At 65.9% G+C, this 56,535-nt stretch carries 57 protein-coding genes, 1 riboswitch and 1 other annotated feature (2 of these 59 cut by a window edge); of the genes, 28 read left to right on the top strand and 29 right to left on the bottom strand.

Features of this window, described 5'->3' with window-relative positions:
- Positions 1-783, bottom strand: the 5' end (the start) of a protein-coding gene (locus AC3D24_RS04560) for a phosphoenolpyruvate carboxykinase (protein ID WP_489028603.1). Its footprint begins 828 nt before the window's first position; the window shows 783 of its 1,611 coding nt (coding positions 1-783); its start codon is at positions 781-783; its stop codon lies beyond the left edge, outside the window.
- Between the two features lie 177 nt (positions 784-960).
- On the opposite strand from AC3D24_RS04560, the gene AC3D24_RS04565 reads away from it, so the two are divergent.
- The 9 genes from AC3D24_RS04565 to AC3D24_RS04605 all read left to right on the top strand — a co-directional run bounded on the left by AC3D24_RS04565 (position 961) and on the right by AC3D24_RS04605 (position 8,166).
- Complete coding sequence (locus AC3D24_RS04565; RefSeq protein ID WP_489028605.1) at positions 961-1,668, top strand: response regulator; 708 nt, start codon at positions 961-963, stop codon at positions 1,666-1,668.
- Positions 1,637-3,220 (top strand): sensor histidine kinase, encoded by a 1,584-nt coding sequence (locus AC3D24_RS04570; RefSeq protein WP_489028607.1) that lies wholly within the window; start codon positions 1,637-1,639, stop codon positions 3,218-3,220. Before AC3D24_RS04565 ends, AC3D24_RS04570 begins: the two co-directional genes overlap by 32 nt.
- 9 nt (positions 3,221-3,229) lie before the next feature.
- On the top strand, positions 3,230-3,661 hold the full coding sequence (locus AC3D24_RS04575; protein WP_489028609.1) for an HPr kinase/phosphorylase: 432 nt from the start codon (positions 3,230-3,232) through the stop codon (positions 3,659-3,661).
- A gap of 10 nt (positions 3,662-3,671) precedes the next feature.
- Entirely contained in the window at positions 3,672-4,586 is a 915-nt protein-coding gene (gene rapZ, locus AC3D24_RS04580; RefSeq protein ID WP_489028611.1) for an RNase adapter RapZ, read from the top strand.
- A 15-nt stretch (positions 4,587-4,601) separates the two neighbouring features.
- Entirely contained in the window at positions 4,602-5,009 is a 408-nt protein-coding gene (locus tag AC3D24_RS04585) for a PTS sugar transporter subunit IIA (protein ID WP_489028613.1), read from the top strand.
- On the top strand, positions 5,006-5,281 hold the full coding sequence (locus AC3D24_RS04590; protein ID WP_489028615.1) for an HPr family phosphocarrier protein: 276 nt from the start codon (positions 5,006-5,008) through the stop codon (positions 5,279-5,281). The genes AC3D24_RS04585 and AC3D24_RS04590 overlap by 4 nt, the downstream gene beginning before the upstream one ends.
- Before the next feature lie 106 nt (positions 5,282-5,387).
- Entirely contained in the window at positions 5,388-6,203 is an 816-nt protein-coding gene (locus tag AC3D24_RS04595; RefSeq protein ID WP_489028617.1) for a TrmH family RNA methyltransferase, read from the top strand.
- Positions 6,204-6,361: 158 nt separating this feature from the next.
- Entirely contained in the window at positions 6,362-7,807 is a 1,446-nt protein-coding gene (locus AC3D24_RS04600) for a L,D-transpeptidase family protein (RefSeq protein ID WP_489033043.1), read from the top strand.
- An 11-nt stretch (positions 7,808-7,818) separates the two neighbouring features.
- Positions 7,819-8,166: a hypothetical protein gene (locus AC3D24_RS04605; RefSeq protein WP_489028619.1), complete on the top strand. Its 348-nt coding sequence runs from the start codon at positions 7,819-7,821 to the stop codon at positions 8,164-8,166.
- A gap of 48 nt (positions 8,167-8,214) precedes the next feature.
- On the opposite strand, the gene AC3D24_RS04610 is transcribed toward AC3D24_RS04605, so the two are convergent.
- Entirely contained in the window at positions 8,215-9,681 is a 1,467-nt protein-coding gene (locus AC3D24_RS04610; protein WP_489028621.1) for a SulP family inorganic anion transporter, read from the bottom strand.
- Positions 9,682-9,749: 68 nt separating this feature from the next.
- Positions 9,750-9,805: a sequence feature (sul1 is cis-regulatory element that is thought to sense ions involved in sulfur or methionine metabolism; They are found in Alphaproteobacteria), on the bottom strand.
- A 230-nt stretch (positions 9,806-10,035) separates the two neighbouring features.
- Entirely contained in the window at positions 10,036-10,479 is a 444-nt protein-coding gene (locus tag AC3D24_RS04615) for a DUF488 domain-containing protein (protein WP_489028623.1), read from the bottom strand.
- A gap of 73 nt (positions 10,480-10,552) precedes the next feature.
- Here AC3D24_RS04615 and trmFO point away from each other — a divergent pair, with 73 nt between their 5' ends.
- The gene (gene trmFO, locus AC3D24_RS04620; RefSeq protein WP_489033044.1) at positions 10,553-11,920 is read left to right on the top strand and encodes a methylenetetrahydrofolate--tRNA-(uracil(54)-C(5))-methyltransferase (FADH(2)-oxidizing) TrmFO; all 1,368 of its coding nucleotides are present in this window, start codon (positions 10,553-10,555) and stop codon (positions 11,918-11,920) included.
- Here trmFO and AC3D24_RS04625 read toward each other — a convergent pair.
- On the bottom strand, positions 11,856-12,323 hold the full coding sequence (locus tag AC3D24_RS04625; RefSeq protein ID WP_489028625.1) for an EF-hand domain-containing protein: 468 nt from the start codon (positions 12,321-12,323) through the stop codon (positions 11,856-11,858). The two genes, trmFO and AC3D24_RS04625, sit on opposite strands and share 65 nt — an antisense overlap.
- A gap of 66 nt (positions 12,324-12,389) precedes the next feature.
- Positions 12,390-13,061 (bottom strand): squalene/phytoene synthase family protein, encoded by a 672-nt coding sequence (locus AC3D24_RS04630; RefSeq protein ID WP_489028626.1) that lies wholly within the window; start codon positions 13,059-13,061, stop codon positions 12,390-12,392.
- A 65-nt stretch (positions 13,062-13,126) separates the two neighbouring features.
- On the opposite strand from AC3D24_RS04630, the gene AC3D24_RS04635 reads away from it, so the two are divergent.
- The 3 genes from AC3D24_RS04635 to AC3D24_RS04645 are packed head-to-tail and all read left to right on the top strand — an operon-like array spanning position 13,127 to position 16,508.
- Positions 13,127-15,220, top strand: coding sequence for a TadE/TadG family type IV pilus assembly protein (locus AC3D24_RS04635; protein WP_489028628.1), 2,094 nt, complete (start codon positions 13,127-13,129; stop codon positions 15,218-15,220).
- Positions 15,217-15,831, top strand: a complete 615-nt coding sequence (locus AC3D24_RS04640; RefSeq protein ID WP_489028630.1) for a TadE/TadG family type IV pilus assembly protein — start codon at positions 15,217-15,219, stop codon at positions 15,829-15,831. The genes AC3D24_RS04635 and AC3D24_RS04640 overlap by 4 nt, the downstream gene beginning before the upstream one ends.
- Before the next feature lie 41 nt (positions 15,832-15,872).
- The gene (locus AC3D24_RS04645) at positions 15,873-16,508 is read left to right on the top strand and encodes a pilus assembly protein (RefSeq protein WP_489028632.1); all 636 of its coding nucleotides are present in this window, start codon (positions 15,873-15,875) and stop codon (positions 16,506-16,508) included.
- Here the strand turns inward: AC3D24_RS04645 and AC3D24_RS04650 are convergent.
- Both AC3D24_RS04650 and pdhA read right to left on the bottom strand, forming a co-directional pair.
- Positions 16,505-17,932 (bottom strand): pyruvate dehydrogenase complex E1 component subunit beta, encoded by a 1,428-nt coding sequence (locus AC3D24_RS04650; RefSeq protein ID WP_489028633.1) that lies wholly within the window; start codon positions 17,930-17,932, stop codon positions 16,505-16,507. The two genes, AC3D24_RS04645 and AC3D24_RS04650, sit on opposite strands and share 4 nt — an antisense overlap.
- Positions 17,932-18,984, bottom strand: a complete 1,053-nt coding sequence (pdhA, locus tag AC3D24_RS04655) for a pyruvate dehydrogenase (acetyl-transferring) E1 component subunit alpha (protein WP_056048766.1) — start codon at positions 18,982-18,984, stop codon at positions 17,932-17,934. The genes AC3D24_RS04650 and pdhA overlap by 1 nt, the downstream gene beginning before the upstream one ends.
- A 467-nt stretch (positions 18,985-19,451) precedes the next feature.
- On the opposite strand from pdhA, the gene AC3D24_RS04660 reads away from it, so the two are divergent.
- Genes AC3D24_RS04660 through AC3D24_RS04670 form a run of 3 tightly spaced genes read left to right on the top strand, consistent with a single transcriptional unit; the run spans position 19,452 to position 23,031 of the window.
- The gene (locus tag AC3D24_RS04660) at positions 19,452-20,804 is read left to right on the top strand and encodes an MFS transporter (RefSeq protein WP_489028636.1); all 1,353 of its coding nucleotides are present in this window, start codon (positions 19,452-19,454) and stop codon (positions 20,802-20,804) included.
- Positions 20,801-21,721, top strand: a complete 921-nt coding sequence (cysK, locus tag AC3D24_RS04665) for a cysteine synthase A (protein ID WP_489028638.1) — start codon at positions 20,801-20,803, stop codon at positions 21,719-21,721. Before AC3D24_RS04660 ends, cysK begins: the two co-directional genes overlap by 4 nt.
- Positions 21,718-23,031 (top strand): cell wall hydrolase, encoded by a 1,314-nt coding sequence (locus AC3D24_RS04670; RefSeq protein ID WP_489028640.1) that lies wholly within the window; start codon positions 21,718-21,720, stop codon positions 23,029-23,031. The genes cysK and AC3D24_RS04670 overlap by 4 nt, the downstream gene beginning before the upstream one ends.
- Before the next feature lie 197 nt (positions 23,032-23,228).
- Here the strand turns inward: AC3D24_RS04670 and AC3D24_RS04675 are convergent, their stop codons facing one another.
- The 4 genes from AC3D24_RS04675 to hisI are packed head-to-tail and all read right to left on the bottom strand — an operon-like array spanning position 23,229 to position 26,364.
- Positions 23,229-25,031: an acyl-CoA dehydrogenase C-terminal domain-containing protein gene (locus AC3D24_RS04675; protein ID WP_489028642.1), complete on the bottom strand. Its 1,803-nt coding sequence runs from the start codon at positions 25,029-25,031 to the stop codon at positions 23,229-23,231.
- 3 nt (positions 25,032-25,034) lie between these two features.
- Complete coding sequence (locus AC3D24_RS04680; RefSeq protein WP_489028644.1) at positions 25,035-25,487, bottom strand: MerR family transcriptional regulator; 453 nt, start codon at positions 25,485-25,487, stop codon at positions 25,035-25,037.
- Between the two features lie 32 nt (positions 25,488-25,519).
- The gene (locus AC3D24_RS04685) at positions 25,520-26,005 is read right to left on the bottom strand and encodes a hypothetical protein (protein ID WP_489028646.1); all 486 of its coding nucleotides are present in this window, start codon (positions 26,003-26,005) and stop codon (positions 25,520-25,522) included.
- Positions 26,002-26,364: a phosphoribosyl-AMP cyclohydrolase gene (gene hisI / locus AC3D24_RS04690; protein WP_489028648.1), complete on the bottom strand. Its 363-nt coding sequence runs from the start codon at positions 26,362-26,364 to the stop codon at positions 26,002-26,004. Before hisI ends, AC3D24_RS04685 begins: the two co-directional genes overlap by 4 nt.
- A gap of 120 nt (positions 26,365-26,484) precedes the next feature.
- On the opposite strand from hisI, the gene purF reads away from it, so the two are divergent.
- A complete protein-coding gene (purF, locus tag AC3D24_RS04695; RefSeq protein WP_489028650.1) occupies positions 26,485-27,942 on the top strand; it encodes an amidophosphoribosyltransferase in 1,458 nt (485 codons plus the stop codon).
- 16 nt (positions 27,943-27,958) lie between these two features.
- On the top strand, positions 27,959-28,669 hold the full coding sequence (locus AC3D24_RS04700) for an SDR family NAD(P)-dependent oxidoreductase (protein ID WP_489028652.1): 711 nt from the start codon (positions 27,959-27,961) through the stop codon (positions 28,667-28,669).
- Between the two features lie 129 nt (positions 28,670-28,798).
- On the opposite strand, the gene AC3D24_RS04705 is transcribed toward AC3D24_RS04700, so the two are convergent.
- From AC3D24_RS04705 to AC3D24_RS04715, 3 genes are all read right to left on the bottom strand, one after another.
- The gene (locus AC3D24_RS04705) at positions 28,799-30,043 is read right to left on the bottom strand and encodes a class I SAM-dependent methyltransferase (RefSeq protein WP_489028654.1); all 1,245 of its coding nucleotides are present in this window, start codon (positions 30,041-30,043) and stop codon (positions 28,799-28,801) included.
- Between the two features lie 205 nt (positions 30,044-30,248).
- Positions 30,249-31,610 carry a cryptochrome/photolyase family protein gene (locus tag AC3D24_RS04710; RefSeq protein ID WP_489028656.1) on the bottom strand — a complete coding sequence of 454 codons (1,362 nt, stop codon included), beginning with the start codon at positions 31,608-31,610 and terminating at the stop codon, positions 30,249-30,251.
- Positions 31,607-32,548: a histone deacetylase family protein gene (locus tag AC3D24_RS04715; RefSeq protein ID WP_489028658.1), complete on the bottom strand. Its 942-nt coding sequence runs from the start codon at positions 32,546-32,548 to the stop codon at positions 31,607-31,609. The genes AC3D24_RS04710 and AC3D24_RS04715 overlap by 4 nt, the downstream gene beginning before the upstream one ends.
- 60 nt (positions 32,549-32,608) lie before the next feature.
- Here AC3D24_RS04715 and AC3D24_RS04720 point away from each other — a divergent pair, with 60 nt between their 5' ends.
- From AC3D24_RS04720 to AC3D24_RS04745, 6 genes are all read left to right on the top strand, one after another.
- Positions 32,609-33,103 carry an RNA pyrophosphohydrolase gene (locus AC3D24_RS04720; protein WP_489028660.1) on the top strand — a complete coding sequence of 165 codons (495 nt, stop codon included), beginning with the start codon at positions 32,609-32,611 and terminating at the stop codon, positions 33,101-33,103.
- 40 nt (positions 33,104-33,143) lie between these two features.
- A complete protein-coding gene (locus AC3D24_RS04725; RefSeq protein ID WP_489028662.1) occupies positions 33,144-34,046 on the top strand; it encodes a DUF481 domain-containing protein in 903 nt (300 codons plus the stop codon).
- A gap of 40 nt (positions 34,047-34,086) precedes the next feature.
- Positions 34,087-35,292 carry a hydrolase gene (locus AC3D24_RS04730; protein WP_489028664.1) on the top strand — a complete coding sequence of 402 codons (1,206 nt, stop codon included), beginning with the start codon at positions 34,087-34,089 and terminating at the stop codon, positions 35,290-35,292.
- Entirely contained in the window at positions 35,289-36,305 is a 1,017-nt protein-coding gene (locus AC3D24_RS04735; RefSeq protein ID WP_489028666.1) for an arginine N-succinyltransferase, read from the top strand. The genes AC3D24_RS04730 and AC3D24_RS04735 overlap by 4 nt, the downstream gene beginning before the upstream one ends.
- Positions 36,302-37,555 carry an N-succinylarginine dihydrolase gene (locus AC3D24_RS04740; protein WP_489028668.1) on the top strand — a complete coding sequence of 418 codons (1,254 nt, stop codon included), beginning with the start codon at positions 36,302-36,304 and terminating at the stop codon, positions 37,553-37,555. The genes AC3D24_RS04735 and AC3D24_RS04740 overlap by 4 nt, the downstream gene beginning before the upstream one ends.
- 65 nt (positions 37,556-37,620) lie before the next feature.
- Positions 37,621-37,839: a hypothetical protein gene (locus AC3D24_RS04745; protein ID WP_489028670.1), complete on the top strand. Its 219-nt coding sequence runs from the start codon at positions 37,621-37,623 to the stop codon at positions 37,837-37,839.
- Between the two features lie 4 nt (positions 37,840-37,843).
- On the opposite strand, the gene AC3D24_RS04750 is transcribed toward AC3D24_RS04745, so the two are convergent.
- The 3 genes from AC3D24_RS04750 to cobU all read right to left on the bottom strand — a co-directional run bounded on the left by AC3D24_RS04750 (position 37,844) and on the right by cobU (position 39,955).
- Entirely contained in the window at positions 37,844-38,581 is a 738-nt protein-coding gene (locus AC3D24_RS04750; RefSeq protein WP_489028672.1) for a Crp/Fnr family transcriptional regulator, read from the bottom strand.
- Between the two features lie 374 nt (positions 38,582-38,955).
- A complete protein-coding gene (locus tag AC3D24_RS04755; protein ID WP_489028673.1) occupies positions 38,956-39,150 on the bottom strand; it encodes a hypothetical protein in 195 nt (64 codons plus the stop codon).
- A 145-nt stretch (positions 39,151-39,295) separates the two neighbouring features.
- Positions 39,296-39,955, bottom strand: coding sequence for a bifunctional adenosylcobinamide kinase/adenosylcobinamide-phosphate guanylyltransferase (gene cobU / locus AC3D24_RS04760; protein WP_489028675.1), 660 nt, complete (start codon positions 39,953-39,955; stop codon positions 39,296-39,298).
- Between cobU and AC3D24_RS04765 the strand changes: the two genes are divergently transcribed.
- The 3 genes from AC3D24_RS04765 to AC3D24_RS04775 are packed head-to-tail and all read left to right on the top strand — an operon-like array spanning position 39,935 to position 43,294.
- Positions 39,935-40,906 carry a threonine-phosphate decarboxylase gene (locus AC3D24_RS04765; RefSeq protein ID WP_489028677.1) on the top strand — a complete coding sequence of 324 codons (972 nt, stop codon included), beginning with the start codon at positions 39,935-39,937 and terminating at the stop codon, positions 40,904-40,906. The genes cobU and AC3D24_RS04765 overlap by 21 nt on opposite strands.
- Complete coding sequence (gene cbiB, locus AC3D24_RS04770; RefSeq protein ID WP_489028678.1) at positions 40,899-41,837, top strand: adenosylcobinamide-phosphate synthase CbiB; 939 nt, start codon at positions 40,899-40,901, stop codon at positions 41,835-41,837. The genes AC3D24_RS04765 and cbiB overlap by 8 nt, the downstream gene beginning before the upstream one ends.
- Entirely contained in the window at positions 41,825-43,294 is a 1,470-nt protein-coding gene (locus tag AC3D24_RS04775) for a cobyric acid synthase (RefSeq protein WP_489028680.1), read from the top strand. Before cbiB ends, AC3D24_RS04775 begins: the two co-directional genes overlap by 13 nt.
- Here AC3D24_RS04775 and cobS read toward each other — a convergent pair.
- From cobS to cobO, 5 genes are all read right to left on the bottom strand, one after another.
- Positions 43,259-43,975 (bottom strand): adenosylcobinamide-GDP ribazoletransferase, encoded by a 717-nt coding sequence (cobS, locus tag AC3D24_RS04780; RefSeq protein ID WP_489028682.1) that lies wholly within the window; start codon positions 43,973-43,975, stop codon positions 43,259-43,261. The two genes, AC3D24_RS04775 and cobS, sit on opposite strands and share 36 nt — an antisense overlap.
- A complete protein-coding gene (locus tag AC3D24_RS04785) occupies positions 43,972-44,541 on the bottom strand; it encodes a histidine phosphatase family protein (RefSeq protein ID WP_489028683.1) in 570 nt (189 codons plus the stop codon). Before AC3D24_RS04785 ends, cobS begins: the two co-directional genes overlap by 4 nt.
- Positions 44,538-45,551 carry a nicotinate-nucleotide--dimethylbenzimidazole phosphoribosyltransferase gene (gene cobT / locus AC3D24_RS04790; RefSeq protein WP_489028685.1) on the bottom strand — a complete coding sequence of 338 codons (1,014 nt, stop codon included), beginning with the start codon at positions 45,549-45,551 and terminating at the stop codon, positions 44,538-44,540. Before cobT ends, AC3D24_RS04785 begins: the two co-directional genes overlap by 4 nt.
- Entirely contained in the window at positions 45,548-45,955 is a 408-nt protein-coding gene (locus AC3D24_RS04795) for a DUF1636 domain-containing protein (RefSeq protein WP_489028687.1), read from the bottom strand. The genes cobT and AC3D24_RS04795 overlap by 4 nt, the downstream gene beginning before the upstream one ends.
- A gap of 172 nt (positions 45,956-46,127) precedes the next feature.
- Positions 46,128-46,323, bottom strand: a riboswitch (cobalamin riboswitch).
- Positions 46,324-46,487: 164 nt separating this feature from the next.
- Positions 46,488-47,093, bottom strand: a complete 606-nt coding sequence (cobO, locus tag AC3D24_RS04800; RefSeq protein ID WP_489028689.1) for a cob(I)yrinic acid a,c-diamide adenosyltransferase — start codon at positions 47,091-47,093, stop codon at positions 46,488-46,490.
- A 54-nt stretch (positions 47,094-47,147) separates the two neighbouring features.
- On the opposite strand from cobO, the gene AC3D24_RS04805 reads away from it, so the two are divergent.
- Complete coding sequence (locus AC3D24_RS04805) at positions 47,148-48,764, top strand: NAD(P)/FAD-dependent oxidoreductase (protein WP_489028691.1); 1,617 nt, start codon at positions 47,148-47,150, stop codon at positions 48,762-48,764.
- A 178-nt stretch (positions 48,765-48,942) separates the two neighbouring features.
- Here the strand turns inward: AC3D24_RS04805 and AC3D24_RS04810 are convergent, their stop codons facing one another.
- The 7 genes from AC3D24_RS04810 to AC3D24_RS04840 all read right to left on the bottom strand — a co-directional run.
- The gene (locus AC3D24_RS04810) at positions 48,943-49,614 is read right to left on the bottom strand and encodes a peptidylprolyl isomerase (RefSeq protein WP_489028693.1); all 672 of its coding nucleotides are present in this window, start codon (positions 49,612-49,614) and stop codon (positions 48,943-48,945) included.
- A gap of 255 nt (positions 49,615-49,869) precedes the next feature.
- Positions 49,870-50,142 carry a UBP-type zinc finger domain-containing protein gene (locus tag AC3D24_RS04815; protein WP_489028694.1) on the bottom strand — a complete coding sequence of 91 codons (273 nt, stop codon included), beginning with the start codon at positions 50,140-50,142 and terminating at the stop codon, positions 49,870-49,872.
- A gap of 29 nt (positions 50,143-50,171) precedes the next feature.
- On the bottom strand, positions 50,172-51,830 hold the full coding sequence (locus tag AC3D24_RS04820; RefSeq protein WP_489028696.1) for an FAD-dependent oxidoreductase: 1,659 nt from the start codon (positions 51,828-51,830) through the stop codon (positions 50,172-50,174).
- Complete coding sequence (locus AC3D24_RS04825; protein WP_489028698.1) at positions 51,827-53,209, bottom strand: FAD-containing oxidoreductase; 1,383 nt, start codon at positions 53,207-53,209, stop codon at positions 51,827-51,829. The genes AC3D24_RS04820 and AC3D24_RS04825 overlap by 4 nt, the downstream gene beginning before the upstream one ends.
- Positions 53,206-53,661 (bottom strand): DUF4126 domain-containing protein, encoded by a 456-nt coding sequence (locus tag AC3D24_RS04830; RefSeq protein ID WP_489028700.1) that lies wholly within the window; start codon positions 53,659-53,661, stop codon positions 53,206-53,208. The genes AC3D24_RS04825 and AC3D24_RS04830 overlap by 4 nt, the downstream gene beginning before the upstream one ends.
- 366 nt (positions 53,662-54,027) lie before the next feature.
- Positions 54,028-55,011 (bottom strand): DUF2891 domain-containing protein, encoded by a 984-nt coding sequence (locus tag AC3D24_RS04835; RefSeq protein ID WP_489028702.1) that lies wholly within the window; start codon positions 55,009-55,011, stop codon positions 54,028-54,030.
- Positions 55,008-56,535 carry the 3' end of a hydantoinase B/oxoprolinase family protein gene (locus tag AC3D24_RS04840; protein ID WP_489028703.1) on the bottom strand. It continues 2,015 nt past the right edge of the window, so only the last 1,528 of its 3,543 coding nucleotides appear in the window; its start codon lies off the right edge, out of view — the gene reads right to left on this strand; its stop codon occupies positions 55,008-55,010. Before AC3D24_RS04840 ends, AC3D24_RS04835 begins: the two co-directional genes overlap by 4 nt.

Here is a 56,535-nt window from a genome sequence, read left to right on the forward strand (position 1 = left end):
CCAGCCATGCTCGTCGTCGCCGATCAGCGTCCGGCTGGCGTCGGCCGACAGCGTCGTCTTGCCGGTGCCCGACAGGCCGAAGAAGACCGCGGTGTCGCCGTTCGCGCCCATGTTGGCGGAGCAATGCATCGGCATCACCCCGGTCGGCGGGAGTAGATAGTTGAGCAGGCCGAACACCGACTTCTTCATCTCGCCGGCATATTTGGTGCCGCCGATCAGGATCAGCTTGTCGGTGAAGTTGACCGCGATGACCGTCTCGCTGCGGCAGCCGTGGCGCGCGGGATCGGCGCGGAAGCTCGGCAGGTCGATGATCGTGTACTCGGCGACGAAGTCCTTCAGCGCCGCCTGCTCTGGACGGACCAGCATCGTCCGGATGAACAAATTGTGCCATGCTAGTTCGGTGACGACGCGGACCTGCACGCGGTGATCGGCCTGCGATCCGCCGTACAGGTCCTGCACGAACAGCTCGTCCTTGGCGGCGAGCGCGGCGAAGAAATCCTCCTTCAACGCGGCGAAATGCGCGGGCTCCATCGCCTTGTTGCTCTTGCCCCACCACACTGTCGACTCGGTCTCGGCATCGCGGACGATGAACTTGTCCTGCGCTGACCGCCCGGTATGCGCGCCGGTCTCGACCACCAGCGGACCGTCGGCGGACAGTGTCCCCTCGCCGCGCGCGAGCGCCGCTTCGACGAGCTGGGCTGTGACCAGGTTCCAGTGCAGGGTGGCGCGGGTCTCGATCCCCTGCGCGGCTAGGCCGCCGGCCGGAATACGTTCGTTGGACAAGGCATCTCTCCAGATGGTTTCGCATACGTATGTATGTCGTTGTGCCCGGCTGTACGGGGCGCCTTTGCACCGGTCAAATACGCTGTTTTGCCACGCCGTCCCGATACGGTCTCAGTTGAGTGCCGCCGCGGTTTGCCCTACGCCGACATGCCAACGACCGAGGCAAGCGACCCAGAAATGACCGCAACGATCGCGCTGGTCGACGACGACCGCAACATCCTGACCTCCGTGTCGATCGCGCTGCAGACCGAGGGCTTCGTCACGCGCGTCTATTCGGACGGCGAGACGGCGTTGAAGGCATTGACCGACAACCCGCCCGATCTCGCGGTATTCGACATCAAGATGCCGCGAATGGACGGTCTCGAACTGCTCCGCAGGTTTCGCGAGAAGAGCCAGGTCCCGGTGATCTTCCTGACCAGCAAGGACGACGAACTCGACGAGGCGCTCGGGCTCGCGATGGGCGCCGACGATTACATCGCCAAGCCGTTCTCGCAGCGTCTGCTGATTGCCCGCATCCGCGCGATCCTGCGGCGGACCGAACTGACGGCATCGCCGGGCACCGAGACCGAGGCGGAAGCCGCCGGTCCGCTTGATCGCGGTCGGCTCAGCATGGACCCGGCCCGGCACCGGACGCTCTGGGGTGGCGAGCCCGTCACGCTGACGGTCACCGAGTTCATGATCCTCGAGACGCTCGCGCAGCGGCCGGGCATCGTGAAGACACGCAACCAGCTAATGGATGCGGCGTATCAGGACGACATCTATGTCGACGACCGGACCATCGACAGCCACATAAAACGACTCCGCCGTAAATTCAGGCAGGTCGATCCCGCGTTCGACGCTATCGAGACATTATATGGTGCCGGGTATCGATTTTCTGAGGAATGAGCTGGGCGTCGACGGGCGCGACCTCACGTTGCGCTGGTCGGGCCAGATCTCGCTCACGCGGCGAATACTCGCGGTCAACATCTTCGCGCTGCTGCTGCTGGCAGGCGGGTTCTTCTATCTCGACTCATACCGCAGCCGGGTGGTCGACAACCGCGTTGCGCAGGCCGGGCGCGAGGCGCGACTGATCGGCGAGGCGCTCGCCGCCGTCGATCCGACGCTACGCGATCCGCTGGTTCTGAGGCTCGCCCGCGATACCGGATCGCGCATCCGGCTGTTCGACGCGGGCAGCCGCACCGTTGTCGACAGCCGTGTGCTCGGTCTGCGCAATTTCGTGCTGATGGACCCCGACAAGGAAGACTGGGACCAGACCATCGCCCGCTTCCTCGATGCCGCGGTTGACGTGGTCGTCATGGCGCCGCGCCCACCGCTCTACCGCGAGCGCAGCGCGGGCCAACCATGGCCGGACGTCGTCGCGGCCCGGGGGCGGCTCGGCGTTGCGACGACCGTATGGCGCGCACCCGATCGCAGCCCGGTCATCACCGCGGCAGCGGCCCTGCCGACCGGCGGAGTCGTGATGACGACGGTCAACGCGCGCGACATCACGCGAACGGTGCGGATCGAGCGTTTCCGGTTGAGCATGGTGCTGCTGGGCGTCTCGATCGTGTCGATCCTGCTGTCGCTGTTCCTCGCCCGCACGATCGTCCGCCCGCTCCGCCGTCTGGCCCGCGCCGCAGTCCGCGTCCGGTTGGGGCGCGCGCGCGAGGTGGTGGTGCCCCGCCTCCCGTCCCGCCGCGACGAACTCGGCATGCTCGCCCGTGCCCTTTCCGACATGAGCCTTGCACTCAGGGCCCGGATCGATGCGACGGAGGCATTCGCAGCCGATGTCACGCACGAGATGAAGAACCCGCTCGCCTCGCTCCGGTCCGCGGTCGAGGGGTTGGCGCGCGTCAAGGACCCGGCGCTGCAGGCGCAACTACTCGCGATCGTCCGCGACGACGTCCACCGGCTCGACCGCCTCCTGTCCGATATTTCGGAGGCCTCGCGGCTCGATGCGCAACTCAGCCGCGCCAAGTTCGAACCGGTCGATATCGCCGCGATGATCGACGGGCTGGTCGCGCAACGCGATGCGCGCGGCGTGGAGCGCGGCATCCGCCTCCGGTTCGATCGCAACCCCGACGACCGCACGATCGTGCTCGGCGAAGGCGCAAGACTCGAACGCGTGTTCGAGAATTTGATCGACAATGCGCTGTCCTTCTCGCCCGATGCGGGGCTGATCGCGGTCTCGGCGATTCCCGACCGCGACGAGCTCGTCATCCGCGTCGAGGATGAAGGCCCCGGCGTTCCCGAAGACGCGCGCGAGGACGTGTTCAAGCGGTTCCATTCGGTCCGCCCCGACAGCGAGACGTTCGGCCAGCATTCCGGGCTCGGCCTGGCGATCGCGCGGACCATCGTCGACGGGCACCAGGGTGCGATCTTCGTCGAATCGCGCGAAGACCGGATCGGCGGCGCGCGCTTCGTCGTGCGGCTACCGCTTGCCGACGTGGCGTTGTAAGGACCGCGCGTGGCAGTCCCCTCCTCCGATCGGCTTCATGCCACGACGGTCGAGATCGACGGCTTAGCGGTGATGATCGAAGGCGCCTCGGGATCGGGCAAGTCAGACCTTGCGCTGCGCCTGATCGATCGCGGCGCGATCCTCGTCAGCGACGATCAGACGCTCGTGGTACGGTCGGGCAAGACGTTGCTCGCACGCGCGCCGACGACCATCGCAGGACGAATCGAAGTCCGCGGGATCGGCATACTCGCCATGCCGCACGTCGACGACGTGCCCGTCGGCCTGCTCGTCCGGATCGACGGCACGATCGAGCGGATGCCTGAACGCCGCATGCGGAAAATCGCCGGGATCGAGGTCCGCCAATTCGCGGTCGAACCGTTCCACGCCTCCGCCCCGATCAAGATCGAACTCGCATTGCGCAATCCGGAGCCCTTCGAATGACAGGTCTGCCATGACTCGCCCCAAGGATATATTGCTCGTCACCGGCATGTCGGGCGCCGGCAAGACCACCGTTCTCAAGACGCTGGAGGACCTTGGCTGGGAGGTAGTCGACAACCTCCCGCTGGTGCTGCTCGACCGATTGCTGGACGCACCCCTTGCCGAAGCCTCACCCGACGACTCGCAACCGTTGGCGATCGGGATCGGCGCCAGAACGCGCGATTTCGATCCCGAGAGGATCATCCGCCGGATACGCGACCTGCGCGATCGTCACGGGCTGGAGGTCGGAATGTTGTTTCTCGACTGTTCGGGCGCCGAACTCGAACGCCGGTATTCCGAGACGCGCCGTCGACATCCCCTCGCACTCGATCGCCCTGCCAATGACGGCATCGGCCGTGAGCGCGACCTGCTTGGCCCATTGCGTGATTGGGCAAACCGGCTGATCGACACCACCGACATGGCGGCGAACGAACTCGCGCAACAGATCCGCGCGAGCTTCGGCAGCGACGATCTCGGCGAGCCGACGCTGTCGGTCCGTTCGTTCGGGTTCGCCCGCGGGCTGCCGCGCAATGCCGACCTGGTGTTCGACATGCGGTTCCTGCGCAACCCTCACTGGGATGCGGACTTGCGACCGGGCACGGGACTTGATGCGGACGTGTCGGCCTACGTCATGGCCGACCCTGCCTATGAAGCGGCGGTGAGTCGGATCGAGGAACTGCTGATGCTGTTGCTCCCGCGCTACAAAGCGGAAGGGAAGTCGTACGTCACGGTCGCGTTCGGGTGTACCGGAGGAAGACATCGATCGGTCCACGTTGCCGAACGCGTGGCGCGACGGTTGCGCGAAGCGGGTTTTTCGCCCAGTATCGTCCATCGCGACCTGGGGGCCGCACCGCAAGATGCGCTCGAAGGATCACCGGTCGTCACATGAGTATGAAACGCTGATATGATCGGCCTTGTTCTTGTAACGCACGGTCGGCTGGCCGAGGAATTCGTCCGCGCGATGATCCACGTCGTTGGCCCGCAGGAGCGCGTCGCGACGATCGCGATCGGTCCCGACGACGACATGGAGGAGCGCCGGGCGGATATCGCCGCGGCTATCCAGGACGTCGATGTCGGGCGCGGCGTGATCGTGCTGACCGACCTGTTCGGCGGCACCCCCTCCAATCTCGCCATCTCGCTAATGGAACGCGGGCGGATCGAGGTGATCGCCGGTATGAACCTGCCGATGCTGATTCGGCTGGGGTCCGCGCGCAAGTCGATGACCGTCGTCGCGGCGGTGGCGGCGGCGCGCGAGGCCGGGCGCAAATATATCTCTGTCGCCTCCGAGGTTCTCGGCGAGGCGGCAGCGTGAGCGAGGTCGTCCGCACCGTCCAGATCACCAACCGCCGCGGGCTCCACGCACGCGCCAGCGCAAAGTTCGTCACGCTCGCATCGTCGCATCCGGTCGAGGTGCGAGTGACGAAGGACGGGTCCGATCATGTTACCGGCACGTCGATCATGGGCCTGATGATGCTCGGCGCGGCGATGGGCGACGCGATCACGATCAGCGCGAGTGGCGATGGTGCGGATCAAACGGTGGCGGCGCTGGTCGAACTGGTCGAAGCGAAGTTCGGCGAGGATTGACGTTCTACTCCCCTCCCGCTTGCGGGAGGGGTCGGGGGAGGGCATGAGCGACGGCGTGTTTACAAACCCCTCCCCCAACCCCTCCCGCAAGCGGAAGGGGAGCTAGATGCCCCGCGAGATAACCGCCTTTTCGAACCCGCTGATCAAGTATGTCCGCGACCTGCGCGACAAGCGACATCGGCGTGCGGCCAGGCAATTCCTGGCCGAGGGCCTGCGCATCCTCACCGAGGCGCGCGAGACCGGCCGCCTGCCCCGCACCCTGTTTTACGCCGCGGCGAGCGCCAACCACCCGCTCGTCCACGCGCTGTCGATGGACGTCGAGGAGGCTGGCGGCGAGTCTATCCAGACCACGCCGGACATCCTTTCGAAGCTCTCGGGCAAGGACAATCCGCAAGCCGTGGTCGGCGTGTTCGACGAATTCGACGCGACGCTCGAAGACCTCGACCCCTCCAGCGCCGGCATCTGGCTGGTTGCCGAACGGCTGCGCGATCCGGGCAATCTCGGCACGATCCTACGCACCGGCGACGCGGTGGGCGCGGGCGGATTGATCCTGATCGGCGAGTCGGTCGATCCCTTCTCGGTCGAGGCGGTGCGCGCGAGCATGGGCGCGCTGTTCACGATCCCGGTCGTAAAAACCGAATGGGCGCCGTTTCACACCTGGCTGCGCACCGGCCCCGGTCAGTTGGTCGGGCTGAGCCTCGATACCGACACCGACTACCGTTCGGCGACCTATACCGGCCCGACCTTCCTGCTCACAGGCAACGAGGCACAGGGCATGCCGCCCGAGATGGCCGAGGCGTGCGACGTGCTGGTCAAGATCCCGATGCTCGGCAAGGCGGACAGCCTCAACGCCGCCGTCGCGACCGCAGTGATGGCGTATGAAGTGCTCGCCCGGCAGGAAAAATCGGCGCCGGCTGGCTGAACCGTTAATTTTGCCCCGATTGGCGATGCTTAGCGAGTCCGGTTCAGCTAAGGGAGGGGTACGTCGTGCGAAAGCGTCGACGGACCAAGTTAGACAGGACGATTATGGCTCCCGGTTTCGATGATGGACGAGTGAAGAACGGCGTGATCCGGTCGGTGATGGTTGTTGCCGCCATGCCGATGCTGATGACGACTCCGCTGTTCGCGCAACAGGTTACGCCGCCGCCGGTCGTGCCGACGATGCCCTCCGCGATGCCGACCTCGACGCTCGCGCCGCCCGTGATCACGGTGCCGACGCTGAGCGACGCGCAGGCCGTTCTGCTCGACAAGCTCCTGAACAGCGATATCGTGGCGCAGGGTCTTAAGTCCGCGGCGACCGCATCGACTACTGCGCCGAGCAAGGACGAGCTGGTCCGTGCCGCGCTCGATCATGCCCGCGCGGTGCATGCCGGTCGCCTCAGCGGCGCGGACTTCCAGAAGGATTGGGGTCTTCGCCCGCCGGCGTATGATCCGACCCCGGCGTTCGCCGATGCGGTTCGGCTCGACCGGATTGCGGCTTGGTTCGCGTCGCTGCCGCCGCCCTATGCCGGCTATGACGGACTGCGTAAGGGCCTCCAGAACTATCGCTCGATTGCTGCGGCCGGTGGCTGGTCGACGCTCGCCTCCGGTCCCGATTTCACGATCGGTGCCAGTGGCCCGCGCGTGATCGCGCTGCGGAAACGTCTTGCAGCCGAGGACAAGGACGTTTCGATCGGCAGCGACCAGTTCGATTCCGGTTTGGTCGACGCCGTGCGTCGTGCCCAGCGTCGCTATGGCCTGAACCCGAGCGGGATCGTCTCGACCCAGACGCTCGCCGCGCTGAACGTGCCGGCCGGTGAGCGCGTGCGTCAGATCATGGCGAACATGGAGCGCTGGCGCTGGCTGCCACAGGACCTGCCACGCGACCGGATCCAGGTGAACATCGCCGCGGCCGTGCTGACCGTGTTCGATGGCGATACTCCCGTTCAGTCGATGCGCGCGGTCACCGGGCGTCCGGGCGACGAGACGCCGATGCTCTCGTCGACGATCCACAGCATCGTCATCAATCCGCCCTGGAACGTGCCGACCTCGATCGCCACCAAGGAGTTGTGGCCGAAGGAGAAGGCCAATCCCGGCTATTTCAAGCGCAACGGCATCAAGGTGATCGACGGCACGCGGCTTCAGCAACAGGCGGGCGACCAGAGCGCGCTCGGCCGGTTCAAGTTCGATTTTGCCAATGATTATTCGGTATATCTTCACGACACGCCGAGCCGCGCGAAGTTTGCGAGCTTCAGTCGGCTTGCGAGCCATGGCTGCGTTCGTCTTGAAAAGCCTGCGGAACTTGCCGACCTTCTATTGAAGGGGGATCCTGCTTGGACGCCCGAAATGGTCGACGCCGCGGTTGCCAAGGGTGACACGGTGCGCGCCCGCCTGGTCAAGCCGGTTTCGGTGTACCTGCTCTACTGGACTGCGTTTGCCAGCGGCAACGGCCAGATGAACTTCCGCGCCGATCCCTATGACTGGGACGGCATACTCGCCTCCAAGATCGAGGCGCGCACCGCACGCCAGACGATCGCCGCTCGCTGAGAGGACCTATCATGACGATCTCCACCCGTACCCGCACCGCGATCGCCGGCGGCCTGCTCGCAGCGATGGCGCTAGCCGGCTGTTCGCGCTCGGAGCCGGAACAGCCGCCGACGGATACCAACATGGTCGAAGACACCGGCGTGACCGAGTCCGAGGCAGCCGCCCCCGCCCCGGTCGAACCGGCACCGGTCGAAGCCGCACCGCCTGCGCCGACCGTGGTCGAACCGCCGCGCGAAAAGCCGGTCGCGCCGGACGAGCAGATGCTCGACGATGCGGACGCCACGGGCATGACCGCACGCGTGACGCGCGACGAAGCGCCGGCCGAGAACCCGGCTGCGAACGACGCCGAACCGCAATAACGATACCGGCTCCGGCGGATGATGACCGCCGGAGCGTTTGTCTCGGGGCTAGATCGACAGTCCCGGTGCGTGGCGATCCACGAGCGTTTCGCTCGCCGCGTTCAGGCCGATTACCTCGACCTCGCGGTCGTGGCGGCGCAGTTTGTCGACCACGCCTTGCAATGCGCCCACCGCAGTGACGTCCCAGAGATGCGCGTTGGTCAGATCGATGCGGACGGCGCGGGCCGTCTCGCGCAGGTCGAAGCGATCGGCAAATATGTCGGCGCTGGCAAAGAAGATCTGTCCGCTTACCCGGTAGATACGCGTGTCGCTTGCCACGTCGTGGTCGATTGCGACGTCCATCATCCGCGTCACTTTCCACGCGAAGAACACGCCGCTGAGCAGGACGCCGACACCGACGCCGAGGGACAGGTCATGCGTCGCGACGGTGACGATAACGGTGGCGACCATCACCACGCTCGACATCTTGGGATGCCGCGCGAGATCACGGAGCGAGCCCCAGGAGAAGGTGCTGATCGACACCATGATCATGATCGCGACCAGCGCCGCGACCGGCACCTGCGCGACCCATGGCCGCAGCGGCACCATGACGATCAGCAGGAATACGCCCGCGACCAGCGTCGACAACCGCCCGGTGCCGCCATAGCGGACGTTGCCGACGGTCTGGCCGATCATCCCGCACCCGGCGATGCCACCGAACGCGCCCGCCGCGATGTTGGCGAGGCCGAGCCCGGTGCATTCGCGCGCCTTCGAACTGGTCGTCTCGGTGAGTTCGTCGACCACGCTCGCGGTCATCATCGATTCGAGCAAGCCGACCGCGGCCATCGCGAGCGCATAGGGGGCGACGATGCGGAGCGTTTCCCAGGTTAAGGGCACGTCGGGCAGCCCAAACGACGGCAGCGAATCCGGCAGGCGACCGAGATCGCCGACGGTCTTCAGCGGCATTGGAAACCACATCGCGATCGCGGTGAGCACGACGATGCAGATCAGCGGCGACGGGATCGCGCTGGAGATTCGCGGCACGAGGTAGATGATCGCGAGGCCGCCGGCGATCATCGCATAGGCCTGCCAACTGACGCCGACCATCTGCGGCACCTGCGCCGAGAAGATCAGGATCGCGAGCGCGTTGACGAAGCCGGCATGGACCGACTTCGAGACGAATCGCATCAGCACGTCGAGCTTGGCAAGCCCGAACGCGATCTGGAGCGCACCCGCGAGGATCGTCGCGACGAGCAGATATTGCAGGCCGTATGCATGGACGAGTGCGGCGGCGACCAGCGCGACGGAGCCCGCCGCACCCGAGATCATTGCGGGCCGCCCGCCGGCGAATGCGATGACGATGCCGATGACGAACGAGGCGAACAGGCCGACTTCGGGATCGATCCCGGCGACGAACGAGAAGGCGATGACCTCGGGAATCAGCGCGAACGTGCCGACCATGCCGGCGAGCACGTCGCGGCGTGCGGCGCCGGGGCCGCTCAACCATTCGGCTCGGTAACGAGAGAGTGATGTCATGTGTGTATCCGCATTGGACGCGAGAACCGCGGCGATTACGCGGGCGGTTCGTGAGAAAGGCGTCGGTGCGTTGTCCGGCGGATCGGCGGCCGGAATAGCCACCCGGAATTGCACCGGGTCCAAGCGAGTGTGGGTGTGTTAGCGGAGAGCGTGCTGCGATGCAACAATTGGGGCTGGTGTTCCCTTTCGCCCGGATCTCTCAGCGCCCTCACCTCTTACCATCACCCCAGCGAAAGCTGGGGTATTCCACTTGGCGGACGACGTTCGCCCTACGCGGAGACCCCAGCTTTCGCTGGGGCGACGGAATTTCAAGCGTGCCAGCGATAGGCGTGACGGCGATCGAGCGCCGTCTTCTTACGTGAAAAGATCCACCACCTCGGCCCCCTCGCCAACCGCGTTCAACAACAAGGTGCGATGGCAATGACACGGGTCGCGCTCGTAACACAGCAACGCGCTCGGCTTCTCCGCGGCGAGCCCGAGCATGATCGCGGCCTGCGCCTGCGCCTCTGGCAGCTCGAGTTGCTCGTCGTACACCGCGGTCAAGGTCGCGACGTCGCCCTTCTTTGCCGCATCGCGCCCACGCTTCGGCGTGCCCAGCGCCTTTAGGTGCACATAATCGATTTCGACCTCGCGCAACGACGCGGCCAGCGAGGTCTTCGAGAACCCCGGCCGGCGCGACAAGGGGAGCGCGCGGACGTCGATCACGCGCTCAACCCCCGCAGCCTTCAGCGCCGCAAGGAAATCGGCCATCGTGGTGGCTTCATAGCCGATCGTGAAGATCTTCGTCGGGTGCGTCATGCAGGCGAAGTGGGATTGCACCGCCGACACGACAACCGCTGACATGACAGGCGTCTCGCGCTATCTGACCGGAATGACCCACGATATCCATGTCATCGGCGGCGGCCTCGCCGGTTCCGAAGCCGCCTGGCAACTCGCCGAAGCCGGCCTCAAGGTTCGCCTCTCCGAAATGCGCGGCAGCGGCGAAGAGACACCCGCGCACCAGACCCACGGCCTTGCCGAACTCGTCTGCTCGAACAGCTTCCGCTCGGACGATGCCGAGAGCAATGCGGTCGGCCTGCTCCATCAGGAACTGCGCACGCTCGGCTCGCTGATCATGCGTCAGGCGGACATCCACCGCGTCCCGGCCGGCTCCGCGCTCGCGGTCGACCGTGACAATTTCTCGGCCAGCGTCACCGACGCGATCGACCAGCACCCGAACATCATGCTGGTGCGCGAGCGTATCGACGCGCTGCCCGACGGTCCGGCGATCATCGCCACCGGTCCGCTCACCGCCGCGGCACTGGCCGCCGGCATCGGCACCGAGACCGGCCGCGAGGCGCTCGCCTTTTTCGACGCGCTCGCGCCGATCGTCCACCGCGATTCGATCGACATGGACACCGCCTGGTTTGCCTCGCGCTGGGACAAGGGTGAGGGCAAGGACTACATCAACTGCCCGATGGACAAGGACCAGTATCTGGCCTTCCACCAGGGTCTGATCGACGGCGAGAAGACTCCGTTCAAGGAGTGGGAGAAGGACACGCCCTATTTCGACGGCTGCATGCCGATCGAGGTTATGGCTGAGCGGGGCGTCGATACGCTGCGCTACGGTCCGATGAAGCCGGTCGGCCTCGACAACCCGAAGACCGGGCGCTGGCCGCATGCCGTCGTCCAGCTTCGTCAAGACAATGCGCAGGGCACGTTATGGAACATCGTCGGCTTCCAGACCAAGATGAAGCACGCCGACCAGGTCCGCCTGTTTCGCACGATCCCCGGCCTTGAGAACGCCGAGTTCGCGCGGTTGGGTGGCCTGCACCGCAACACGTTCATCCGCTCGCCCGAACTGCTCGACGAGACGTTGCGGCTGAAGTCGCGCCCGAACATTCGGTTTGCGGGTCAGATCACCGGCTGCGAAGGCTATATCGAGAGCTGCGGGATCGGCATGCTCGCGGGGCTGTTCGCGGCAGCCGAACTCACCGGCAAGACGCTGACGCCCCCGCCCTACGCCACTGCACTGGGCGCGTTGCTGGGTCACATCACGGGTGGTGCCGAGGTCGAGACGTATCAGCCGATGAACGTCAATTTCGGCCTGTTCCCGCCGATCCCCGGCCGGACGAAGAAGACCGATCGCAAGCGAATGTACACCGACCGAGGCCGCGCGGCGCTTGCGGAGTGGCTCAACTCTCCTCCCCCGCAGGCTGAACCGGCGGACAGTTTGCCCGAACTGGCCCCTTCCGCTTGACCGCCGTGGCAGCAAATTCGGGCGCGGTCATCGCGCCCGATTTGTCTGCATCAGCGTCGGCAAACTTCGTCGTCGCCTTCACCGCCCATTCGTCGAACGACAGCTTGCCGTCACCGTCTACGTCGAGCCTTGCGTAAGCCTTGCGGCGCTGGACAAGATACTCTTCGCGCGTGATCTTCGCGTCGCGATCCTTGTCGTAGCGATCGAAGCGTTTCTGCTCTCGCGTCTTGGCGGTAGCTTCGGGGGCGACGTCGGGTAACGGCTCGTGCACAACCGCACCGCCCTCCTGCGCTACCGGTTGCGCCGGCAATATCGGCCCGGGGCGCGCATCCCCGCGAAAGAACATCAGCCCCGCGACGATCAACGCGATCACCGCCGTACCGCCCGCCAGGTATCGCCACATCGCCGCCGTCCCCCTTTGCCCAGGCCGCGTTCTACGCGGCGCGCGCGACGATCCCCACGCGATTGGTCAGTATCCGGTCAATCTATGCCACGCCAACCGTGCGACGCGCTTCGGGCTGCCCTGTGGCAGCGCATCGGTCGACAGATCGAACCGCGCCGATATCGCCAGAGCACCAAGCGCCCGTGCTTGCCTGGGCCAACGCCCGGTCAAGGCCCGGGCGAGCATGTGGGCGGCACGCTCCCGTGCGATCGTCCGACCAGCCGGATCGCTCAACCTCTGCGACAGGTCCGCCAAGGCCCAACCGCGCCCCGCGAACAGGATCCGCGCATCGTCGACAGCGAGCAGGCGCGCTGCAGCGGCGAACAGCTTCCCGCCCCGCTCGGTCGCGAACCGATCGATCGCCGTCTCGCCGAGCGGCGAATCCAGCAGCGCCTCCCATCCCTCGGTCATCGCGGCGAGGTGCGCGCCGGAAACCCCAGCCGGGATCGTGGTTGCGAACAGAGCCTGCAGGACCGGCTCGGCCGGCGGCGGCCCGGCGTCGAGCTTCAGCAAGGCCTCATACCACCACGTCAACCGCATCTGCCCGACGATCGGCTCCCGCGTCGTCCGCACGATCCTGCCGAGCGTCTCGTCGAGCCCGAACAGCGCTTCCAGGCCGGGCCGGGCCGGCGCGCCGGCGTAGGTCAGGGCCAAAGCCCATTCGGGATTGGCGGGTGAAGGAGACGGGATTTTAATCATGTGGGTTCAACTGGATTTATCGCGTCGCGCCGCAGAAGGCCACGAGATTGAACAGGATCGATTTGATGCGGGTGAAAGCAGTGACCGGACGGGGAGCGCGATCGGTCTTTCGGCGGCTGGCGCGAGACGAGCGTGGCAACGTGCTGATCATCTCCGCGGTCGCCATCATCCCGATGCTGGCCATGATCGGCGGTGCGATCGACGCCAGCCGTCTCTACATGGCGCGCACCCGGCTCCAGCAGGCGTGCGACGCGGGTGCCTTGGCAGGGCGCAAGGCGATGGCGGACCAGAACGTGCTGTCCGCCTCCGAGAAGGCTGTTGCGAAGGGGTTCTTTGACTTCAACTTTCCGTCCGGGACGTATGACGCGAGCACCATCGTCGCGGATTACGTGCGCGGCGTGAAAGTCGGGACAGTTGCGGGCACTGCGTCGATCGTGATGCCGACCACGATCATGCAGCTTTTCGGATACGGTACAGTCCCGATGTCTGTGACCTGCGAATCTACACTGTCCATCCCGAATACTGATGTGATGTTCGTACTCGACGTAACCGGCTCCATGCTCGACACGCCGAGCGGCGATACGCAAAGCAAGATTTCCGGCCTGAAGCAGGCTGTCGGCGATTTTTACGCGTCCCTGGGCCCAGGAACTGCCACGGGCGCCGGCCGGGTACGGTATGGCTTCATGCCGTATTCGAGCAACGTCAACGTGGGCAAGCTGGTCTATGGATTGAACCCGAACTTCATCGCAGGCGGCGCGGGCTCCGAACAATGGTCGTACAGATCGCGCGTCGCGCGGCTTTCGACGAACTATTACGTTTCAGAATATGGCACCGAAAGCGGCCAGACGCCCGGATCATCTAGCGATACAACGCCAGCGTACAGCGGCACCTGGTTGAACCTTGGCCAAGCCTATGGCAGTTACCCTTCTACGGTTTCTGCCACGTCGTCGACGGATTGCAGTAATAAACCAGCGCCGAGTGCGAGTTCGTCCAACAATGGCAACTCATCCACATCCGGCCCGCAAGACGAGTCCGTTGCATATCCTGACTCTACGCAAACGCGGACCTACACCACCACGCAATCGAAAACGTCGCGCCGCTACCGCTATAATGGCAATAGTTCCAGTTGCCGCCTGCAATATAGCGATGGCGCCTACACGACCACGAGTACGTCGACCAGCACACGGTCAGTGACGTGGAAGCAGAAGTTCGTGGCATGGGATTACAAATCGGCATCCTTCGACGTGTCTCAAGTCGTACAGAACGGCACCGCTGCAAACCCGACATACTTTACTGGCTATGCGCCCGACACGACGCCTAATCTCAGCAACGGCACGGACGGCAATGGCTATAGCTACACGACGTCGACGCCAGACTCGATTACGTGGGGCGGCTGTATCGAGGAGGCTAAAACGGTCAATACGATTACCGCGACGTCCTCTCTGGACGTTCCGTCGGGCGCGAACGACCTGAATATCGACCTCATTCCCTCGGATGCGGACACGCGGTGGAAGCCGTATCTGCCCGCGGTCCAATATGATTCAAGTGGGTATTGGCTTGGGCGTAATGCAGGCTGGATCGCTTCGGGTTTTGCGGCCTGTCCGCGCGAAGCGTCGCCGCTGACGCAGTATCAATCCGACTATAACGCGACGACGAAAACCTCGGCCAGCTTCACGACGTACGTCAACTCACTGACCGCCGTAGGGGGCACGTATCACGACATCGGCCTGATCTGGGGGGCGCGTTTTCTATCTCAGGACGGGATTTATTCGGCAACCAACAGCGATGCCGTCGCACCTGGCGGATACCAGGTCTCTCGCCATATCGTCTTCATGACCGACGGTACGCTCGACACCCGCCCGAACGCGAACGATCCATGGGGTGTCAACAATCTCGAGGGGAGGATTGCGCCCACTGGCACTAGCGAGACGGGCCTCGAAGCGATCCACAAGCGCCGCACGAGCATCATCTGCAACGCCATGAAAGGTAAAGGCTTCACGATCTGGGTTGTCGGATTCGGTATCTCCACGATGCCGCAGGAGCTTCAGGACTGTGCTACCGACAGCGCGCATTGGGTACTCGCAACGAAGTCGGCCGACCTTCGGACCGTGTTCCAGAATATCGCGCAGACCATCGGCGGCCTGAGGCTCTCATCGTGATCGCAGGCCACCGGAAAAGACGCGTCGACGACATAGTCGGTGCGAACGACGGCGCGACGGTGGTCGAGTTCGCGCTCATCATGATACCGTTTCTCACGCTGATCATGGGGTCGCTCGACCTGGGCTATCAAGTGTATCTGCGCGCTCTGACCACTGGCGCGGTCGAACGCGCTGCCCGGCGGGCGACTGTCGGCGGCATGACCAGTGCCCAGATCACGGACGCCATCACCCAGGAAGTGCGCACGATCCTGCCGTCGCCGGAGCGAACCGATCCCGACGCCGTCAAGGTGTTCAAGACCAACTATTATAATTTCTCCAGCGTCGGTGGGGGCGAGCGGATCACCGGCGATACTGCGCCGATCGGCACCTACAACTCCACGGACTGTTACGAGGATCGAAACAACAACGGTCGTTACGATGCGACCGGCGGGGGCGCTGACGGCCTGGGCGCGGCGGACGACATCGTCTATTACAACGTCACCGTCACGATCACCCGGCTGTTTCCGGTCGCCGCGCTGTTCGGCGCGTCTCCAACGATGACGATCGGCACCAAGACGCTGATACGCAACCAGCCTTATGGTCAACAAACGGTCATCATCCGATGCTCATGACATTGCTTCCGCGCAAGCGGGGATCGACAGGGTTGGTTCGCATGTTGCGCGATCGGTCCGGCGTGGCACTGATCGAATTCTGCTTGGCGTTGCCGGTCCTGCTGACGCTCACGCTGACGGGCGTCGAGACCGCCAATCTTGCGATCACCGTGCTCCGCGTCAATCAACTGGCGATGATGGCATCCGACAATGCCGGCCGCGTGCGCAGTTCGATCGACGAACAGGACGTCAACGAGATCATGGCCGGTATCCGGTTTGCTGGCAGCGGGATCGATTTCGGCACGAATGGCCGCGTGATCATCTCGAGTCTGGAAGGCAATGGCCAGCCCTCACCCAAAACCGGTAACAAAATCACCTGGCAGCGTTGTTTCGGAGCCAAGAACGTCACGTCGAGCTACGGTTTGGCAGGCGCGGGCGCCAATGATGCGTCATTAATCGCTGGCATGGGGCCTGCCGGGAATCCGATCAAACCTGTACCGAACAGTGCCCTGATCTTTGCTGAGATCAGGTACACCTATCATCCCATCGTTGTGTCGGCCTTCATGGCCGACCGGGAATTGTCGGCCATCCAGGCCTTCACCGTCCGGGACCGCGCGCTACAGACACTGACGAACACCAAAAGCCTTCCGGCCAGTGCGCAGCGCCTGTGCGACGCTGCGCATCTCTCAGCTACCTAGCGATAGGTAACCTTCTTCGCCGCAGCGACGACCTTGTCGGCGTTGACCAGCATCAGCTTTTCGAGGTTTGCCGCATACGGCATCGGAACGTCCTCGTTGGCGACGCGCAACACCGGTGCGTCGAGGTCGTCGAAGCCGTGTTCCATCACCACCGACACGATCTCCGAGGCGATCGAGCAGGTTGCCCAATTCTCTTCGACGATGATCATGCGGTTGGTCTTGGCGAGGCTCTTCAGCACCGTCTCGGTGTCGAGTGGGCGCAGCGTGCGCAGGTCGATGACCTCCGCGTCGATACCCTCTTCGGCGAGCTTCTCGGCGGCTTCGAGCGAAATGCCGACGCCGATCGAGTAGCTGACGATCGTGACGTCCTTGCCCTCGCGGACGATCCGCGCCTTGCCGATCGGCAGGACGTGGTTGTCGAGCTTGGGGACGTCGAAGCTGCGACCGTACATCAGCTCGTTCTCGAGGAACACGACCGGATCCTCGGTGCGGATCGCCGCCTTCAGGAGACCCTTCGCGTCGGCCGCGTCATACGGCGCGATCACGATCAGGCCGGGGACGCTGGCATACCATGCCGCGAAGTTGTGCGAATGCTGAGCACCCACACGCGACGCCGCGCCGTTGGGACCACGGAACACGATCGGGCAGCGCATCTGGCCGCCCGACATGTAGTTGGTCTTGGCGGCCGAGTTGATGATGTGATCGATCGCCTGCAACGCGAAGTTGAAGGTCATGAACTCGACGATCGGGCGGAGACCACCCATCGCCGCGCCCGCACCGATGCCGGCAAAGCCGTATTCGGTGATCGGCGTATCGATGACGCGGCGGTCGCCGAACTCGTCGAGCAGCCCCTGCGTGACCTTGTACGCGCCCTGATACTGCGCGACTTCCTCGCCCATCACGAAGACGCGGTCGTCCTCGCGCATTTCCTCAGCCATCGCATCGCGCAGGGCTTCGCGGACGGTCGTCTTGACCATCTCGGTGCCCTCGGGGATCGCCGGGTCGGAGATGCCGACCTTCTCGGCCGACGCGACGAGCTGCTGCGTGCCGCTCTCGGCCTTGGCCGGCGAGGCACCTTCGGGAACCGGCGGTGCCTTGTCGTCCGACGGCGTTTCCTTCGGCGCGGCGTTGGCCGCATCGCCCGAGCGTGCCTCGGTTGGCTTGCTGTCGCTCGCGCTCTCGCCCTCTTCGAGGATCGTCGCGATGACGGTGCCGACCTTCACATTGTCGGTGCCCTCGGCGACGCTGATCGAACCGATCGTGCCTTCGTCGATCGCCTCGAACTCCATCGTCGCCTTGTCGGTCTCGATCTCGGCGAGAATGTCGCCGGACTTGACGCTGTCACCTTCCTTGACGAGCCACTTGGCCAGCGTGCCCTCTTCCATCGTCGGGGAGAGCGCGGGCATCTTGATCTCGATCGCCATCAGTACTTCTCCACCAGAACGTCGGTGTAGAGCTCGGCAGCATCCGGCTCCGGGGTCTGCTCGGCGAAATCGGCGGCTTCGTTCACGATTTTCCTGATTTCCTGTTCAAGGGACTTGAGGTCCGCCTCGGTCACGCCCTGCGCGTCGAGCAGCTTCTTCATGTGATCGATCGGATCCGACTTGTCGCGAACCGCCTGGACCTCGTCGCGCGTGCGATACTTGGCCGGATCGGACATCGAGTGGCCACGGTAACGATAGGTCTTCATCTCGAGGATGACCGGGCCCTTGCCCGCGCGGACCCACGCCAACGCTTCCTCGGCGGCACCGCGGCAGGCGAGCACGTCCATGCCGTCGACCTGGATGCCGGGAATGCGGAAGCTCTCGCCGCGACGATACAGCTGGTCCTCGGCGGAGGCGCGGTTGACGCTCGTGCCCATGGCGTACTGGTTGTTCTCGATCACGAAGATGATCGGGAGCTTCCACAGCTCGGCCATGTTGAAGCTCTCGTACACCTGGCCCTGGTTCGCGGCGCCATCGCCGAAATAGGCCATGCAGATGCCGCCGTCGTTCGAGTATTTATGCTTGAACGCGAGGCCGGTGCCGAGCGACACCTGCGCACCGACGATGCCGTGGCCGCCGTAGAATTTATGCTCGGTCGAGAACATGTGCATCGACCCGCCCTTGCCCTTCGAGATACCCGAATTGCGTCCGGTCAGCTCGGCCATGATCACCTTCGGGTCGATCCCGTAGGCAAGCATGTGGCCGTGATCGCGGTAGCCGGTGATCACCGAATCGGTCTCGCCGTTCAGCGCGGACTGAAGCCCGACAGCGACGGCTTCCTGGCCGATGTAGAGATGGCAGAAGCCACCGATCAGGCCCAAGCCATAGAGCTGGCCCGCTTTTTCCTCGAAACGGCGGATCAGCAGCATCTGCCGATACATTTCGAGCAGTTCGTCCTTCGACGCTTCGTACGGCTTTGGTTCGGCCGGTCGTTCGCGGTTCGTAATCGGCGGTTCGGCGATTGCGCGTGCTGGTGGGGGGGTCTTGGCCACGATGTGGGAAACCTCGTTTTCCGTAGGGGAGTTGAGGGAGCCTATAGGCGCGGACGGGGCGGAACATCAATTCCCGTCTGGGGTATGTTGGTTTTGGGGGCTTGGGATGGGGCGCTCGATAGGTCGCGCGAGCCCTTCCCCATACGCCGACCACCCCGGCGAAGGCCGGGGCCCAATTGGTGAGGCTGCAGTAACGATGTGCATCGCTCGGTTGGCGACGTCCCCCAATTGGGCCCCGGCCTTCGCCGGGGTGGTGCTGCGGTATTGGGTAGTGGTGGTCATAACGTGGATGCCGACTTACGGCAGCCCCTGCTTCCGTGTTCTCCCGCGAAGGCGGGAGCCCAGACTGGGCTCCCGCCTTCGCCGGAGAACACGGGGAACGAACAGTCGTGGCTTGAGCCTCTATCCCCACCCCAAGCAAAGCTCCGGTTGCCCTCCCCGCGCGCGCAAGCCTAAAGCCAACCCCGATGGCCACCACGACAGACCCCCACCAGCATCCCTTACGGATCGCCAATTTCCGCGCCTATTGGCTGTCCCGCTTCACCGGCACGATCGCCGTGAGCGCGATGTCGATCGTGATCGGGTGGCAGGTCTACAACATAGCCCGCGAGACGATGGACATTCGCCAGGCCGCCTTCATGCTCGGCATGATCGGGTTCGCGCAGTTCGTACCGCTGTTCCTGCTCACCCCGATCACCGGCCTCGTCGCGGACAGCTTCGACCGGCGCTGGATCGTCCGCGGCACGACCGCGCTGCTGGTGCTCACCGCCGCGACCCTCTGGCTGCTGACCTGGACCGGCCACCTCACGCTTGGCGTCCTGTTCGTGGCCGCGGTAGCCTTCGGCGTCGCGCGAGCCTTCTCAGGGCCCGCTTACTCTGCCCTCGCCCCCAACCTAGTCCCCCGCGCGGTCCTCCCGACCGCGATCGCAATCAGCTCGATCGCGTGGCAGGTCGGCACGATCGCGGGCCCCAGCGTCGGCGGGCTGCTCTACGCGATCCACCCGGAGGTCGCTTACGGCGTCGCGACGATCCTGTTCGTCGTCGCGCTCCTCTTCATGTTCCTGATCGGCCCGGTGCCACAGCCTGCTGCACAGACCGATCACCGTCCCCTTGCCCGCATCATCGAGGGCTTCACCTACGTCCGCCGCAACCGCCTCGTCCTGGCGACCATTACGCTCGACCTGTTCGCGGTGCTGCTCGCCGGCGCGACGTCTCTGCTGCCGGTCTATTCGCGCGACATCCTCCACGTCGGCTCACAAGGGCTGGGCGTGCTCGCGGCCGGCATGGGGATCGGCGCGGCGGTGACTGCGATCTGGTTCTCGTTCCGGCCAATGAGCACCAACGTGGGCGTCAAGATGCTGATCGCGGTCGTCGTGTTCGGCCTCGCGATCCTCACGTTCGGCGTCGCCACGCCGATCGTGACTCTGCTCGGCATCGCGCCCGGCACGATCGCCGGCGTGCCCGTGCAGCCCGCCTTCGTCCTCAGCCTCGTCGCGCTGATCGTCGCGGGCGGCGCGGACATGATCTCGGTCTATGTCCGCCAGTCGCTGATCCAGCTCCACACCCCAGACGCGATGCGCGGCCGCGTCAGCGCGGTATCGCAGCTCACCATCTCGGCCTCGAACGAACTGGGGGAATTCGAGAGCGGGGTGATGGCATCGTTGCTCGGTCCGGTTGGCGCGGTGGTGTTCGGCGGCGTCGGTGCTATTGCGATCACGATCGGCTGGGCGCGACTGTTCCCGGAACTAGGCCGCGCGAAAACCTTTGATCCCCCAGAAATTCTCGAGACCGAACCTCAGCACGGAGAAGCCAAGCCATGAAGGCCAACTCGATCCTCGATACGATCGGCAACACGCCGCACATCCGCCTGTCGAAGCTGTTTCCCGACTCCGAAGTCTGGGTGAAGTCCGAGCGTTCCAACCCCGGCGGCTCGATCAAGGACCGTATCGCGCTCGCGATGATCGAGGCGGCGGAGAAGGACGGCCACCTCCAGCCCGGCGGCACGATCATCGAGCCGACCAGCGGCAACACCGGCATCGGCCTGGCGCTCGTCGCCGCGGTGAAGGGATACAAGATCGTCCTCGTCATGCCCGAGAGCATGTCGATCGAACGCCGCCGCCTGATGCTCGCCTATGGCGCCACCTTCGACCTGACCCCGCGCGAGAAGGGCATGAAGGGCGCGATCGAGCGTGCCAAGGAACTGGTCGAGCAGACGCCGGGTTCATGGATGCCGCAGCAGTTCGAAAACCCTGCGAACATCGCGGTGCATGTCGCTACGACCGCACAGGAAATCCTCGCCGACTTCCGCGACACGCCGATCGACGTGATCATCACCGGCGTCGGCACCGGTGGCCACATCACCGGCGTCGCCGAGGCGCTGAAGAAGGAATGGCCGTCGCTGAAGGTCTACGCGGTCGAGCCCGCCGCCTCGCCGGTGATCGCCGGCGGCCAGCCGGGGCCGCACCCGATCCAGGGCATCGGCGCCGGCTTCATCCCGGTGAATCTTCACACGCAGGCGCTCGACGGCGTGATCGAGGTCGACGCCGCGGTGGCCAAGGACATGGCGCGTCGCTCGGCGACCGAAGAGGGCATGCTGGTCGGCATCAGCTCGGGCGCGACGCTCGCAGCGATCCTTCAGAAGCTCCCCGATCTGCCTGACAACGTTCGGGTTCTCGGGTTCAACTACGACACCGGCGAGCGCTATCTGTCGGTCCCGGACTTCCTGCCCGAACAGTGACTCCACCTCTCTCCGCGCGCGGCACCACGGTGCTGCGCGCCATCCTCGTCGGCATTTCCGCGCTGGCGATCGTCGGGCCTGCGCTGGTCGTCGCCAACGCGCCGGTGATCGTGCACCCGCCAAAGCGGGTGACGCTGCCCGCGGGCCGGATCGTGCCGCAGGCCGAAGTGCCTGAGGTCGAACCTGTGCGGCTTGTCGACCTCACGCCGGAAGACGCACGCGCATTCAACGCGACCGTGCCGTTCTCGACCGATCCGAACCCGGCCGCCCGGCCGTTCCGCTTCGCCGGCGGTCCCGACGACTTGGCGCGCGCGACCGACTGCATGGCGGCGGGCATTCTCTACGAGGCGGGCGACGACACGCTCGGCGAACGCGCGGTCGCGCAGGTCGTTCTCAACCGCCTGCATCACCCGGCCTTTCCGAAGACCGTCTGCGGAGTCGTGTTCGAGGGGCAGGACCGCTCGACCGGTTGCCAGTTCAGCTTCAGCTGCGACGGCGCGCTCACCCGCTGGCACCCGACCGACGACGCCTGGCGCCGCGCGCGCGAAGTGGCTGCGGCATCCTTGTCGGGTGCGGTGTTCAAGCAGGTCGGCTATGCTACGCACTATCATACCGACTGGGTGGTTCCGTACTGGCAGTCGAGCCTTGACAAGATCACCGCGGTCAACACGCATTTGTTCTTCCGCTGGTCAGGCTGGTGGGGCACGCCGCCAGCGTTCGGCCGCCACCCGGAGACGGTCGAGCCGGTGATCGCACAGCTCGCCGACCTGTCCGACGCGCACAAGACCGGCGCAGCGCTTGCCGAAGCGGATGCGGCCTTGGCGGAGGCGTCGATCGCAATGGGGTTCGGAGCTGCATCGGAGACGGTGTCCTCACCCGCGACCGCCCCGGTCGACAGTGACACGCTACTCGTGACCTTGCCTCGCAACCAGACGGCAGACGGGCTCCCGGCGCTTGCGGCTCAAGCTTGCGGCGACAAGCCGTTCTGCCGGTACATGGCCTGGACGGACGGTACGAAGGCGGCGCCATCACTACCTCTCGACCCGGCGCAGACCGCCGCGCTGAGCTTCAGCTATCTGAGAGATCGGGCGAGCGTGTATGAGAAGTCGCTGTGGAACTGCCGCCAGTTCAAGCGCGCGGACCCGGCGCAGTGCATGAAGGTCCAAGTGACGATGACCGCGGTGCCGCCGCCGGTGGTTGCTGCGTCGACCTCGGCACCCGCAACGATTGAACTGAACGGGGTACGTCGCAAGCCAGCGACCGTGGTGCCGGTCCCTGGCTCCACGCCTGTACCATCTGCACCGAAATAACCTTTCTCGCATCCGCTCTGCCGACCGTTAGCAGGTGATTTTAAAACGGCTTCCCCACCCCACCCATTCGCCCTGAGCGAAGTCGAAGGGCATGGCTCGCGCGCAGGTGCTTCGACTTCGCTCAGCACGAACGGGTTGGTGTGGGCGGTGAATGACGAACAAGGGGCGGACCGCTTCAGCAATCCGCCCCCTGCCGATCAAGCTGCCATGAACATCTCGGGCGGCAGCGCCATCAGCGACTCAGCCCCGCCCTCGATCTTCCGACGCAGCGCGCCCGCATCCGGCAGGATCCGCTCGGCATAGAAGCGCGCCGTCACCAGCTTGGCGTCGAGGTACGCAGCTTCGCCCTCGCCAGCCGCCTTCAGCTTGGTCGCAGCGACCGCCATCCGCAGCCACATCGTGCCGACCGCGACGATGCCCATCAGGTGCATGTAGCTGACCGCGCCTGCGCCGACGTTCTCGGGATTCTTCATGCCGTTCGCCATGAACCACATCGTCGCCGCCTGAAGCTGCCCGCTCGCCTTTTCCAGCGCCTCGGCGAACACCGCGGTCGCTTCATCGCCCTTCGCTGCCGCAACGTCGTCCGCCACCAGCTTGAAGAACGCCTGAATCCCGCGCCCGCCATTCTGCGCGAGTTTCCGCCCGACCAGGTCCATCGCCTGGACGCCGTTGGTGCCCTCGTAGATCTGGGCGATCCGCGCATCGCGGACATATTGCTCCATGCCCCATTCGGCGATGTAGCCGTGGCCGCCGTAGACCTGCTGCGAGTTGGTCGCGATCTCGTAGCCCTTGTCGGTGCCGTATCCCTTGATGACCGGGGTCAGCAGCGAGATCATGTCGCCCGCCAGCTGGCGCTCTTCCTCGGTCTCGGCGCTATGTTCGAGATCCGCCTGCAGCGCGGTCCACAGGATCAGCGCGCGCAAGCCCTCGGTCAGCGACTTGCCCTCCATCAGCATGCGGCGGATGTCGGGATGGACGAACAATGTGTCCGCCTTTTCCTGCGGCTCCTTCGGTCCTGTCAGCGCACGACCCTGGCGACGATCCTGCGCGTACTGAACCGCGTTCTGATACGCGACTTCGGCGATCCCCAGCCCCTGAAGCCCCACGCCGAGACGCGCTGCATTCATCATGATGAACATAGCCGCCAGGCCCTTCATCTCCTCGCCGACCAGCCAGCCGGTCGCCGAATCATAGTTCATCACGCAGGTCGAGTTCGCGTGGATGCCCATCTTGTGCTCGATCGAGCCGCAGGTGACGCCGTTGCGCGCGCCGAGCGAGCCGTCTTCGTTCACGAGGAACTTCGGCACGACGAACAGCGAAATGCCCTTCGAGCTGTCCGGTGCGCCCGGCGTCTTGGCCAGCACGAGGTGGATGATGTTGTCGGTCAGGTCATGCTCGCCGCTCGAGATGAAGATCTTCGTGCCGGTGATCGCGTACGATCCGTCCGCCTGCGGCTCGGCCTTGGTGCGGATCAGACCCAAGTCCGTGCCGCACTGCGGCTCGGTCAGGTTCATCGTCCCGCCCCATTCGCCCGACACCATCTTCGGCACGTACATCGCCTTCTGCGCGTCCGAGCCCTTGGCGATCAGCGCGGCGATCGCGCCGTGCGTGAGCCCCGGATACATCGCGAACGCCATGTTCGACGAGATCATGTATTCCTGGAACGCGGTCGACACGACGTGCGGCATCCCCTGCCCACCATATTCCGGCTGGTTGCCGAGCGTCGCCCAGCCGCTCTCGACATACTGCTTGTACGCGTCCTTGAAGCCGTCCGGCGTCGTCACCGAGCCGTCCTCGTGCCGCGTGCAACCCTGCTGGTCGCCCGACAGGTTGAGCGGGAACAGCACCTCGGCGACGAACTTGCCGCCCTCTTCGAGCACTGCGTCGACGACATCGGGCGAGGCCGCATCGAAGCCGGGCAGCGTGGCGTAATTGGCAAGGCCAACGACATGCTCGAGGATGAAACGCGTGTCGCGGACGGGGGGCGTATACTGGGGCATGGTTTATCCTTGCGGGGTGTCTTGGGCGCGGCTCACTTCGAGAAGGGCCACGAAACTGGTGAGTTCGTCGATGGCGAGATCGATGTCGCGCTTCTGCGCGGTCAGCAGCGCGATCCGCGCCTGGCTGCGCTCGATCACGACCTGGCGCTGCGCCCGCCGACCATCGCCGACGTCGTAGAGATCGATCATCTCGCGGATCTCGCCGAGGCTGAACCCGACGCGCTTGCCGCGCAGGATCCAGGCGAGCCGCGCGCGATCACGGTGCGAATAGATCCGCTGCGTACCGCGACGCTCGGGCGCGATCAGCCCCTCGTCCTCATAGAAACGGAGCGCGCGCGCGGTCACGTCGAACTCGGCCGACAGGTCGGAGATCGTGAAGCTCTCGCGATCATGCCGCGGTTCGATCACCGCATAGGATTCGGGAGAGACCGGGGAAGGAGATGCTCGTGTCGCCATCCCCGAAGAGATAACTCTCGTTTACGTCAACGTCAATTAGCGCAGAGCAACTTCCCGCCAGTTGATCGTAGTGTTGATGCCTCCGAGCGCGATTCGCTGATCCGATCGACGGTCAGCGCGGCCAGCGAGGCGCGGCCGGTGCACAGCGATTCGCAAGGCTCGGGCATTTCCGCCGGGAAGACGATCCGGTCGCCATCGAACCGGGCGTCGAACGTGCACGCGCCGAACGCGAGTTTCAACGCCTCGCCCGACCGTTCGACCGTGCCCGACGCGGCACAGCCCTGGTCCTCCCCATAATCGACGCTGACCCCGATCCGGGCGGTCTTCTCGGTGCCGACGACGCAGACCCTGTCAGTATCGCGCGCCCACGATCCCTGCAGCGGCGCGTTCGGATCGGGCACGATCCCCGCCGTCTCCGCCGCAGTCTCCAGCCGAGCCCCCGCACTATCCTCGACGACATTGGACGGCTCCTGCCCACACCCGCCCAACACCAGAGCAAGCAGCAGCACCCGCCTCATTCGGCCGGCACCAGCCTATCGCCTTCAATCCGCCGGAAGAAGCAGGTTCGCTCGCCGGTATGGCACGCCGGACCCGCCGCATCCGCGATCACCCACACCGCATCCTGGTCGCAATCGATCCGTAGCTCGGCGACGCGCAGCACGTTCCCCGACGTCTCGCCCTTCTTCCAGAGCTTTTCCCGACTCCGTGACCAGAAATGCGCCTCGCCGGTCGCCTGCGTTTCCGCGAGCGCCTCGGCATTCATGTGCGCGACCATCAGCACGTCGCCCGACACGCGGTCGGTGACGACCGCCGTCAAAAGCCCGGCGGAATCGAATTTTGGATCGAGCGTCAGGCCCGTGTCGCGGCTGTTTGTCATACCCCGGATATACCGGAATCCCGGCCCGATGCGACCAGCGGCGCGCAATGTTATTACAAACAGGCGACAAGCCGACGATCCGCTCGTATAGGGCAGCTTCCGCACGACGTGAGAACCGGCATGCTGACGACAAACCCTTATGATGACGACAAACTCCGCGAAGAATGCGGGGTGTTTGGCGTTTCGGCCACCGATGGCGCGGCCGCACTCGTGGCGCTGGGGCTGCACGCGTTGCAGCACCGCGGCCAGGAAGCCGCCGGCATCACCACCTTCGATGGCGCGCATTTCCACACGCATCGCGCAATGGGCCATGTCGCCGGCAATTTCGACCGCGACGACGTCATCCGGTCATTGCCCGGCACCGTCGCCTGCGGCCATGTCCGCTATTCGACGTCGGGCGAGACCGCGCTGCGCAACGTCCAGCCGCTCTACGCCGAGCTGTCGACCGGCGGCTTCGCGATCGCGCATAACGGCAACATTTCCAACGCGATGCGGCTGCGTCGCGAGCTCGTCCGCCGTGGTTCGATCTTCCAGTCAACCAGCGATACCGAGACGATCATCCACCTGGTCGCGACGTCCAACTACCGCACGCTGCTCGATCGCTTCATCGATGCGCTGAAGCAGATCGAGGGCGCGTACTCGCTGATCGTGATGACGCCGGAGGGCATGATCGCCTGCCGCGATCCGCTCGGCATCCGGCCGCTGGTGATGGGCAAGCTCGGCGACGCGGTGATCTTCGCCTCGGAGACGGTCGCGCTCGACGTCGTCGGCGCCACCTTCGTCCGCGCGGTCGAGCCGGGCGAACTGGTCATCGTCCAGGGCTCGGAAATCCGCTCGATTCGTCCATTCGCACCGATGGCGGCGCGGCCGTGCATCTTCGAATGGGTATATTTCTCGCGACCGGATTCGATCGTCGACGATCACTCGGTCTATTCGGTGCGTAAAGCGATCGGCGCGCAGCTCGCGATCGAATCGCCGGTCGATGCCGATCTCGTCATTCCGGTCCCCGATTCGGGCACGCCCGCGGCGATCGGCTATGCACAGCAATCGGGCATCCCGTTCGAGCTCGGCATCATCCGCTCGCATTATGTCGGTCGCACCTTCATCTCGCCGGGCGACAAGGTCCGGCATCTCGGCGTGAAGCTGAAGCACAACGCCAACCGCGCGCTGATCAAGGGTAAGCGGGTCATCCTCGTGGACGACTCGATCGTCCGCGGCACGACCTCGCTGAAGATCGTCCAGATGATGCGTGAGGCGGGTGCCGCCGAAGTCCACATGCGGATCGCCAGCCCGCCGACGCGGCATTCTTGCTTCTACGGCGTCGACACGCCGGAGCGCGCAAAACTGCTCGCGGCGAAGCTCGATCTCGGCGGCATGACCGGCTTCATCCACGCCGACAGCCTGAACTTCATCTCGATCGACGGCCTCTACAAAGCGCTCGGCGAGGCGAAGCGCGCGGATATCCGCCCGAAATACTGCGATGCCTGCTTCACCGGCGACTATCCGACCACGCTGACCGACCATGACGAGGGTGCCGAAGTCGATCAGTTCGCGATGCTCGCCGAACGCGTCATCTGATACTGCCGGAGCGATTATGACGGACAAGCCTCTCGACGGCCGGCTGGCGCTGGTCACCGGCGCCAGCCGCGGCATCGGCGCCGCGACTGCGATCGCGCTGGCAGCAAAGGGCGCGCACGTCGTCCTGACCGCACGCACGCCTGGCGGTCTCGAAGAGGTCGAGGCGACGATCCACGCGGCCGGCGGCTCGGCGACGATCGCCCCGCTCGATCTGGCCGAGAGCGAAGCGATCGCGCGCCTCGCGACCGCGATCGGCGACCGCTGGGACGCGCTCGACATCCTCGTGCTGAACGCCGGCATGCTCGGCTCGTTGTCGTCGGTTCCGGCGATCGACCCGAAGGAAATGGCGCAGGTCTTGACGCTCAACGTCAGCGCGCAGGCGGCGATGATCGCGGCGTTCGACGCGATGCTGAAGAAGGCGAAGTGGGCCCGCGTGATCGGCGTCACCTCCAGCGTGGGCCGCAAGCCTCGCGCCTATTGGGGCCTCTACGGCGCCTCGAAGGCAGCGTTCGAAACGCTGCTCGGCGCGTACGGCGACGAAATGGCCGAGATCAGCGCCATCCGCACCGCGATCGTCGACCCGGGCGCGACGCGGACGAAGATACGGGCGCGGGCCTATCCGGGTGAGGATCCGAACTCGGTCAAGGAACCGACTGTCGTGGCCGACCGCATCGTCGCGCTGGCGATCGAAGGCTTCGAACCCGGCCATTTCGAGCGGGTAGCCTAAACCACTACCCCGCCTCCCGTCATGCCGGGCTTGTTCCGGCATCTAGCGTTCCGCGTACTCGATGGAGTATAATCTGCGGGACCGTTGACCCCGGAACAAGTCCGGGGTGACAGAACGGGTGGTCGAACGTCAGCGCTTCACCAGCGTTACCTGTGCCACGTCGATCCCGCCGCCGAGAAACCCGCCCTCACAATACATCAGATAGTAGCGCCACAACCCGACGAACCGCGCATCGAACCGCGCCGGCAACCGTCCTTCCATAACCGCAGCATCGAACGCAACTCGCCACCGCCGCAACGTCTCGGCATAATGCAGCCCAAACCCGCGCCGATCTTCCCACGCCAGCCCACGCGCCTCGGCCAGTGCGCGAAACCGTGGTTCGGACAACAGCATCCCGCCCGGAAACACGTAGCGCTGGATGAAGTCGACACTCCGCGAATAGGAGTCGAAGATCGCATCGTCGATCGAGATATACTGCAACGCCGCCCGCCCTCCCGGCTTCAACGCACGCGCGATCGCGTCGAGATAGACCGGCCAGTATTCCTCGCCGACCGCCTCGACCATCTCGATGGATGCCACCGCGTCATAGGTCCCGGTGACATCGCGGTAATCGGTCAGGGCCACGCGAACGCCGTCGAGCCCCGCCGCCGCGATCCGGTCATCGACCTGCCGCTTCTGCTCAGTCGACAGCGTCAGCGCGTGCACGCCGACCCCCGCGCGCGCCGCCATCTCGGCGAACGATCCCCAACCGCAGCCGATCTCCAGGATAGTGTCGCCTGCCCGCGCCCCAGTCCGGTCGAGGATTGCGCGCAGCTTGGTCGCCTGCGCCGCCTCATGCGGTTCGGCATCGTCGAACGGCTCGGCGAAGATCGCGCTCGAATAGGTCAGGCTAGGATCAAGCCAGGTCTCGTAGAAATCGTTGCCGAGATCGTAATGCGCGGCAATGTTCTTGCGCGAGCCGGTCGGGTCGTTCCGCCGCATCCGGTGCCACGCCCGCGCCGCCAGCCGCACCACGCCCCCCGACCGTGCCGAACTCCCGAGCGAGCGGCGGTTGCGCATGAACAGGTCGAACAGCGGCACCGGATCGGGGCTCGACCAGTCGCCCGCCGCCCAACCCTCGTACCAGCCGACCGACCCCGCGGTCGCCAGACGGACCAACGCGCGCCAGCGGTGCAAGGTCACGACGGGCAAAGGCCCCAGAGCCCGTCCGCCGATCAGCCGCCGCGTGCCGTCGGGCAAGTGCGCGTCTATGCCGCCGCTCTCCAGCCCCGCGTCGATCCGGTCGAGCAGACGATGAAATATTGGCGCGACCAGGCGCGCAACCGGGGAAACCTGCGCGGCGGGCACATCGTCGAAAGCGGGAACGGCGGTCATCGCGGCGCTCCATGCAACACGGGCGCCGGCTAGGAAAGAGTTGTCGGCGCGGAAACGGCTGGAACGTAATTCAAGGCCATGACGCGCTCCCCTCCCTGGAAGGGAGGGGCCGGGGGTGGGTAGGCCGGCTCGGGCCAATGACGGTCGACCGAGCGGAACCCGACCCGCCCCCAACCCCTCCCCTCCAGGGAGGAGTCGCCCGACCCTAGCGCGCGTGCCGTCCGGCTTCGAGCGCGCGCTCACGTCCTTCGCGGTGGCCGACGATCTTCAGCGGATAGGCTTTTGGCCGACACCCGGACTCATCCGGATCATGGATCGCTTCACCGGTCACCTTCGCCAGTTCCGGCACCCACTCGCGAATATAGTCCCCCGCATCGAACTTCTCCGATTGCGACAGCGGCGCCATGATCCGCCCGAACATGTTGGAATCTACCCCGGTCCCGGCCACCCATTGCCAGTTCACCGCGTTGTTCCCGTAATCCGCATCGACCAGGCAATCCCAGAACCAGCGCTCGCCCTCGCGCCAGTCGATCAGCAGGTGCTTCACCAGGAAGCTGGCGGTGATCATCCGCACGCGGTTGTGCATCCACCCGGTCGCCCAAAGCTGGCGCATTCCGGCATCGACGATCGGATAGCCCGTCCTGCCCTCCTGCCACGCCTTCAGGTCCGCCTCGGCCTCCTTGCCAGACCGCCAAGGGAGCTTGTCGAACTTGGGCCGACCGTTCGTATCGCCGTAATCCGGCATCGTCAGCACGACGCCATCGGTAAAATCGCGCCACGCCAGTTCCTTGCGGAACGTCGTCGCATCGCCATGCCCGTCCACCGCGTGCCACACCGCACGCGCGGAAATCTCACCGAAATGGAGGTGCGGCGACAGGCGGGAGGTGCCTTCGATCGAGGGCATGTTGCGATCGACGTCATACGCCTCGACGATCGGCGCCATCGCCTTCGCGTTCTTGATCGCTTGGGCCTCGCCCGGCGTCCAGTCGGCGAACCCAGCCGACCAGTCCGGCTTGGTCGGCAGCAGATCCCAGTCGGCCAGCTTCTCGCTCTTCGGCCAAGATTTCGGTCCCGGAATGGTGTGCGGCACAGGCTCAGGTTCGCCCGGCGGCATCATCTGGTTCAGCGCCTTCCAGAACGACGAATACACCTTGAACTGCCCGCCCGAGCCGGTCGTCACGTCCTCGATCCGCGCCAGATGGTTGCCGTCGTGCAGGCACAGCCGATCGCCCAGCGCTGCCTCTGCCTTGCGCCACCAAGGCTCGTAATGCCGGATCGCATGGACGTGTTCGGCGCCGGTCTCCTTCAGCAACGCGGTCAGCACCTCGACCGCATCGCCGCGGCGCAGGATCAGCCTCGATCCCTTGTCCGCCAGCGACTCCGCGAACGAGGCAAGCGTATGGTGCAGCCACCAGCGCTGGGCGCCGCCGATCGCCCATGTGCCGGGCGCGTCGTCGTCGAGCACGTAGACCGGGATCACCGGCCCCGTATGCGCGGCGGCGATCAAGGCAGGCTGGTCGTGCAGACGGAGGTCCTGGCGAAGCCAGAGCAGGGTCGGTGTCGTCATCGATTGCTCAATGCACGAACGCGCCCGCCGGCGTCACCCGCGGCGGCGAAAGTTTCGCCTAATGTCATGATCGCCGCGACATGCCGCTCGGCGATCGCCAGCGCATCGTCGCCATAGCCGCCGCCGACGGTGCTTGCGAGCGGTAGGCCCCGCTCGATCGCGAGACTAGCGACCAGCATCTCGCGTTGCGCCAATCCCTCCAGCGACACCGATAGACGCCCCAGCCGATCCCCCGCATACGGGTCGACCCCCGCCTGGTACAGGATCAGGTCCGGGCGGAAATCATCGAGCATCGGCACCAACGTCGCCCCCAGCGTCGCCAGATACGCGGCGTCGCCGATCCCGTCCGCCAGCGGCACGTCCAGCGTCGAGCGTGCCTTGCGCACCGGGAAATTCTTTTCGGCATGGATCGAATAGGTCGCGATCTCCGGCCGCCCCGCCAGCAGCGCCGCGGTCCCGTCGCCCTGGTGCACGTCGCAATCGACCACCAGCACGCGCTGCACTCTGCGCTCCTCGATCAGGCGCACCGCCGCAACCGCCAGGTCGTTGAAGACGCAGAACCCCGCCCCGGTGTTCGCCAACGCATGGTGGCTCCCGCCCGCCGTATTCGCCGCAAACCCGTGCTCCAGCGCAAGACACGCCGCCAGCCACGTCCCCTGCGGCACGATCGCCGCCCGCCTTGCCACAGGTTCGGTCACCGGAAAGCCGATCCGCCGCTCCTTCTCGCGTGGCACGCGTGCCTCGATCACCTCAGCGACATAGTCGGGGTCATGCACCGCCTCCAGCCAGTCGCGCGGCGCCGGTTCGGCCCGGTGCCACGCGACCGCATCGCCCTTTGCGAGCAGCAGGTCGCGGATCAGGCCGTTCTTGTTCCAGCGATAGGTCGACCGCGCCGGCGCGGGCGCGACATAGTCGGGGTGGTGGACGACATGGATCATGCTCCGTAGGTAGGGGCGAGCCCCCTACCGCCCAAGCGTTCGTGCCGTCCGGAGACCAAGTTGACCGATTATTCGACCCTGCCCTATCGCCCGTGCGCCGGAATCATGCTCGTCAACGCGGACGGCAAGATTTTCGTCGGGCAGCGCAACGATTCGCCTTCGGACGCGTGGCAGATGCCGCAGGGCGGGATCGACCCGGGCGAGGACGCGCAAGCCGCCGCGCTGCGCGAACTCGGTGAGGAAACAGGCGTCATGCCTGAACACGCCCAGCTGATCGCTGAAGCCCCCGGCGAATTCGTCTATGATCTTCCCCCCGAACTACTCGGCAAGGTCTGGAAAGGCAGATGGCGCGGCCAGACGCAGCGCTGGTTCCTGTACCGCTTCCTCGGCACCGACGCGGACGTGAACATCGCCACCGACCACGAGGAATTCCGCGCGTGGCGTTGGAGCGATCCCGCCGACCTGCCGCGGCTGATCGTGCCGTTCAAGAAGACGCTCTACGAACAGGTACTCGCCGCCTTCGCGCCACATCTCGGCGCAACCTCGACACGCTGAGCAGTTCCCAATCCGCTACGCTGCCGTTACGGAACACAGCGTGCGCCGCTTACCCCTTATCCTACTTGCCCCGTTGCTGCTGGCGAACGCGCCCGATCCGCAATCGGTGATGATCCCCGAGACGATCCGGGCGATGCTCGATGCGGCGCTCGAATCGGGGAACGAGGCGGACGTCAACACGGTCGCCAAATACGCCCGCGCCGCCGATCCGCTCAGCGGCGATGCGGTGCTGGCGATCGCCGAGAAGTGGAAGGCAGACCGCGCCGCACAGCGTACGCAGGTCATCCGCCAGGCAAGCTTCCTCGATCTCTGGAGCGGCAAGGCGGAGATCGGCGGCTATCTGACGACCGGCAACTCCGACACCGCGGGCGGTACCGCAGTGCTCGATCTGAACCGCGAGGGCCTGCGCTGGCGCCACAAGTTCCACGCCCAGGCCGACTATCAGTCGAACCTCAACATCACGACGCGCGAGCATTATCTCGCCTCGTACGAACCCAACTACAAGGTCGACGACCGCGCCTATGTATATGGCGTCGCGCAGTATGAGGGCGATCGGTTCCTCGGCTATTTCAATCGCTACTCGACCTCGGTCGGTGCCGGCTACAGCGTGATCAAGACCGCGGGCACCAAGCTCGATCTCGAACTCGGGCCGGCGTATCGTCATACCGAATTTACCGACGACACCGTGCAGAGCAGCCTCGCCGCGCGCGGTACGGCGAATTTCAGCATTCGCATCCTGAGCGGCCTTTCGGTCAGCCAGGTCGCGTCCGCCTATGTCCAGCGCTTCAACAGCACGCTCAGCGGCACGACCTCGCTCAACGCCAAACTGATCGGGCCGCTTTCCGCCGCGCTGTCGTACAGCGTGCAATATGAAAGCGAACCGCCGATCGGCTCGGTCTCGACCGACACCACCAGCCGCGCCTCGCTGGTCTACAGCTTCTGAGCCGGTTCCCACGCGCGCTTACCCTCGCTAGGGTTGCGCGATGAGGGGACTTTCAACGATCGAACGCGATGCCGTCGACAAGGCGCACGCGGCACCGATGCTGGCGCAGGTCGAGGCCTGGGCGGCAATCAACAGCGGCACGCGCAATCTCGAAGGACTGGCGACAATCGCCGGGTTGCTCGGCGATGCCTTCGCGAGCCTGCCGGGCGAGATCGCGCTGGTCGAACCGATCCCGGTCGACAGCGTCGGTGCGGACGGCGTCGTTTCGTCGGTCGAGCACGGCAGGCATCTCCACCTCGCCGTCCGGCCTGACGCACCGGTGCGAATGCTGTTCACCGGCCACATGGACACGGTGTACCCGGTCGATCATCCGTTCCAGGCGCTTCGTTGGCAGAACGACGGCCACCTCAACGGTCCCGGCGTCGCCGACATGAAGGGCGGACTCGCGGTGATGCTCGCAGCGCTCACCGCCGTCGAAGCGAGCCCGCTCGCGGCGCAGGTCGGCTATGACGTCGTCATCAATTCGGACGAGGAGACCGGCTCCTTCTCTTCGGCCCCTCTGCTCGCCCGCGCCGCGCATGGGAAGATTGCCGCGCTGACCTACGAACCCGCGCTTGCCGACGGAACCTTGGCGGGTGCACGCGGCGGCACCGGAAACTTCTCGATCATCGTCCACGGCCGCAGCGCGCATGCCGGTCGCAATCCTGAGGACGGCCGCAATGCGATCGTGGCCGCTGCCGACATTGCGGTCCGCCTGTCCAAGGTCCGCGGGCCCCGCCTCGCGGTGAACCCGGCGCGGATCGAAGGGGGCGGTCCCAACAACGTCGTTCCGGATCTCGCCATCCTCCGCATCAATTTCAGACCGGCCACGCTGGACGAGATTACCCGAGCGCAGTCGCACATCGATTCGGCAGTGGCGATGGTCGCCGCCGAGCACGACGTCCGGATCGAGGTCCATGGCAGCTTCAACCGCCCTCCCAAACCGATCGACGACGGCGCCGCGCGCCTGTTCGATCTGGTCAAGGCGTCGGGGGGCGATCTCGGCCTCGACATAGCGTGGAAAGCGACCGGCGGCGTCTGCGACGGTAACAACATCGCCGCCGCCGGCGTGCCGGTCGTCGACACGATGGGTGTCAGAGGCGGCGCGATCCACTCGGCGGACGAGTTCATGATCCCGGAAAGCCTGGCCGAGCGCGCAGCGCTGTCGGCCGTCACCATAATGCGTATCGCGGAGGGCCGTTTGTGAGTTTCAGGATCCGGGCCGCGGTCGACGACGATCTCCAGCATCTCTACGAAATGGCCAAGTTGACGGGCGGTGGCTTCACCAACCTGCCACCCGACCGCCGCGCACTGACCGCCAAGCTCGAACGCAGCCATGCCGCCTTTGCGCGCACCGACGGCCCGGTCCAGGACGAGCTGTTCGTCCTGGTGCTAGAAAACGTCGAGACGAAGGAGGTTCGCGGGACCTGCCAGATCTTCACGCAGGTCGGGCAGAGCTACCCGTTTTACAGCTACCGGATCGGCCAGCTCACCCAGCACAGCCGCGAGCTCAACCGCACGTTCCGCGCCGACATGCTCTCGCTCGCCACCGATCTCGAGGGTGCGAGCGAGGTCGGGGGCCTGTTCCTCCATCCCGGTGAACGTGCTGGCGGCCTGGGTCTGTTGCTCGCCCGCAGCCGCTACCTCTTCATCAAGATGCACCGTGCCCGTTTCGCCGACCGCATCCTCGCCGAACTGCGCGGCGTGATCGACGAAGCCGGCGGCTCACCGTTCTGGGACGGTCTTGCCGGACGGTTCTTCGGGATGAATTTCCAGGACGCGGACCAGTTCAACGCGATCAACGGCCACCAGTTCATCGCCGACCTGATGCCCAAACACCCGATCTACACCGCGATGCTCACGGAAAGCGCGCGCGCTGCGATCGGCTTGCCCCACCCGTCTGGTCGTGCGGCGATGCGGATGCTGGAGAACGAAGGCTTCGCGTTCGAGAATTACGTCGACATCTTCGATGGCGGTCCGACTATGACGGCGCGCACCGACCAGGTCCGCACCATCGCCGAGGCGCGGGAGCACCGAGTGGTCGCGGTCGATCGTGACCGCGGGCAAGAAGCGTTGGTCGCGACGGGTCAACTCGCCGAGTTCCGCGCCGCTTTCGGCACCGTCCGCGAGGCGGATGACGGCATCGTCCTGGCGGAGGACTGCGCCGGTGCCTTGGGCGTATGCGAGGATGCTCCAGTCACGCACGTGGCGCGGCTATGACGATGGTCGAGATCAATTTCGACGGACTGATCGGACCGAGCCACAATTTTGCCGGTCTGAGCCCCGGCAACCTCGCCGCGACCCGTCATGCCGGTCAGGTCGCGCATCCGCGCTCCGCAGCATTGCAGGGTATAGCGAAGATGCGTGCCAACCTCGATCTGGGACTCGTCCAGGGCCTGTTCGTGCCGCTTGCTCGGCCAGACCATCGCTGGCTCGACGCGATGGCGACGACCTATCCGGCGGCACCGCCGCATCTTCGCGCGCAGGCGCTGTCGGCGTCGTCGATGTGGGCGGCCAATGCCGCAACCGTCTCGCCCGCGCCCGACACGCGCGACGGGCGCTGCCATCTGACCGTAGCCAACCTCGTGACGATGCCGCACCGCAGCCACGAATGGCAAGGTATGCTGGCGCAACTCCGAACCGCGTTTGCGAACCCCGCATTCGCCGTTCATCCGCCAATCCCTGCACCGTTCGGCGACGAGGGTGCCGCGAACCATATGCGACTTTGCGCCGGCCACGAAGCGCCGGGCGTCGAAGTCTTCGTCTATGGCGTGTCGGGCGGACCATTTCCGGCACGGCAGCACCGTGACGCGAGCGAGGCGATCGCGCGCGCGCATCGTCTCGATCCGGCGCGGACGCTGTTCGTCCAGCAATCGGAGGTCGCGATCGCGGCGGGCGCCTTCCACAACGACGTCGTCGCCGTCGCCAACGCGCGCGTCCTGTTCGCGCATGAGCACGCATTTGCGGACAAAGACGGGTTCTATGCAGACTTGCGTGGCCTGCTGCCCGACGTCGAGATCGTCGAAGTTCCGGCGGATCGCGTCAGTCTAGCCGATGCGATCGCGTCGTACCTGTTCAATGCGCAGCTCGTCTCCCTCCCCGACGGCATGGCGCTGATCCTGCCCGAGGAAGCGCGCGCGAATACGGCGGTCTGGTCGTGGCTCCAGGCGCATGTCGCGGGGAACGGCCCAATCCGCCATCTGCATGTCGTCGATGTCCGCGAGTCGATGAGCAACGGCGGTGGCCCCGCCTGCCTCCGCCTCCGCGTCGTCGCCGATCCGGAAACGATCGATCCGCGTTTCCTGGTCGATCATGCCAAGCTCGATCGGATCGCGGCGATGGTCGAGGCGCATTGGCCAGCGGCGATAGCGCCGAACGCAATCGGCGATCCCGCGCTGGTCGAGCAGATCGAAGCGGCGCGAAAAACCTTGCTCATAGCGCTCGATCTTGTCGGGTTAATTGACACTTAACCATAATACCAGGGGCGGAATTGGCGGATTTCAGCCATTGGCGCAGGTCTTGCTAGTCACACGTCATGTGGAACCGCTTTGCCCGCCTCTTCATCATCAAGACCAAATTCGAGGCTTTCCTCGTCATCTACGGCCTGGGCCTCGGCGCGGTCGAACGCGGCATCCATTATCTCCAGCAATATCCTGGATATGGCGGCTGGATGCTGTTCGCCGCCTGCCCGATCGCCGTGTTCATGGCAGGCGGGCGGATCATCGATTCGATCGAGCACGCGCGCGACGCCTGATCGGTCAGGTCTTCTGTTGCGACAGATGAAGGTAGCGGCTCGAGAAATCCGCCAGTTCGCGTAACGCATCCCATTGCGGGAAACTGATCCGGCGCCGGTTGCGGGTAATCAAGCCGTCGGACTCTAGCGATTTGATCGTCCGGTTGACGTGCACCGCCGTCAGGCCGAGCGCATCGCCGAGCTGCTCCTGGCTCATCGGCAACTCATAGCCGGCCTCATCGACCAACCCCTGCATGTCGAGCCGGATCGCAAACTCGCACAGGAAATGCGCCAACCGGGACCGTGCGTCGCGGCGACCGATATTGAGGATCCATTCGCGGAAGATCGACGCCTCGACCAGCGTATTGACGAAGATCGCGTTGCCGATCGACGCCCGCGACCGTGCGAGTTCGCGCAAGGCGCTTCGCGAGATCGTTGCTACGTCGGCCCGGGTGAGCGTCTGGACGTTATGATCCGCGACATCGAGGAAAAGGTGCTGGAAATCGAGTGCCTCGCCGGGCACGTGCAGCGAAACGATTTGGCGCATACCTGATCCGGTCAGCTTCTGACGATACGCGAAACCCGACAGCAGCACCGCGCACTGCTCGGGCGAATCCCCCTCCCGCACGAGGTACGACGAGGGCTCGTACGTTCGCAATGTGTAGGGCAACGCAAGCAGGGCCTTGCGATCCCCGACGTCGAGCACGGCATGCGTCTCGAGCTTTCGCACCATCAGGCCCAATGGGCTCATAACATCGTTCAAATGCGTTCTCCCGCAAAGTCGGGGCGGGAGCACATGCATCTCTCGGCCGTCAGCGCCCAATTATCGGCTGTCGGTCAGAAACTATAACATACCTCGAATATGTTTATTCAAACATATGACAGGCCGTATAAATTGTCATAAATCTGGATATCTGAATTATATCTTGAATGATCGCCACCGACATCTGCGAAGTATTTATCCAACAGCAAGAATTACTTTGATCGCGATCGAAGAATAATTTGGCAGTTCTGCGACATATGCCAGCCATGCGCCAGATAACCGATCGACACCAAGAACCGCGCGTCCGAACCGGACATTATCAAAAGCATCTTTAAGACAGTTGCGCCCTGAACAACCATCTTCGACGTAGTAGATTACGTTGCGGTGATCGTCCCGCGTGCCGCCGAGGCTTCGGTGATACCGGTCAACGCACGCTGAAGACAATCGATACAGTCACTCAGCTTGGCGCCAACCAGCGGACTGTCGCCTTCATCTGCGATACGCAACGCTTCTTCGATCAGAAAGACCATCGACTTCAATCGCGCGATCGCCTGTGCTTCGCTATGCATTCCACCACCTCATTCGATTGCCGCGATAATGCGCCCCTCGCTTGAAAAAGCCAGAGCCATCGCGATACCGATCGATCGCACGCATATGCTCGCATCCCGCGGCGCATCGCCAGCGCCCGTTTTTACAAGCGGCGCGATATCTCGCCTAGGCGATGATCGGATGTTTCCAGCGCTGCACCAGGCCCGCCGCGACCATGTCCACCGAATCGACCTGGCGGGCGATCCGCTGGTGAATGAGGCCCGCCGCATCGCGAAACCGCCGGGCCAACGCGTTGTCGGGCACTATACCCTGTCCCACTTCATTGGAGACGAGGATCACCCTTCCCGCCACCTCGGCAAGCGCTGCCAGTAGCAAGTCGGCTGCGGCATCGATGTCGGCATCTGCGAGCAGAAGATTGGAAAGCCACAACGTCAAGCAGTCGACCAGCATGACAGTCGTGGCGCCATCCGCCGCAATGAGCGTTTCCGGCAGGGCGCGCGGCGCTTCGACGGTCCGCCAGCGCAGATCGCGGTCGGCCCGGTGACGGGCGATGCGATCGGTCATCTCGCCGTCGAACGCCTGCGCGGTGGCGATATAGACGAGCGCACCGCCGGTCTGCGTAGCCGCGGCCTCGGCCATTGCCTGCGCATGTCGGCTCTTGCCCGAGCGCGCGCCGCCCAGCACGAGCAGGCTCCGCCCGAATGCCGGGCTGGGTTGAAACGATTGCACGCCATGGTCTCCTTCGTGCTTGCGACCCGCCGATGGAATGACGATGACGACGCTGAGTTCAAGCGGAAGGATAGCATGACGGGTCTGCGCGCGCATGGCGGGAGGATCGACCTCGCCGCCAGCCACTACCCGAATGCCCCGCGACCTTGGCTCGACCTGTCGACCGGGATCAACCCGCGTGCCTGGCAGCCGTGCGCTACGCTGTCCACGGACCTGACCCGCCTGCCCTCGCCGGCGGCGATCACGGACCTCGAAGCCGCTGCCGCCAAGATGTTCGAGACGGATGCGGCACGCGTCGTCGCGCTTCCCGGCAGCGAGATCGGCTTGCGCGCGCTTGGCTGTCTCGCTCTGCCGACGCCGGTGCGGTTCGTCACGCCCAGCTATGGTACGCATGCCGAAGCGCTGGACGGAGCGACGTCGATCGCGCGGACGGCGATCGGCGAGGTACGATCCGGCACGGTCCTGCTTGCAAACCCCAACAATCCCAATGGGCTGCTCGACCGGCCCCAGGACCTGCTGCAGATTGCCCGCCATGGTGCCTGGATGGTCATCGACGAGGCCTTTGCCGACGCCGTACCCGGCACGAGCATCATCCCGCATCTGAGGCCCGACGACAGGGTCCTCGTGTTCCGGTCGTTCGGCAAATTCTTCGGCCTGCCCGGCATCCGCCTCGGCTTCCTGATCGCGCCGCCGGTTCAGGCTGCTGCGATGCGTGCCCGGCTAGGGAGTTGGCCAGTATCGGCGCACGCGGTGGCGTACGGCACGGCTGCCTACAGCGATACGGCGTGGATCGATGCGGCTCGGATGGATCTGACGTCGCGCGCCGCGCGGCTGGATGTTGTACTAAGAATGCATGGGGTCGTTCGTGGCGAGTGCCCGCTGTTCCGATTGATCGAGAGCGACCACGCGCCGGCGCTGTTCGAGCGACTGGCACAGGCGGCGATCCTGACCCGACCGTTCGATTATGCGCCGCGGTGGCTCCGGATTGGCCTGCCTGGCGACGATGCTGCGTTCGCGCGGCTCGAACGGGCGCTGGCGCATGGCTGAACCCGTCGCGCTGATCGCCTTGCTCGTCGATATGGCAGTTGGTTGGCCGGCCGCGCTGTACGCCCGGATCGGTCATCCCGTGGGTGGTTTCGCGCGCATGATCGGGGCCGCCGACACACGGTGGAACACGTTGGAATCATCGACTTCGGTTCGCCGTGTCCGGGGCGTCCTGACCTTGGTGATCCTCGTGGCAGTCGCCATCGGTACCGCGTGGAGCGCCGCGGCGGTGGCGCGGATCGCGTTTGGCTCTGGTGCATGGATCGCGATTGGCGTGATGGCGGCACCCGGCCTCGCGATCCGAAGCCTGTACGACCATGTCGAGCCGGTCGCCGAGGCGCTGGACCGCGACGACCTCGACAGCGCGCGTGTGCGCGTGGGAATGATCGTCGGCCGGGACGTCGCAGCGCTCGACGAGGCGGGCGTAGCGCGCGCCGCGATCGAAAGCCTTGCCGAAAGCGTCTGCGACGGCGTCGTCGCGCCGCTGTTCTGGCTCCTCGTCGCCGGGCTCCCCGGGATCTGGGCGTACAAGGCGATCAACACCGCGGACAGCCTGATCGGTCACCGCGAGGAGCGCTGGCGCGCATTCGGCTGGGCCGCGGCTCGCGCCGATGATCTGGCCAATCTGATCCCTGCGCGGATGAGCGGCGTGCTGCTCTGCCTTGGCGGGCTTGGCGGATGGCGGACGATGTGGCGCGACGCAGGCAAGCATGCGTCGCCCAACGCGGGGTGGCCCGAAGCCGCGATGGCGGGCGTGCTAGGCCTGCGTCTTGCCGGGCCAATCGCCTATGACGGCGTGAGCGTCGCCAAGCCATATATCGGCGATGGCCGCCGCAACGCGACGACCGCGGACATCCGCGCCGCGCTACGCGTGTATCGCCGGACCTGCGCGCTGTTACTGGTCGTCGCGGGAGGACTCGCATGGGTGCTATAATGCTGCAAGGGACCGGCTCGGACGTCGGCAAGTCGGTGCTCGTCGCCGGACTGTGCCGCGCCTTTGCCAACCGCGGGCTCTCCGTCCGTCCCTTCAAGCCACAAAATATGTCGAACAACGCCGCGGTGACGGCGGAGGGCGGCGAGATCGGTCGCGCGCAGGCTACGCAGGCGATCGCGTGCCGCGTCGCGCCCAGCGTCGACATGAACCCCGTGCTGCTCAAGCCACAAGGCGACCGCACCTCGCAACTGATCGTCCGCGGACAAGTGCGCGGTACGCTCGCCGCGGCACGCTGGCGCGAAGGCCGGGAGGGGTTGCTGGTCCACGTGCTGGACAGTTTCGAGCGGCTGTCGACACGCTGCGATCTTGTCATCATCGAGGGTGCCGGCAGTCCCGCGGAAATCAACCTGCGAGACGGCGACATCGCCAATATGGGGTTCGCTCGGGCCGCGGGCGTGCCGGTAATACTGGTCGGCGACATCGATCGCGGCGGGGTGATCGCTGCGATCGTCGGTACGCGGGCTGTGATCGATCCTGCCGATGCGGCGATGATCCACGGCTTCATCATCAACAAGTTTCGCGGCGATCCGTCGCTGTTCGACGATGGCTATCGTGCGATCGAGGCGCGCAGCGGCTGGCGCGGATACGGCGTCGTGCCGTGGCTGGCCGATGCCGTTCGCCTGCCAAGCGAGGACGCGGTGATCCTCGAACGTCCGACGGCATCGTCCGGGAACCGCGTGACGATCGCCTGCCCGATCACGCCGCGGATCGCCAATTTCGACGATCTCGATCCACTTCGGCTCGAACCCGGCGTCGCGCTGGCGATGGTGCCACCGGGGACGCCGATCCCCGACGCGGACCTGATCGTCCTGGCGGGCTCGAAGGCGACGATCCCGGACCTCGCCTTCCTGCGCGCGCAAGGCTGGGACATCGACATCCACGCCCATCACCGCCGCGGCAAACCCGTGCTCGGGCTGTGCGGCGGCTATCAGATGCTCGGCCGGAGCATCGCCGACCCGGACGGGATCGAGGGACCGGCGGGAACCGTCGAGGGGCTCGGCCTGCTCGATGTCGAAACCCGTCTCACGCCCATGAAAACGCTGGAGCACGTTACCGGCCAAGCCTCAGGCGCGCGGTTCGCGGGCTATGAAATGCACATGGGGGTGACGACCGGGCCGGCGACGCTGCGCCCGGTCGGGCATCGTGCCGACGGCAGCCCGGAGGGCGCGACGAGTGCGGACGGTCTCGTCTCGGGCAGCTACGTCCACGGCCTGCTCGGGCTTGCCGAGCAACGCGCGACCTGGCTTGCGCGGATCGGCGTGGCAGCCAACGGACCCGATCACGCCGCATCGATCGATGCCGCGCTCGACGCGATCGCAGCGATGCTCGAACGGCATCTCGATCTCGACGCGATGCTGACGCTATCGCACCGCGCCGGCGACGCACAGCGCCAGTAGCAGCCCGGTCTCGACGAGTTCGATCCCCGCCCCGTGTGCGTCGCCGGTGATCCCGCCGATCTTGCGTCGTAACCACGCCGCGATGCCGAGAATGAGGATCGGTCCGGCGAGCAGTGTCGGCACCAGAACCGACGCAAGCGCGAGCATGAGGCCCCACCCGAGCAAGTCCCGCGTTCGAACGGCACCCGCTATCGCTGCCCCGAGGCCACCTTGTCGCAGTGGCGGCAGCAGCCGGACCCACGCCAGCGGCCCCATCCGCGCCACGAACGGCACGAGGACGACACCCCAGCCCGGCGCGCCGACGGCGTGCAGCAGCACGAGCTTCGCCATCATCTGGCCGATGATCGCGATCACGCCGAAGCTGCCGACATGCGGATCCGCCATCACCGCGAGCAACCGCGTCCGATCGCCATGTGCCGCACCCAGACCGTCGGCCAGATCCGCAAGCCCGTCGAGATGCAACGCGCCCGTAATCGCGATCCATATGAACAGCGCGACGCCAGCACCGATCCATGGGTCGACCAGCGATCCAGCCCATCCGGCGCTCGCCACCAGAGCGCCGATCGCCAGCCCGACCAGGGGGTAGACACGGATCGCTTCGGCGAAATCATGGGGGCGGGCCGCCACCGTCGGCATCGGCAACCGGGTCAGGAACCCGAATGCCAGGACCAGCCTTCTCACGTCGCCAGCCCGACGATCTGGACGACGCGCTCTTCGCCGGGCCAAACCCGAAGCGACAACAGCGCGGCATATGGCAGGTCGAAGCTCCAGACCTGGCGTCGGTCGAACCCGCACGCGACGGCGAACGCCGCGCGCATCGTGCCGGCGTGCGTTACAATTAGCGTCGGGCCCGCCGCGAGGTCTGCGAGGGCACGGGAGACACGGTCACATAAAGACGACCAGCGTTCGCCCCCGGGTGGCGCCGCGGAATCAGGATCCTCGTGGAAGCGCGCGAAGGCCGCCGGGTCGATAGACGACGGCACGGCGCCATCCCAGGCGCCGAAATCGAGCTCGCGCCAACGAGGGTCGCGGTCGACGGTTACACCGAGAGGCGCGGCGATTGCTTCCGCGCATGCCGTCGCCCGCACGAGATCGGACGAAACGACACGGTCGATTGCGAGTCCCTGCGCGCGCGTTACGCAGGCCTCGATACCCGCGGCGGTCGCCGGATCGTCGGTGTGGCCGAGCAAGCGTCCCTCGATCGCAGGTGCCCCATGCCGCATCAGATACAGCATCGATGGAGTCACGCCGCCGAAACGCCGGCCTCGGCGAACGTCGCCATCTCGTCGTGGGCCGCCAGCGCTGCCCTTACGAGCAACGTGGCCACCGCCGCCCCGCTGCCTTCGCCAAGCCGCATGCCGAGCGACAGCAGCGGCTCAAGCCGCAGTTTCTCGAGCAGCCGCGCGTGACCGGGCTCCGCGGAGACGTGTGCGGCGAGGCAGTGATCGAGGATATCCGGGCATGCTGCGGCAAGCGGCGCGATCGCCGAGCAGCAGATGAAGCCGTCGAGCATCACCGGGATACCGGCAAGTCGCGCGGCGACGACCGCCCCCGAGATCGCCGCCAATTCGCGCCCGCCGAGCCGGCGCAACGTCTCGAACGGGTTCGTGAGTGCGGGGCGATGCAGCGCGACGCCTGCCTCCACCGTCTCGATCTTTCGTGTCAGGCCGGCCGAGTCCACCCCCGTGCCCGGCCCCACCCAGTCGCGCGCGGCGCCGCCGAAGCTCGCGGCGCAAAGTGCCGCAGCGGTCGTCGAATTGCCGATCCCCATCTCGCCCAGGACAATCAAGTCCGGGGTCCCTTCGACGGCCGCGGCGCCGGCGTTGATCGCCGCCAGGCAGTCGGCTTCGGATAAGGCGGGCGCTGTCGTAAAATCCGTGGTCGGTGTGTCGAGGTCGAGCGCGACCACCTTGAGGTCGAGCCCCGCCACCCTCGACAGTGCGTTGATCGCCGCGCCGCCGTGCTCGAAATTGGCGACCATCTGCGCCGTCACCGATGCCGGAAACGCGCTGACGCCGCGCGCGACGATTCCGTGATTGCCGGCAAAGACGATCGCCCTGCCCGCGTCCAGCCGTGGTCGTTCGCGCCCCTGCCAGCCTGCCATCAGGACTGCGAGATCCTCCAGCCTTCCGAGCGAGCCGGGCGGTTTGGTCAGCGTGGCTTGGCGCGCCTCTGCGGCAGACCGCGCGACCACGTCCGCCTGGGGGAGATTGCGCAGCGCCGAGAGAAACGCGGCAGAGGTCGGGAACGCGGTCATTCGACGACGAATCCGGCGGGCGGCGTGCGGGTGATGAAATGCCCCTTCACGCCCTGCGGCCATTGCTTGAACGGAACCTGCCCGAACGCGCTCTCGCCGTAGAGCCGCGCGTAATCGAGTATCGCGCGCGCGGCGTCCTCGGTCGGCTCGAAGCGGCCGAGCACATAGCCGACCTTGGCGGGCGCGCGCAGATGGATCGTGCAGAAATCCTGGCATGCGAACAGGCACGGCATCTCCTGCACCGCGACATCGGCATAGGCGGGATCGCTCGCCTGCACCGCCTTCAATGCCTGCACGAGCCGTGCGCCACCACGCTGGCCCTCGTCGTCGTCGCGCGCATCGGCGGAATGGCGGCACGTATTGCACGCGACCACCGCGACGCCGTCTTCGACCGGCTTCAGCATATCCGTTCCCGGACGATCTCGGAACGATGTGAACTTGGCATAGGAACCCCTTCGGACAGTCGGACCCGCACCGCGTGAAGGGCGAGAGGCGCATGCCTCCAACCTCCGCACGACGCGAAGCGATGTCGTCGCTCGGGGTGTTACCCGTCCGTTCGGCGCACCCTGGCCGGACGAAAGACGACCGCGACGGGCAGGTCTCCTGGCTCGCGGGTCAACGCCGTCCGCGCCGCCTTCTCGGGACTATCCCAATGGCATGAGGCACGATGGCTCGCCGCGTACAGTTGCAGGGGCAGCCGGGTGTATCCCGTTCCCATTTTCATTTCCCTCGGCGTTGCCGCCTCGGGAAAACCTGTCGCGGGTCGAGCGATACGCGGGCGGTGCTTCGCGCGCAATACGCGGCATCTCGCCAAACGCTCCGTCATGCCGGGCCCGTTCCGGCATCCACCGTTCCGCAAGCTCGACAGGCTGGATTGCGCGGAAGGGTGGACCCCGGAACAGGTCCGGGTGACGGCATGGATGCTGGGCCGAAGCGTCAGAACTCCACGCCGGCCTGCGCCTTCACCCCCGACCGGAAGGGATGTTTCACCTGCGTCATTTCGGTCACCAGATCCGCCATCTCGATCAGATCATCCGGCGCGTTCCGCCCGGTCACCACGACATGCGTCATCTCGGGCTTACCCGCCAACACCGCGAGCACCTCGTCCACCGGCAGATACTCGTATCGCAACACGATGTTCAGTTCGTCCGCTACCACCATCGCATAGGAAGGGTCGGCGATCATCCGCTTGACCTCGTCCCACGCCTCGCGCGCGACCGCGATGTCGCGCGCGCGATCCTGCGTGTCCCAGGTAAAGCCTTCCCCCATCGGCTTGAACTCGCACAGGTCCGGGAACGCATCGAACACCGCCTTCTCGCCGGTCGTCATCGCGCCCTTGACGAACTGCACCACGCCGACTTTCCGCCCATGCCCGATCATCCGCACCGCCATGCCGAACGCGGCGGTCGACTTGCCCTTGCCCTTGCCGGTGTGGACGATGATCAGCCCCTTCTCGATCGTCTTGCTCGCGACGATCCGGTCCTGGACCTCCTTTCGCTTGGCGCTCTTGGCATTCTGCTCGTCGTCGGTCCGCATGATCATGTCCTCTCCTGCTCCCGATGGCGGATCGGCGCGCGCGGCGCTAGAGCGTCCCCCATGCTCCGCATCACCGATCTCAAGCTGCCGCTCAACCACGCCGACGAAGCGCTTCCCGCCGCGATCCGCGATCGCCTGCGCGTCACCCCGCGCGACCTGATCCGCTACACCGTGGCGCGTCGCGCGCACGACGCACGCGACAAGATGGACATCCAGCTCGTCTATTCGGTCGACGTCACGCTGAAGAACGAGGACACCGTCCTCACGCGCTTCCGCAAGGATCGCCACGTCCAGCGCACCCCCGACACCGGCTACCGCTTCGTCACCAAAGGCGGCGCGAGCTACACCGGCCCCCGCCCGGTGGTCGTCGGCGCTGGCCCCTGCGGGTTGTTCGCCGGGCTCATCCTCGCGCAGATGGGATTCCGCCCGATCATCCTCGACCGCGGCAAGGTCGTCCGGGAACGCACCAAGGACACCTGGGGCCTCTGGCGCAAGAGCGTCCTCAACCCAGAATCGAACGTCCAGTTCGGCGAAGGCGGCGCCGGCACCTTCTCCGATGGCAAGCTCTGGAGCCAGATCAAGGACCCGCGCCATCTCGGGCGGAAAGTCCTGACCGAGTTCGTCAAGGCCGGCGCGCCCCCGGAAATCCTCACCGAAGCACACCCACACATCGGCACCTTCCGCCTCGTCACGATGGTCGAGAGCATGCGCGAGACGATCGAGGCGCTGGGCGGCGAATACCGCTTCTCGACCCGCGTCGACGGCCTCGACATCGTCGAAGAGGCGGGCACGCGCCAACTCCGCGGCCTCCACCTCAGCACCGGCGACTATCTCGAAGCCAACCACGTCGTCTTCGCGGTCGGCCACAGCGCGCGCGACACGTTCGAGATGCTCCACGCGAAGGGCGTCCACGTCGAGGCGAAACCCTTCTCGATCGGCGTACGCATCGAGCATCCGCAGTCGTGGATCGACGAGGCCCGCTTCGGCCCCTGCGCCGGCCACCCCGATCTCGGCGCGGCGGCGTACAGCCTGTCGCACCACTGCAAGAACGGGCGAACCGTCTACAGCTTCTGCATGTGCCCGGGCGGCACTGTCGTCGCCGCAACCTCCGAGGAGGGCCGCGTCGCGACCAACGGCATGAGCCAATATTCGCGCAACGAACGCAATGCGAACTCCGGCATCGTCATCGGCATCGATCCCGAGCGCGACTATCCCGGCCACCCGCTCGCCGGCATCGAACTGCAACGCCACTGGGAATCTCGCGCGTATGTCGCCGGCGGCTCGAACTACAAGGCGCCCGCGCAACGCATCGGCGACCTGCTCGCGGGGCGCGCCTCGACCGCGCTGGGCTCGGTGATCCCGTCGTACAAACCGGGGGTGCACATGACCGACTTGTCGGAGTGCCTGCCCGAGTTCGCAATTACTGCGCTGCGTGAGGCGTTGCCTGCGTTCGGGCGCGAGATCCCGGGCTACGACCACCCCGACGCCGTCCTGACCGGGGTGGAGACGCGGACCTCTTCGCCGGTTCGGATCACGCGCGGCGACGATTTCGTGAGTCTCAATACCGCTGGGCTGTTCCCGGCGGGCGAAGGTGCCGGGTATGCCGGGGGCATCCTGTCCGCGGCGGTCGACGGGATCAAGGTCGCAGAGGCGGTTGCGCTCAGCCTGACGGCCTGATTGCCAGGATCACCTGCCAGGTTACCACCCCGGCGAAGGCCGGGGCCCAAGTGGGGAAAGTCGTTGGCGACAACTGCTCTCCGTTACTGCAACCTCTCCAATTCGGCCCCGGCCATTGCCGGGATGGTTATCGCGTTTGATTGCGATCGCCGCAGAACCGTCCGGCGTGACGAAAAAATCACTTCTTCCGGTCAGACCTCGTCTTGATCAGCCAAGCCCGCGGCAATCCCGTGGGCTTTGCCACCCCGTCGAGCCGCCGCGCACTGACCAGCGCGACGCGCTTCAGGATCATCTGATCCTTGAACGCATCCATCCCACCACCGGTCGGCTTGGCGAGGATGCGTTTCACCACGTCCATCCCGGCCACGACGTGCCCGAACGCGGCATAGCCCGGATAGCCCGCGCGCGCGTCCATCGCCGGCGCCGGGCCGACGGTGATGAAGAAATTGCCGCCCGCCGACGCGGGGGTCATGCCGCGCGCCATCGAGATCGTCGCGTCGTCATGCTTGATCCCGGTCATCGCGGTCGTCTCAAGCGGGAATGGCGGCAGGATGCGGCGCGCATCGGTACGGATACCTGCCTGGATGAAGCCGAGTTTGGGCGACGATTTCTGCCGGCTCGCACGGTAGAAGTCGGTCCCGTCGAAACGTCCGTCATCGACGTAGGCCAAGAAATTCGCGGTCGTCTTCGGCGCATGGCGGGCGTCGAGCGCGAGCAGTATCGGGCCCTCGGAGGTCACGAGGCGGACGCGTACTATCCCAGGCTTCGGTCCTGCGCGGTTGGGCCGTTGCGCAGATCCTGCCGTAGCGAGCGCCGCAACGGCGAACAGCCCCATCATGATACGCCGCATCGTAGGTCACTCACGCTTTTACCGATGGAGGTCGGCTAGCGGTCGAGGTGCGGCGACGCAAGCGAGGGTGACCGAGTGTGGTTGACCGAAGGTACTTGCCACCCGGCACTACACCACCCCGGCAAAGGCCGGGGCCCAATTGGGGGACGGTAATGTCGAAGGACTGTCTGCCGTTACTCCGGCCTTGCCAATTGGGCCTCGGCCTTCGCCGGGGTGGTATTGAGCGATCAAGTCTGTTCGAACGCCTTCCCTACGTCAAACATACCGCGGGATGGGCCCCGATTGCGGAGTCTGGTCGGGCAGATCGACCATCGTCTCGTCGACGAAGCACCAGCCCCAACCCTCTGGCGGATCATAGCCTTCGATGATCGGATGCCGGGTCGCATGGAAATGCGCGGTCGCGTGGCGGTGCGGGGAATCGTCGCAGCAGCCGACATGGCCGCACGTCCGGCACAACCGCAGATGGACCCATTCGCTGCCCATCCGCAGGCACTCCTCGCATCCGAGCGCGCTCGGTGTGACGTCCACGATGGTGTCCAGGTGTGTGCAACCTTCGCTCATCGTTCCTCCCGTTCGGCCGCGTCGGCCAGCGCCTTGTGAACCTGTGCGACCACCGCTGCACCCTCACCCACGGCCGCAGCGACGCGCTTGGTCGACCCAGCGCGGACGTCGCCGATCGCGAACACGCGCGGCAAGCTCGTCTGCAACGGCAACGCCGCCTTGCCCGTCACGATGAAGCCCTTGTCGTCGGTATCGACGCAGCCCTGCAACCAGCCGGCATTGGGATCGGCACCGATGAACAGGAACAGATGCCGCATGTCGCACCGGCTCGTCGATCCGTCGGCACGATGACGGAACGTCGCGGCGGTCAGCCCCGTCGTACGATCGCCCTCCAAGCCGATGATCTCGGTCCCGACGTGCAGCGTCACGTTGGGCAGCGCGGCGATCCGGTCGATCAGATATTTCGACATCGTCGCGGCCAGATCGCGTCGCACGATCAGGTGCAACCGCTTCACCCGCGGCGCAAGGAACACCACAGCCTGCCCCGCCGAATTGCCCCCACCGACGAGCGCAACCTCCTCGCCCTCGCAAAGCCGGGCCTCGATCGGCGAGGCCCAGTAAGAGACGCCCGCGCCCTCGAACATCGCCAGATCGGGAATGTCGGGACGCCGATACCGCGCGCCGGACGCGACGATCACGGTGCGTGACCGCACGCGCCGATCGTCGGGCAGCACTAGGACCAGCGGATCGTCCTCCGGCCGGCTTTCGTCGCAGTCCAGCCGTAAGATCTCCAGCGGCACGGCGATCTCGGCGCCGAACTTCAGCGCCTGATTGAACGCGCGGCCGGCCAGCGCCTGCCCGGATATGCCGGTCGGAAACCCCAGATAATTCTCGATCCGCGCCGACGCTCCCGCCTGTCCGCCGATCGCGCGCTCGTCGAGCACGATCACCGACAGTCCCTCGGATGCTGCATACACCGCCGCCGCCAGCCCCGCCGGCCCCGCGCCGACGATCGCCACGTCGTAGATCGCCGCCGGATCGAGATCGGGTGTGATCCCCAGACATGACGCGACCTCGACGTCGGACGGCCGTTTGAGGATCGTGCCGTTCGGACACACCACCAGCGGCAGGTCGCCACGAAGCACGCCGATCCGCTCCACCAGCGCACGCCCTTCCTCGTCGGACGCGGCATCGAGCACGACGTTGGGATAGCCCGAACGCGTGAGAAAGCCCTGCAACCGGACGATGTCCGGGCTGCCCGGCACGCCGACGATGACCGTGCCGCCGCTGCCCTGCTCGATCAGCCCGACGCGGCGCAGGATCAACGCGCGCATCACGATCTCGCCCACGTCCGCCGAGCCGACCATCAGCGCGCGCAGGTGCGCTGGATCGAACGGCAGCGCGGTGCAGCCGTCCGGCCCTGCCGTGCCGCGCGCGATCGACGGCCGCCCCGCGAGCTGGTTGACCTCACCCGTCAGCTGCCCCGGGCCATGCGTGGTGACCGGCGCTTCGTGACTCAAGCCATCGCGGCGGACGACCTCGATCGTGCCTTCCATCACCAGCCAGGCGGGAGCGCCCTGCTCACCGATCGCATAGACCTGTTCGCCTGCCGCAAACCGCCGCGCCGGCCCGCTCGCAAACCGCTTGGCGGTCTCCAGCTGCGCGGCATCGAGTACGGGAAACATCTGGTATTCGCGCGAGTCGAGATTGCTCATGCGGGCTCCGGCGGGGCTAGACCGAGCAGGACGGTCGGGATCAGTTCGGAGACGGTCGGATGGATCGGCACCGCCCAGCGCAGCGCCGACACCGGCTGATCCGCATTCATCATGTCGAGGATACCATGGATCGCCTCGTCGCCGCCGGTGCCGAGGATCGCCGCGCCCAGAATCCGCTGCGTTTCGGCGTCCGCGACGATCTTCATGAACCCCTTGGTTTCGCCCTTCTCGATCGCGCGACCCACCCGCGTCATCGGCCGTTTCGAGACGAGGATCGGCCGACCGGACTTTTCCGCCTCGGTTTGCGTCAGGCCGACCCGGCCCAGCGGGGGATCGGTATAGAGTGCATAGCCAACCAGCCGCTGGCTCAACATCCGATCGTCACCGTCGAGCAGGTTGGCCGCGACGATCTCGAAGTCGTTATACGCGGTGTGCGTGAACGCGCCGCGCCCGTTGCAATCGCCGAGCGCCCAGATCCCAGGTACGTTGGTCTGGAGCAGGTCGTCGACGACGACATAGCCCTTCGCATCGGTCTCGATCCCGGCATGGTCGAGGCCGAGATCGTCGGTATTCGGCCGCCGCCCGACCGCAAGCAGCACGTGGCTGCCGACCACCACCGGTTCGCCCGCATGGCAATCGACCGATACCGCGACGCCGGTCTCGTGCGTGGCGAAGGCGATGCAGTTCGCCCCCGTCCGCACCGCGATCCCCTCGTCCTCCAGGATATCGCGTACCGCGTCGGAGACATCGGCATCCTCGTGCGCGATGAGCCGCTCGCCGCGCTCGACGACGGTCACCGCCGCGCCGAACCGGCGATACATCTGCGCGAACTCCAGCCCGACATAACTCCCGCCGACGACGACGAGATGCTCGGGGACGCTGTCCAGCGCGACCATGTCGGTATTGTCGAGATGGGGCACGTCGTCGACACCGGGCATGTCGGGCACGCTCGCCCGCCCGCCGACGTTGAGGAAGATGCGCGGCGCGGTCAGCATCTCGCCGTCGACCGCGATCGTCGTCGGCCCGGTAAAGCGCGCATGGCCCCGCAGGAAGGTAAGCCCTGCCATCCCCTCGAGCCAGCGTTCGTTGCCTGTCCGCGCCTCCTTCACGACCTTACCGGCACGTGCCGCGACCGCCGGCATGTCGATCGCAACATCGCCCGTCCTTACGCCGAAATCCGCACTCCGGCGCGCGAGGTGCGCGGCATAGGCGCTGGCGACGAGCGTCTTGGTCGGCATGCAGCCGGTATTGACGCACGTCCCACCGACGAGTTTGCGCTCGATCAACGCCACCGTCATGCCAGCCGCGGTCAGGCACCCGGCGAGCGGCGGCCCTGCTTGCCCCGCGCCGACGATGATTGCATCGAAGGTCCGTGTCACAGCAGTACGACTACCAGTATCGACAGGCCGATCGCGAGCACGTCCTCGATCACTGCCGCGGGACGATCCTTGCCGAACGCGAGTGCAAGGCGCGCGCGGAGTCGGGCGCCGCCCAGCGTGCCGATCACCGTGCCGATGATCCCCAGCACCAGTCCGAACAGCGGTGCCCCCGTCGCAAAGCCGACCGCCGCACCCGAGACGCCGCCGGTGAGTAGCCGCGCACCGAACTGCGGCACTACGAGACGGCTCGGCGTCGATGGCAACTGATCCGTGACGAGCTCTGCTGCCGCTAGCAGCGTGAAGATCCACGGCGTGAACCGCCAGCCCAGGAACGCGAGCCAGGTTCCTTGCAGCGGCACGATGCCTTTCGAGGCCGCCCACGCGATCGCGGCGGGCGCCATCATCGCCCGCAACCCCGCGACGATACCGATTACGAGTGCGAGAACGAGCATGGCTGTCTCCGTCAGAAAGGCGCGTGACGAGGGTTTCACGCCTGCCCGCCGAGGTCAAACGGGGAACGACGTTGACTGGCCCCGTTCCGATAGCATCCCGCACTGGTTGACGGACACTCTCGGAGTTTCGAAGCTATGGCGAGCCTATGCGGATGATTGCAGCCTGCAACAGAAGTCATTGGCGGTGGCGGATAATCCCCCATGATCCTGGAAGAGTTGGCCGCTTCTGCAACTCGTTTGCTCGCCTGCAGCATCTCGTTTTCGGGCGCACCGAAAAATTGCATCCATCGTGCGCGCTATACGCGGGGACCGATCTTGCCCGTTACATCCGGTGCCAGTGCGCGAATCAGCGGTCTGCGAAGATCGTCACGCCCCGAGCGCCAGCAAGGCAAACGTAGCCAGCCAATGCTCGCCCATATAATCGTCGGCGAGATGCGGCAGCGCCTCGGCAAGGTGTGCGCCGGCGATCGCACGCGCCGCAGCGGGATCCGGCAAACCCTCGGCGATCACGCGCCAGCACCACGCCCGCGACAGGTTCAGTCCGTCGAGATGCGCCAGCCGTCCGTCGGTTCGATCGCTGACGACCGCGGGAGTCCGTAGGCACGCGGCGGCAGGACCAAACGGATCGGGCATGAACGCCGTCAGCCACGCTTCGAACTGCGCTCCCAGGACGCCCTGCATCAGGACCGCCTCGCACAAGGTCGCCGATATGAAATCCTCGCCGCTCGGCTCCCAGGGCCGGCAATCGCGATCGCCGCCGAACCATACGCGCGCGCGCGCCTCGATCAGCGTTGCCAGCGCCGCGTCGTGCGTCCTTGCCCAGCGCAGCGCATGGACCAACGCGAACGCCGTGCAGTCATGCTTGCCGCTGCGCACCGGGTAGATCAGCTTGGGCAGATACTCGGCAAACCGCGCGGCAAACGCGCGTGCCAGCGGTTCGATCGCCGCCGCCCATGGCCGATCGGGACGCAACGCCAATTCGTCATGCAACGCCAGCAGCCAGCCCCAGCCATAGGGCCGCTCGAACCCGCCTGTCCCCGGCCTTTCGAGATAGGCGACTTCGCCCGCGACGCGTTCGGGGACCAGCATCAGGTGAGCCAATGCCTCGATCGCCCCCGCCTCGGGCATGCCGGGATAGAGCCGCGCCAGCCGCATCACCTGCCACCAGCCATGCACGCAACTGTGCCAGTCGTAGCTGCCGTGGAAGATCGGGTGGAGCGTCTTGGGCAGCGCGAGATCGTCCGGACCGGTCAGCGTCTGGTCGAGCTTGTACGGCCATTCGCGAGTCAGATGCCCCAGGGTCAGCCCGGCGAAGCGCGCCGCGGTCGCCTGATCGAGATGCTGCGTCACTCGTTTCCTCCAAACCCGCCGCCGCCGGGCGTTTCGATCACGAACACATCGCCTGCGCGCATCGCGACCTTGGCCGTGGAGCCGAGGTGCTCGACACTGCCATCCGCGCGTTCGACGGTTGCCGAGCCGAGGCCGCCGCTTGCGCCGCCCGCCATGCCGAACGGGGCCACGCGGCGGCGGTTGGCGAGGATGCAGGCGGTCATGTCTTCGAGAAAGCGCACGCGGCGCGTTGCGCCATCGCCGCCGTGGTGCGCGCCCGCGCCGCCCGAGCCGCGACGGATCGAGAATTCCTCCAGCAACACCGGGAAGCGCGTTTCGAAGATTTCCGGGTCGGTCAGCCGGCTGTTGGTCATGTGCGTCTGGATCACCGACGCGCCGTCGAAACCGGGGCCCGCACCTGCCCCGCCGGCGATCGTCTCGTAATATTGGTGCGTGTCGTTGCCGAAGGTGAAGTTGTTCATCGTCCCCTGGCTCGCCGCCATCGCGCCGAGCGCGCCGAACAGCGCGTCGGTGACGACCTGACTCGTCTCGACGTTGCCGGCGACGACGGCCGCCGGATAGCGGGGGTTGAGCATCGAGCCTTCGGGCACGCGGATCGTCACGCCGCGCAGGCAGCCGTCGTTGAGCGGCACGGCCTCGTCGATCAGTGCACGGACGACGTAGAGCACGGCCGCGCGGACGATCGAGACGGGGGCGTTGAAGTTGGTCGGCCGCTGGTCGCTGGTGCCGGCGAAGTCGACCTCCATCGTCGCGGCCTCGCGATCGACGCGGACTGCCACGCGGATCACGGCGCCGTCGTCCATCTGGTAGGCGAACGCGCCGTCGTCGAGCGTCGCGATCAGGCGGCGGACTGCGGCGTCGGCGTTGGCCTGCACGTGCTCCATGTAGGCCGCGACGACGTCCGTTCCGTACTCGTCGGCCAATCGCGCGAGCCCTGCCGCCCCGCGCGTGCAGGCTGCCAACTGCGCGGCGAGATCAGCGATGTTCTGGTCGATGTTGCGTGCGGGATAGGGGCCGCTCGCGAACACCGCGCGGAGTTCGGCTTCGAGGAAACGACCTTCGTCGACCACCAGCACGTCGTCGAGCAGCACGCCTTCTTCCTCGACCGAGCGGCTTTCGGGCGGCATCGATCCGGGAGTGATCCCGCCGACGTCTGCGTGATGACCGCGGGCGGCTACGAAGAACGCGGGCGCATCGCCGTCATCTGCGAAGACCGGCATGATGACGGTGATGTCCGGCAGGTGCGTGCCGCCACGATACGGCGCGTTGAGCGCGTAAGCGTCACCGCGGCGGATACCGCGGCCGTCTGCGCGGCCGCCTCGTGCGTCGATGATCGTGCGGATGCTCTCGCCCATAGAGCCGAGGTGGACCGGGATGTGCGGCGCATTGGCAACGAGGTTGCCATGCGCGTCGAACAGCGCGCAGCTGAAGTCGAGCCGCTCACGGATGTTGACCGACGCGGCGGAGCGCTGGAGTGCGGCACCCATTTCCTCGGCGATACTCATGAACAGGCCGGCGAAGATC

The sequence above is a fragment of the Sphingomonas sp. SL1004 genome, assembly GCF_057815015.1.

Coding starts and splice junctions, on each gene's coding strand:
- AC3D24_RS04565 (WP_489028605.1), top strand. CDS start 961: ATGACCGCAACGATCGCGCTGGTCGACGACGACCGCAACATCCTGACC.
- AC3D24_RS04570 (WP_489028607.1), top strand. CDS start 1,637: ATGGTGCCGGGTATCGATTTTCTGAGGAATGAGCTGGGCGTCGACGGG.
- rapZ (WP_489028611.1), top strand. CDS start 3,672: ATGACTCGCCCCAAGGATATATTGCTCGTCACCGGCATGTCGGGCGCC.
- AC3D24_RS04585 (WP_489028613.1), top strand. CDS start 4,602: ATGATCGGCCTTGTTCTTGTAACGCACGGTCGGCTGGCCGAGGAATTC.
- AC3D24_RS04595 (WP_489028617.1), top strand. CDS start 5,388: ATGCCCCGCGAGATAACCGCCTTTTCGAACCCGCTGATCAAGTATGTC.
- AC3D24_RS04600 (WP_489033043.1), top strand. CDS start 6,362: ATGGTTGTTGCCGCCATGCCGATGCTGATGACGACTCCGCTGTTCGCG.
- AC3D24_RS04605 (WP_489028619.1), top strand. CDS start 7,819: ATGACGATCTCCACCCGTACCCGCACCGCGATCGCCGGCGGCCTGCTC.
- AC3D24_RS04610 (WP_489028621.1), bottom strand. CDS start 9,681: ATGACATCACTCTCTCGTTACCGAGCCGAATGGTTGAGCGGCCCCGGC.
- AC3D24_RS04615 (WP_489028623.1), bottom strand. CDS start 10,479: ATGACGCACCCGACGAAGATCTTCACGATCGGCTATGAAGCCACCACG.
- trmFO (WP_489033044.1), top strand. CDS start 10,553: ATGACCCACGATATCCATGTCATCGGCGGCGGCCTCGCCGGTTCCGAA.
- AC3D24_RS04625 (WP_489028625.1), bottom strand. CDS start 12,323: ATGTGGCGATACCTGGCGGGCGGTACGGCGGTGATCGCGTTGATCGTC.
- AC3D24_RS04630 (WP_489028626.1), bottom strand. CDS start 13,061: ATGATTAAAATCCCGTCTCCTTCACCCGCCAATCCCGAATGGGCTTTG.
- AC3D24_RS04635 (WP_489028628.1), top strand. CDS start 13,127: ATGCGGGTGAAAGCAGTGACCGGACGGGGAGCGCGATCGGTCTTTCGG.
- AC3D24_RS04645 (WP_489028632.1), top strand. CDS start 15,873: ATGTTGCGCGATCGGTCCGGCGTGGCACTGATCGAATTCTGCTTGGCG.
- AC3D24_RS04650 (WP_489028633.1), bottom strand. CDS start 17,932: ATGGCGATCGAGATCAAGATGCCCGCGCTCTCCCCGACGATGGAAGAG.
- AC3D24_RS04660 (WP_489028636.1), top strand. CDS start 19,452: ATGGCCACCACGACAGACCCCCACCAGCATCCCTTACGGATCGCCAAT.
- cysK (WP_489028638.1), top strand. CDS start 20,801: ATGAAGGCCAACTCGATCCTCGATACGATCGGCAACACGCCGCACATC.
- AC3D24_RS04675 (WP_489028642.1), bottom strand. CDS start 25,031: ATGCCCCAGTATACGCCCCCCGTCCGCGACACGCGTTTCATCCTCGAG.
- AC3D24_RS04680 (WP_489028644.1), bottom strand. CDS start 25,487: ATGGCGACACGAGCATCTCCTTCCCCGGTCTCTCCCGAATCCTATGCG.
- AC3D24_RS04685 (WP_489028646.1), bottom strand. CDS start 26,005: ATGAGGCGGGTGCTGCTGCTTGCTCTGGTGTTGGGCGGGTGTGGGCAG.
- hisI (WP_489028648.1), bottom strand. CDS start 26,364: ATGACAAACAGCCGCGACACGGGCCTGACGCTCGATCCAAAATTCGAT.
- purF (WP_489028650.1), top strand. CDS start 26,485: ATGCTGACGACAAACCCTTATGATGACGACAAACTCCGCGAAGAATGC.
- AC3D24_RS04700 (WP_489028652.1), top strand. CDS start 27,959: ATGACGGACAAGCCTCTCGACGGCCGGCTGGCGCTGGTCACCGGCGCC.
- AC3D24_RS04705 (WP_489028654.1), bottom strand. CDS start 30,043: ATGACCGCCGTTCCCGCTTTCGACGATGTGCCCGCCGCGCAGGTTTCC.
- AC3D24_RS04710 (WP_489028656.1), bottom strand. CDS start 31,610: ATGACGACACCGACCCTGCTCTGGCTTCGCCAGGACCTCCGTCTGCAC.
- AC3D24_RS04715 (WP_489028658.1), bottom strand. CDS start 32,548: ATGATCCATGTCGTCCACCACCCCGACTATGTCGCGCCCGCGCCGGCG.
- AC3D24_RS04730 (WP_489028664.1), top strand. CDS start 34,087: ATGAGGGGACTTTCAACGATCGAACGCGATGCCGTCGACAAGGCGCAC.
- AC3D24_RS04740 (WP_489028668.1), top strand. CDS start 36,302: ATGACGATGGTCGAGATCAATTTCGACGGACTGATCGGACCGAGCCAC.
- AC3D24_RS04745 (WP_489028670.1), top strand. CDS start 37,621: ATGTGGAACCGCTTTGCCCGCCTCTTCATCATCAAGACCAAATTCGAG.
- AC3D24_RS04755 (WP_489028673.1), bottom strand. CDS start 39,150: ATGCATAGCGAAGCACAGGCGATCGCGCGATTGAAGTCGATGGTCTTT.
- AC3D24_RS04765 (WP_489028677.1), top strand. CDS start 39,935: ATGACGGGTCTGCGCGCGCATGGCGGGAGGATCGACCTCGCCGCCAGC.
- cobU (WP_489028675.1), bottom strand. CDS start 39,955: ATGCGCGCGCAGACCCGTCATGCTATCCTTCCGCTTGAACTCAGCGTC.
- cbiB (WP_489028678.1), top strand. CDS start 40,899: ATGGCTGAACCCGTCGCGCTGATCGCCTTGCTCGTCGATATGGCAGTT.
- AC3D24_RS04775 (WP_489028680.1), top strand. CDS start 41,825: ATGGGTGCTATAATGCTGCAAGGGACCGGCTCGGACGTCGGCAAGTCG.
- cobT (WP_489028685.1), bottom strand. CDS start 45,551: ATGACCGCGTTCCCGACCTCTGCCGCGTTTCTCTCGGCGCTGCGCAAT.
- AC3D24_RS04795 (WP_489028687.1), bottom strand. CDS start 45,955: ATGCTGAAGCCGGTCGAAGACGGCGTCGCGGTGGTCGCGTGCAATACG.
- cobO (WP_489028689.1), bottom strand. CDS start 47,093: ATGATCATGCGGACCGACGACGAGCAGAATGCCAAGAGCGCCAAGCGA.
- AC3D24_RS04805 (WP_489028691.1), top strand. CDS start 47,148: ATGCTCCGCATCACCGATCTCAAGCTGCCGCTCAACCACGCCGACGAA.
- AC3D24_RS04810 (WP_489028693.1), bottom strand. CDS start 49,614: ATGCGGCGTATCATGATGGGGCTGTTCGCCGTTGCGGCGCTCGCTACG.
- AC3D24_RS04820 (WP_489028696.1), bottom strand. CDS start 51,830: ATGAGCAATCTCGACTCGCGCGAATACCAGATGTTTCCCGTACTCGAT.
- AC3D24_RS04830 (WP_489028700.1), bottom strand. CDS start 53,661: ATGCTCGTTCTCGCACTCGTAATCGGTATCGTCGCGGGGTTGCGGGCG.